This is a genomic window from Gilliamella sp. Nev6-6 (genome assembly GCF_001690605.1).
Taxonomy (GTDB): Bacteria; Pseudomonadota; Gammaproteobacteria; order Enterobacterales; family Orbaceae; genus Gilliamella; species Gilliamella apicola_C.
Map to the genome: position 1 here is coordinate 1 of NZ_LZHP01000065.1, position 57,671 is coordinate 57,671.

The 57,671-nt window shown below is 35.0% G+C and carries 55 protein-coding genes, 3 tRNA genes, 1 other RNA gene, 2 pseudogenes and 1 CRISPR repeat array; of the genes and pseudogenes, 24 read left to right on the forward strand and 37 right to left on the reverse strand.

Annotation, left to right across the window (positions count from 1 at the left end; genetic code table 11):
• The 11 genes from A9G42_RS07560 to thrS all read right to left on the reverse strand — a co-directional run.
• Positions 1 to 862, reverse strand: an 862-nt coding sequence (locus A9G42_RS07560) for an IS256 family transposase (protein WP_065652685.1), incomplete at its 3' end; no start/stop codon positions are given.
• Positions 829 to 1,134 (reverse strand): hypothetical protein, encoded by a 306-nt coding sequence (locus A9G42_RS07565; protein WP_065653102.1) that lies wholly within the window; start codon positions 1,132 to 1,134, stop codon positions 829 to 831. The genes A9G42_RS07560 and A9G42_RS07565, both read right to left, overlap by 34 nt.
• 1,204 nt (positions 1,135 to 2,338) lie before the next feature.
• An RNA gene (ffs, locus tag A9G42_RS07570) (signal recognition particle sRNA small type) lies at positions 2,339 to 2,434 on the reverse strand.
• Between the two features lie 137 nt (positions 2,435 to 2,571).
• The gene (locus A9G42_RS07575) at positions 2,572 to 2,865 is read right to left on the reverse strand and encodes an integration host factor subunit alpha (protein ID WP_065566618.1); all 294 of its coding nucleotides are present in this window, start codon (positions 2,863 to 2,865) and stop codon (positions 2,572 to 2,574) included.
• A 4-nt stretch (positions 2,866 to 2,869) separates the two neighbouring features.
• Positions 2,870 to 5,257 carry a phenylalanine--tRNA ligase subunit beta gene (gene pheT / locus A9G42_RS07580; RefSeq protein WP_065653103.1) on the reverse strand — a complete coding sequence of 796 codons (2,388 nt, stop codon included), beginning with the start codon at positions 5,255 to 5,257 and terminating at the stop codon, positions 2,870 to 2,872.
• Positions 5,258 to 5,273: 16 nt separating this feature from the next.
• A complete protein-coding gene (gene pheS / locus A9G42_RS07585; RefSeq protein WP_065566616.1) occupies positions 5,274 to 6,257 on the reverse strand; it encodes a phenylalanine--tRNA ligase subunit alpha in 984 nt (327 codons plus the stop codon).
• A gap of 81 nt (positions 6,258 to 6,338) precedes the next feature.
• A complete protein-coding gene (pheM, locus tag A9G42_RS14780; protein WP_141671930.1) occupies positions 6,339 to 6,395 on the reverse strand; it encodes a pheST operon leader peptide PheM in 57 nt (18 codons plus the stop codon).
• 67 nt (positions 6,396 to 6,462) lie between these two features.
• Positions 6,463 to 6,816: a 50S ribosomal protein L20 gene (rplT, locus tag A9G42_RS07590; protein WP_024496189.1), complete on the reverse strand. Its 354-nt coding sequence runs from the start codon at positions 6,814 to 6,816 to the stop codon at positions 6,463 to 6,465.
• A 32-nt stretch (positions 6,817 to 6,848) separates the two neighbouring features.
• Positions 6,849 to 7,046 carry a 50S ribosomal protein L35 gene (rpmI, locus tag A9G42_RS07595; protein WP_034945602.1) on the reverse strand — a complete coding sequence of 66 codons (198 nt, stop codon included), beginning with the start codon at positions 7,044 to 7,046 and terminating at the stop codon, positions 6,849 to 6,851.
• 84 nt (positions 7,047 to 7,130) lie between these two features.
• Positions 7,131 to 7,670, reverse strand: coding sequence for a translation initiation factor IF-3 (gene infC / locus A9G42_RS07600; protein WP_065566615.1), 540 nt, complete (start codon positions 7,668 to 7,670; stop codon positions 7,131 to 7,133).
• 27 nt (positions 7,671 to 7,697) lie between these two features.
• Complete coding sequence (gene thrS, locus A9G42_RS07605) at positions 7,698 to 9,623, reverse strand: threonine--tRNA ligase (RefSeq protein ID WP_065653104.1); 1,926 nt, start codon at positions 9,621 to 9,623, stop codon at positions 7,698 to 7,700.
• A gap of 255 nt (positions 9,624 to 9,878) precedes the next feature.
• On the opposite strand from thrS, the pseudogene A9G42_RS07610 reads away from it, so the two are divergent.
• A pseudogene (locus tag A9G42_RS07610) lies at positions 9,879 to 10,333 on the forward strand (YaiI/YqxD family protein).
• Positions 10,334 to 10,362: 29 nt separating this feature from the next.
• Here the strand turns inward: A9G42_RS07610 and recO are convergent.
• Positions 10,363 to 11,055 carry a DNA repair protein RecO gene (gene recO, locus A9G42_RS07615; protein WP_065587766.1) on the reverse strand — a complete coding sequence of 231 codons (693 nt, stop codon included), beginning with the start codon at positions 11,053 to 11,055 and terminating at the stop codon, positions 10,363 to 10,365.
• 156 nt (positions 11,056 to 11,211) lie between these two features.
• Here recO and A9G42_RS14785 point away from each other — a divergent pair.
• The 15 genes and pseudogenes from A9G42_RS14785 to A9G42_RS07690 all read left to right on the forward strand — a co-directional run bounded on the left by A9G42_RS14785 (position 11,212) and on the right by A9G42_RS07690 (position 24,591).
• A pseudogene (locus A9G42_RS14785) lies at positions 11,212 to 12,839 on the forward strand (Na+/H+ antiporter).
• A gap of 21 nt (positions 12,840 to 12,860) precedes the next feature.
• Complete coding sequence (ubiT, locus tag A9G42_RS07625) at positions 12,861 to 13,346, forward strand: ubiquinone anaerobic biosynthesis accessory factor UbiT (protein ID WP_065653124.1); 486 nt, start codon at positions 12,861 to 12,863, stop codon at positions 13,344 to 13,346.
• Between the two features lie 1,098 nt (positions 13,347 to 14,444).
• Positions 14,445 to 15,878: an exodeoxyribonuclease I gene (sbcB, locus tag A9G42_RS07630; protein ID WP_065653105.1), complete on the forward strand. Its 1,434-nt coding sequence runs from the start codon at positions 14,445 to 14,447 to the stop codon at positions 15,876 to 15,878.
• Between the two features lie 101 nt (positions 15,879 to 15,979).
• Positions 15,980 to 16,435: a CidA/LrgA family protein gene (locus A9G42_RS07635; RefSeq protein ID WP_082212029.1), complete on the forward strand. Its 456-nt coding sequence runs from the start codon at positions 15,980 to 15,982 to the stop codon at positions 16,433 to 16,435.
• Positions 16,432 to 17,121: a CidB/LrgB family autolysis modulator gene (locus A9G42_RS07640; protein WP_065653106.1), complete on the forward strand. Its 690-nt coding sequence runs from the start codon at positions 16,432 to 16,434 to the stop codon at positions 17,119 to 17,121. The genes A9G42_RS07635 and A9G42_RS07640 overlap by 4 nt, the downstream gene beginning before the upstream one ends.
• A gap of 1 nt (position 17,122) precedes the next feature.
• The gene (locus tag A9G42_RS07645; protein WP_065653107.1) at positions 17,123 to 17,770 is read left to right on the forward strand and encodes an ElyC/SanA/YdcF family protein; all 648 of its coding nucleotides are present in this window, start codon (positions 17,123 to 17,125) and stop codon (positions 17,768 to 17,770) included.
• A gap of 157 nt (positions 17,771 to 17,927) precedes the next feature.
• The gene (gene artP, locus A9G42_RS07650) at positions 17,928 to 18,656 is read left to right on the forward strand and encodes an arginine ABC transporter ATP-binding protein ArtP (RefSeq protein WP_065581820.1); all 729 of its coding nucleotides are present in this window, start codon (positions 17,928 to 17,930) and stop codon (positions 18,654 to 18,656) included.
• A 23-nt stretch (positions 18,657 to 18,679) separates the two neighbouring features.
• Positions 18,680 to 19,414 carry a transporter substrate-binding domain-containing protein gene (locus A9G42_RS07655; protein WP_065567552.1) on the forward strand — a complete coding sequence of 245 codons (735 nt, stop codon included), beginning with the start codon at positions 18,680 to 18,682 and terminating at the stop codon, positions 19,412 to 19,414.
• Positions 19,415 to 19,548: 134 nt separating this feature from the next.
• The gene (gene artQ / locus A9G42_RS07660) at positions 19,549 to 20,277 is read left to right on the forward strand and encodes an arginine ABC transporter permease ArtQ (protein WP_065580789.1); all 729 of its coding nucleotides are present in this window, start codon (positions 19,549 to 19,551) and stop codon (positions 20,275 to 20,277) included.
• A gap of 12 nt (positions 20,278 to 20,289) precedes the next feature.
• Positions 20,290 to 20,967, forward strand: coding sequence for an arginine ABC transporter permease ArtM (gene artM, locus A9G42_RS07665; RefSeq protein ID WP_065567551.1), 678 nt, complete (start codon positions 20,290 to 20,292; stop codon positions 20,965 to 20,967).
• Between the two features lies 1 nt (position 20,968).
• Entirely contained in the window at positions 20,969 to 22,804 is a 1,836-nt protein-coding gene (gene uvrC / locus A9G42_RS07670; RefSeq protein ID WP_065580783.1) for an excinuclease ABC subunit UvrC, read from the forward strand.
• Between the two features lie 107 nt (positions 22,805 to 22,911).
• Complete coding sequence (pgsA, locus tag A9G42_RS07675; protein WP_065653108.1) at positions 22,912 to 23,466, forward strand: CDP-diacylglycerol--glycerol-3-phosphate 3-phosphatidyltransferase; 555 nt, start codon at positions 22,912 to 22,914, stop codon at positions 23,464 to 23,466.
• A 236-nt stretch (positions 23,467 to 23,702) separates the two neighbouring features.
• A tRNA-Leu gene (locus tag A9G42_RS07680) sits at positions 23,703 to 23,790 on the forward strand.
• Positions 23,791 to 23,802: 12 nt separating this feature from the next.
• A tRNA-Gly gene (locus A9G42_RS07685) sits at positions 23,803 to 23,878 on the forward strand.
• A gap of 293 nt (positions 23,879 to 24,171) precedes the next feature.
• Complete coding sequence (locus A9G42_RS07690; RefSeq protein ID WP_257006395.1) at positions 24,172 to 24,591, forward strand: integrase arm-type DNA-binding domain-containing protein; 420 nt, start codon at positions 24,172 to 24,174, stop codon at positions 24,589 to 24,591.
• A 4-nt stretch (positions 24,592 to 24,595) separates the two neighbouring features.
• Here A9G42_RS07690 and A9G42_RS14790 read toward each other — a convergent pair whose 3' ends face one another.
• The 5 genes from A9G42_RS14790 to A9G42_RS14805 form a co-directional block, all read right to left on the reverse strand.
• Entirely contained in the window at positions 24,596 to 25,285 is a 690-nt protein-coding gene (locus A9G42_RS14790; RefSeq protein ID WP_442903198.1) for an IS3 family transposase, read from the reverse strand.
• A 9-nt stretch (positions 25,286 to 25,294) separates the two neighbouring features.
• Positions 25,295 to 25,420, reverse strand: coding sequence for a hypothetical protein (locus A9G42_RS14795; RefSeq protein ID WP_257006351.1), 126 nt, complete (start codon positions 25,418 to 25,420; stop codon positions 25,295 to 25,297).
• Positions 25,420 to 25,665 carry a transposase gene (locus A9G42_RS14800; protein WP_065653110.1) on the reverse strand — a complete coding sequence of 82 codons (246 nt, stop codon included), beginning with the start codon at positions 25,663 to 25,665 and terminating at the stop codon, positions 25,420 to 25,422. The genes A9G42_RS14795 and A9G42_RS14800 overlap by 1 nt, the downstream gene beginning before the upstream one ends.
• A 259-nt stretch (positions 25,666 to 25,924) precedes the next feature.
• Positions 25,925 to 26,593, reverse strand: coding sequence for an HlyD family efflux transporter periplasmic adaptor subunit (locus A9G42_RS07705; protein ID WP_065653111.1), 669 nt, complete (start codon positions 26,591 to 26,593; stop codon positions 25,925 to 25,927).
• Positions 26,594 to 26,891: 298 nt separating this feature from the next.
• Complete coding sequence (locus tag A9G42_RS14805; protein WP_082212036.1) at positions 26,892 to 27,095, reverse strand: Mor transcription activator family protein; 204 nt, start codon at positions 27,093 to 27,095, stop codon at positions 26,892 to 26,894.
• 306 nt (positions 27,096 to 27,401) lie between these two features.
• Between A9G42_RS14805 and cysK the strand changes: the two genes are divergently transcribed.
• Positions 27,402 to 28,367 (forward strand): cysteine synthase A, encoded by a 966-nt coding sequence (cysK, locus tag A9G42_RS07710; protein ID WP_065580557.1) that lies wholly within the window; start codon positions 27,402 to 27,404, stop codon positions 28,365 to 28,367.
• Positions 28,368 to 28,457: 90 nt separating this feature from the next.
• Here cysK and ruvB read toward each other — a convergent pair whose 3' ends face one another.
• From ruvB to A9G42_RS07740, 6 genes are all read right to left on the reverse strand, one after another.
• A complete protein-coding gene (ruvB, locus tag A9G42_RS07715; protein WP_065567580.1) occupies positions 28,458 to 29,462 on the reverse strand; it encodes a Holliday junction branch migration DNA helicase RuvB in 1,005 nt (334 codons plus the stop codon).
• Between the two features lie 13 nt (positions 29,463 to 29,475).
• Positions 29,476 to 30,084, reverse strand: coding sequence for a Holliday junction branch migration protein RuvA (gene ruvA / locus A9G42_RS07720; protein WP_065588656.1), 609 nt, complete (start codon positions 30,082 to 30,084; stop codon positions 29,476 to 29,478).
• A gap of 170 nt (positions 30,085 to 30,254) precedes the next feature.
• Complete coding sequence (locus tag A9G42_RS07725) at positions 30,255 to 30,593, reverse strand: YbaB/EbfC family nucleoid-associated protein (RefSeq protein WP_065567582.1); 339 nt, start codon at positions 30,591 to 30,593, stop codon at positions 30,255 to 30,257.
• 31 nt (positions 30,594 to 30,624) lie between these two features.
• The gene (gene dnaX / locus A9G42_RS07730; RefSeq protein ID WP_065653127.1) at positions 30,625 to 32,751 is read right to left on the reverse strand and encodes a DNA polymerase III subunit gamma/tau; all 2,127 of its coding nucleotides are present in this window, start codon (positions 32,749 to 32,751) and stop codon (positions 30,625 to 30,627) included.
• 647 nt (positions 32,752 to 33,398) lie between these two features.
• Entirely contained in the window at positions 33,399 to 33,854 is a 456-nt protein-coding gene (locus A9G42_RS07735) for a DNA polymerase III subunit chi (protein ID WP_065653112.1), read from the reverse strand.
• Between the two features lie 16 nt (positions 33,855 to 33,870).
• On the reverse strand, positions 33,871 to 35,352 hold the full coding sequence (locus A9G42_RS07740) for a leucyl aminopeptidase (protein WP_065653113.1): 1,482 nt from the start codon (positions 35,350 to 35,352) through the stop codon (positions 33,871 to 33,873).
• 137 nt (positions 35,353 to 35,489) lie between these two features.
• Between A9G42_RS07740 and lptF the strand changes: the two genes are divergently transcribed.
• On the forward strand, positions 35,490 to 36,593 hold the full coding sequence (gene lptF / locus A9G42_RS07745) for an LPS export ABC transporter permease LptF (protein WP_065582775.1): 1,104 nt from the start codon (positions 35,490 to 35,492) through the stop codon (positions 36,591 to 36,593).
• Between the two features lie 10 nt (positions 36,594 to 36,603).
• The gene (gene lptG, locus A9G42_RS07750; protein WP_065582774.1) at positions 36,604 to 37,668 is read left to right on the forward strand and encodes an LPS export ABC transporter permease LptG; all 1,065 of its coding nucleotides are present in this window, start codon (positions 36,604 to 36,606) and stop codon (positions 37,666 to 37,668) included.
• 85 nt (positions 37,669 to 37,753) lie between these two features.
• On the opposite strand, the gene msrB is transcribed toward lptG, so the two are convergent.
• Genes msrB through msrA form a run of 3 tightly spaced genes read right to left on the reverse strand, consistent with a single transcriptional unit; the run spans position 37,754 to position 39,315 of the window.
• A complete protein-coding gene (gene msrB, locus A9G42_RS07755; RefSeq protein WP_065582773.1) occupies positions 37,754 to 38,194 on the reverse strand; it encodes a peptide-methionine (R)-S-oxide reductase MsrB in 441 nt (146 codons plus the stop codon).
• A 53-nt stretch (positions 38,195 to 38,247) separates the two neighbouring features.
• Positions 38,248 to 38,769 carry a cytochrome b gene (locus A9G42_RS07760; protein WP_065653114.1) on the reverse strand — a complete coding sequence of 174 codons (522 nt, stop codon included), beginning with the start codon at positions 38,767 to 38,769 and terminating at the stop codon, positions 38,248 to 38,250.
• Between the two features lie 18 nt (positions 38,770 to 38,787).
• The gene (msrA, locus tag A9G42_RS07765) at positions 38,788 to 39,315 is read right to left on the reverse strand and encodes a peptide-methionine (S)-S-oxide reductase MsrA (protein ID WP_065653115.1); all 528 of its coding nucleotides are present in this window, start codon (positions 39,313 to 39,315) and stop codon (positions 38,788 to 38,790) included.
• A gap of 156 nt (positions 39,316 to 39,471) precedes the next feature.
• On the opposite strand from msrA, the gene A9G42_RS07770 reads away from it, so the two are divergent.
• Positions 39,472 to 39,744: a DksA/TraR family C4-type zinc finger protein gene (locus A9G42_RS07770; protein ID WP_065580567.1), complete on the forward strand. Its 273-nt coding sequence runs from the start codon at positions 39,472 to 39,474 to the stop codon at positions 39,742 to 39,744.
• A gap of 68 nt (positions 39,745 to 39,812) precedes the next feature.
• Here A9G42_RS07770 and A9G42_RS07775 read toward each other — a convergent pair whose 3' ends face one another.
• Positions 39,813 to 40,463, reverse strand: a complete 651-nt coding sequence (locus tag A9G42_RS07775; protein ID WP_065567590.1) for a DUF421 domain-containing protein — start codon at positions 40,461 to 40,463, stop codon at positions 39,813 to 39,815.
• Between the two features lie 539 nt (positions 40,464 to 41,002).
• Positions 41,003 to 41,539 carry an HPP family protein gene (locus A9G42_RS07780; RefSeq protein WP_065653116.1) on the reverse strand — a complete coding sequence of 179 codons (537 nt, stop codon included), beginning with the start codon at positions 41,537 to 41,539 and terminating at the stop codon, positions 41,003 to 41,005.
• Positions 41,540 to 41,676: 137 nt separating this feature from the next.
• Here A9G42_RS07780 and A9G42_RS07785 point away from each other — a divergent pair, with 137 nt between their 5' ends.
• Positions 41,677 to 42,228 carry a TetR/AcrR family transcriptional regulator gene (locus A9G42_RS07785; protein WP_082212038.1) on the forward strand — a complete coding sequence of 184 codons (552 nt, stop codon included), beginning with the start codon at positions 41,677 to 41,679 and terminating at the stop codon, positions 42,226 to 42,228.
• A 513-nt stretch (positions 42,229 to 42,741) separates the two neighbouring features.
• A complete protein-coding gene (locus A9G42_RS07790; RefSeq protein ID WP_065653118.1) occupies positions 42,742 to 43,071 on the forward strand; it encodes a hypothetical protein in 330 nt (109 codons plus the stop codon).
• Positions 43,072 to 43,873: 802 nt separating this feature from the next.
• On the opposite strand, the gene tkt is transcribed toward A9G42_RS07790, so the two are convergent.
• From tkt to A9G42_RS07820, 6 genes are all read right to left on the reverse strand, one after another.
• Positions 43,874 to 45,880 carry a transketolase gene (tkt, locus tag A9G42_RS07795; RefSeq protein WP_065653119.1) on the reverse strand — a complete coding sequence of 669 codons (2,007 nt, stop codon included), beginning with the start codon at positions 45,878 to 45,880 and terminating at the stop codon, positions 43,874 to 43,876.
• A 139-nt stretch (positions 45,881 to 46,019) separates the two neighbouring features.
• Entirely contained in the window at positions 46,020 to 46,970 is a 951-nt protein-coding gene (gene tal, locus A9G42_RS07800) for a transaldolase (RefSeq protein WP_065567596.1), read from the reverse strand.
• A 321-nt stretch (positions 46,971 to 47,291) separates the two neighbouring features.
• Positions 47,292 to 47,522 (reverse strand): FeoC-like transcriptional regulator, encoded by a 231-nt coding sequence (locus A9G42_RS07805; protein WP_065582763.1) that lies wholly within the window; start codon positions 47,520 to 47,522, stop codon positions 47,292 to 47,294.
• 132 nt (positions 47,523 to 47,654) lie between these two features.
• Positions 47,655 to 49,931, reverse strand: coding sequence for a Fe(2+) transporter permease subunit FeoB (gene feoB, locus A9G42_RS07810; protein WP_065653120.1), 2,277 nt, complete (start codon positions 49,929 to 49,931; stop codon positions 47,655 to 47,657).
• A complete protein-coding gene (locus tag A9G42_RS07815; protein WP_081295533.1) occupies positions 49,928 to 50,170 on the reverse strand; it encodes a FeoA family protein in 243 nt (80 codons plus the stop codon). Before A9G42_RS07815 ends, feoB begins: the two co-directional genes overlap by 4 nt.
• Positions 50,171 to 50,886: 716 nt before the next feature.
• A CRISPR array of direct repeats spans positions 50,887 to 51,215; the repeat unit is 28 nt; unit sequence TTTCTAAACCGCCTACTCGGCGTTAAAC.
• Positions 51,216 to 51,474: 259 nt separating this feature from the next.
• Positions 51,475 to 51,546 (reverse strand) — tRNA-Arg (locus A9G42_RS07820).
• A 134-nt stretch (positions 51,547 to 51,680) separates the two neighbouring features.
• On the opposite strand from A9G42_RS07820, the gene A9G42_RS07825 reads away from it, so the two are divergent.
• The gene (locus A9G42_RS07825) at positions 51,681 to 52,439 is read left to right on the forward strand and encodes an MlaA family lipoprotein (protein ID WP_065566299.1); all 759 of its coding nucleotides are present in this window, start codon (positions 51,681 to 51,683) and stop codon (positions 52,437 to 52,439) included.
• 56 nt (positions 52,440 to 52,495) lie between these two features.
• On the opposite strand, the gene A9G42_RS07830 is transcribed toward A9G42_RS07825, so the two are convergent.
• On the reverse strand, positions 52,496 to 53,305 hold the full coding sequence (locus A9G42_RS07830) for a TIGR03915 family putative DNA repair protein (RefSeq protein WP_065653121.1): 810 nt from the start codon (positions 53,303 to 53,305) through the stop codon (positions 52,496 to 52,498).
• 3 nt (positions 53,306 to 53,308) lie between these two features.
• Positions 53,309 to 54,574 (reverse strand): putative DNA modification/repair radical SAM protein, encoded by a 1,266-nt coding sequence (locus A9G42_RS07835; RefSeq protein WP_065653128.1) that lies wholly within the window; start codon positions 54,572 to 54,574, stop codon positions 53,309 to 53,311.
• 279 nt (positions 54,575 to 54,853) lie between these two features.
• Here A9G42_RS07835 and fabB point away from each other — a divergent pair, with 279 nt between their 5' ends.
• Positions 54,854 to 56,065, forward strand: a complete 1,212-nt coding sequence (gene fabB, locus A9G42_RS07840) for a beta-ketoacyl-ACP synthase I (protein ID WP_065580577.1) — start codon at positions 54,854 to 54,856, stop codon at positions 56,063 to 56,065.
• Between the two features lie 159 nt (positions 56,066 to 56,224).
• Here the strand turns inward: fabB and A9G42_RS07845 are convergent, their stop codons facing one another.
• Positions 56,225 to 57,367 (reverse strand): hypothetical protein, encoded by a 1,143-nt coding sequence (locus A9G42_RS07845; protein WP_065653122.1) that lies wholly within the window; start codon positions 57,365 to 57,367, stop codon positions 56,225 to 56,227.
• Positions 57,368 to 57,671: the final 304 nt, after the last annotated feature.

The following is a 57,671-nucleotide window of genomic DNA, read 5'->3' on the forward strand; positions in this document are numbered from 1 at the left end:
CATCAATTGCTGCTTCACGAGAGACCGCCTTGTAAACAAGTTTCAAATCGCTCATAAATGCTTTGTGATGTTTAGAGGCAACATACTTAATTGAATGGCGGATTTGATGAATAACACAAAGTTGAACCTCTGTTTGTGGGTAAATAGTATTAATCGCTTCAGGAAAGCCAACTAATCCATCGACACAAGCAATTAAAATGTCATTTAATCCTCGGTTTTGTAAATCGGTCAACACCGATAACCAAAAATGAGCCCCTTCGTTTTCAGATAAATACAAGCCTAATACTTCCTTTTTTCCGGCTAAATTAAGTGCAAGTACAGTATAAACAGCCTTGCTGTGATAAACCCCATCTTCTTTTACTTTATAATGAATTGCATCCATCCAAACAAACGGATAAAGCGATTCTAGCGGTCGTTGTTGCCATAATCTGAGCTCAGGAATGATTTTATCTGTAATGGCGGTTAAAGTTGCAGGAGAAAGACGAAAAGCATAAATCTCTTCAATATGCTGGCTGATATCTTTATAACTCATCCCCAGCGCATACATACTGAGAATTTTTTGTTCAATTTCATCGTTTAATGTTGTCTGATTTTTTTTGATGAGTTGAGGTTCAAATGAACCGTTTCTATCTCTTGGTGCATCAAGTTCGAAACTGCCTGATGAGCTTTTTATTGTCTTTGAACTCTTACCATTACGCCGATTAGGGGTAATGTCGTTGGCTAAATGAGAATCTAATTCCGCCGATAACGCCGCTTCTGTTAGCTGCTTGATTAATGGCGTTAAAATACCATCTTTACCCGTTAGCGGTTGACCATTTTGTAATAATTTTAATGCTTTTTCAAAATCAAATTCTTGGGACATGGGTCATTTCCTTTTTTGTTACATAGTTTACCGAAATGACACAGAATATTGAACAGTCTCAACTTGCCATATGGCATTTGGCATCGAATATTTTTCATTGATGAATCAATACTACGTAATTGCTTTAATAAATTATCTTGATCTAAATAGAACTGCCCCTTAAAAACAATGCTTAATGCTAATGGCGCTTGAATATTTGGATTTTCAATTAATGCTTCATCAGCTTGTTGTAATTTTGATTTCTTACCAAATAAGCGTGAAAAAATATTCATTTATACTCCTTAAATTAACCCTTCCCAAAATACGTTAAAAATGCTACTAGTAAATCTGCTTTATTACTGATGGTTACTTAGCTAGGTGTTTTATCACCCATATTTCACTACATTCTTTTAAAAAAATCTTATTCTGATGGGGAAAAATAATAATATTTTTTACTTTTGGTATCTTCTGTAGTGTGCCAGCATGTATTTTATTAATAGTAGATCGTAACTAGCGCAATAAATTATTATTTTCCTTTATCGTAAGACTATTGACAAGTATGGAAAACTCAGGCAAAGCAAGCCAAAAGCATCAGTACCATACATGCGCATCCATACCCCATCGCTATTGTCGGTATTTAATGCCACAAATCCAACAAAAAATAATGGTAAGCAATTGCGCAACAAGTAAATCCTTTTTGCCCATTTACCAGTGCGCTAGCAACATCTATCTGTAAAATTTGATTACTTTTGCATTAATAATGTGTATTCATATTAAAATGCACAAAGCCTGCTGTAAATTGAGCTAAAACAAGGCATTACTCAATTACATTATCATCAAATCTAACATAATACAATATCACATGGCTTTTATGATTGTGAACTTTCTGTTTAAAGAGAGGTGTCATATGGCTATGACTAATACATGGATCAACGATTTTGTTAGAAAAAAGTTAATTAAACTCGACCATTTTGATAATATGTTTATTCCACGCAGCTAAATTTCAACACCCTGATCAATTTGTTCTATCGACGATTGTAAACAAATCTTTTTATTAACGAATCAAATTTGCATAATAAATTTAGTAATTATTTTAATTAAAAGAGAGATTGTCACCAAATAGAAATACCAAAGACAAAGGATTTTCAATAGATGAATTTGCAACTAAAGCATCAGTGGATTATTTAGTGATATTATCGCGACGGCAAAAAAGCGGGAAAGCAAGCTCATCTTATGTTTTTTATTAATGTTATATTATTAATATTTAATGATATAACTAGCGCAAAATTATTTAATTACAATCTAGTATTTAATAGCATATTATTTACATTGCAGTTATTGTTGAGATAAAGGATGGATATGACAAAATAACTTTATTTGTTATCAAGAAGTTATTTTTTCTTATTTTCTTAATATGTTGTAAATTATAAATAACACCTAATTAGTTATAATTTATAAGAATAGGCAAACTTACTGTAAAATAAGTTTTGGAGGAGACTCTATCAGCCACATCCCACACACATATTTTTTACTTTGGCTGCTTCCTTCCGGACCTGACCTGATGAGCAAAAAAATGTTGCAAGAGGACCCATAGAGCCTCCATTGAAGAGCGGTTATTATGCTTTATTTACGAAATTAATACAAGCATTATTTATAAATAAAATAGCCTTCCCAGTGTTCTTAATAAGAGAAAGGCTATTATATTAAGCAAGCAGAATAAGAACTTAATATTAAATAACTAAATTTTTTTCTACACGCTCTCTGAATTTAATTCCAGGTCTAAAGGTAACAACTCGGCGAGCTGAGATATCAACACTTTCCCCTGTTTTAGGATTTCGACCAGGGCGTGAGTTTTTATCTCGTACCGAAAAATTACCAAATCCAGATAATTTTACTGGCTCCCCTTTTTCCAAAGCCACTCGAATCTCTTCAAAAAAGAGTTCAACAAGGACTTTAGCTTCTTGACGATCAATGGTAAATTTTTCGGCAAGACGATCTGCAATATCAGCTTTAGTTAATGTCATATTATTATTCTCTTAATAGGGCTTTAAAACGATTTTGTAAAGCAGTAACGCATTTACTTACAATGTTTGTTATATCTTCTTCTTCAAGTGTACGTGATTTATCTTGTAAAATCAAACTGATAGCAAGACTTTTTTGATTTTCTTTGATATTTTCACCTTGGTAAACATCAAACAAATTAACTTTAATAAGTTGCTCACCACCAGCCCGCTTACACTCAGAAATAATATCAGCTACTGGAATTGTATTTGATACCACAATAGCTATATCTCGTTTGTTCGAAGGATACTTTGATAAGTCTTGAGCAACAGGTACTGTCTTGCTATTAATTTTAGCTAAATTTATTTCAAAAACAAGTGTTTTACTATTTAAAGATAATTTTTTTTCAATTTCTGGATGTAAGACACCTAGATAGCCTAATAGCTCATCATTCAAATAGATAGTAGCACTTTGTCCAGGATGCAAGGCAGGTAGTTGAGCTTTTTTAAACTGTACTTTATCCGCACAGCCTAAAAGAGAAAAGATTGATTCAATATCACCTTTAAGATCATAGAAATCGACATTCTTTTTAGGAAGTTGCCAATGCTCTTCATATAAGCTACCTGTAATAATGCCTGATAACATTAACTCTTGGCGTACACCTAATTCATCTTTTTCATCAGGTATAAAACGCAATCCTGTTTCAAACAATCTAACCCGAGATTGCTGGCGATTTTGGTTGTATAGCACTGCATCTAATAAGCCAGACCATAGTGATAAACGCATAACTGACATTTCACTTGAAATGGGGTTAGGTAATGTGATCTCTGGCTGCTCAGGGTGAAGAATGTGTTGAATTTTGGGGTCAACAAAGCTATATGTTACGGCTTCTTGATATCCTCTATCAACTAATAAGTCTTTTATTCTTCGTAATGATATTTGGCTTTCCGGCTTTGGTTTCATTACTGACTCAATTTTTAAATTGACATTTGGAATATTGTTATAGCCATAAATACGCGCAATTTCTTCAACTAAATCTTCTTCGATTTGCAAATCAAAACGCCAACTTGGTGATTTTACAGTCCAAACATTGCCATTGTATTCGACTTCACAACCAAGTCTAATTAAAATATCGGTGATTTTTTGTGTCTCAATTGCATAACCAATGATACGATCAATTCTATTGCGACGAAGTTTAATTATTGCTTGTTTTGGTAGTTCACTTTGTTGTGTTACCTCAATAATTGGACCAACTTCACCACCACAAATATCAATTAGTAATTGACTCGCTCGTTCCATTGCAATAAATTGTAAAGATGGATCAACACCACGTTCATAACGATGCGAAGCTTCAGTATGTAAGCCATATTCACGAGCTTTACCTGTTATTGCTAATGGACTAAAAAATGCAGATTCAAGAAATACATCTTTAGTTGTTTGTGTTACAGCCGATTTTTCACCACCCATAATTCCAGCTAAAGCCAAAACCTTTTGGTGATCGGCAATGACTAAAGTTTTATCATTAAGGTTAACTTCATTACCGTTAAGTAAGACCAGTTTTTCATCATTACTTGCGTAACGAACAACTATTCCCTTTTCTATCTGAGTCAAATCAAATGCATGCATTGGATGACCAAGTTCTAATAATACATAGTTAGTTATATCTACAACTGCATCAATTGAACGAATTCCACCTCGACGTAATTTCTCTTTCATCCAAAGTGGAGTGGCTGCATTAACATTAATATTTTTGATTACACGTCCCAAATAGCGAGGAGCGGCTTGAGGAGCATCTATCTGTATTGATAAAGTATCGGTAATGGTTGCAGGCATACTGTCAACTTGTAGTTCTTTCATTGGAACGTTGTTAACTGCAGAAATATCTCTAGCAACGCCAATAATACCAAAGCAATCTGCTCTATTCGGTGTTACGCTGATATCAATCATGACATCATTTAAATTCAAATATTCACGAATGTCTTGTCCTAACGGCGCATTATCAGGTAATTCAATAATACCATTATGTTCATCAGAAATTCCTAATTCAGAATAAGAGCACAACATGCCTTCTGATGGCTCTCCCCGCAATTTAGCTGGTTTTATTTTAAAATCGCCGGGCAATACAGCGCCTACCGTTGCACAAGCAACCATTAAACCTTTACGGCAATTTGGAGCCCCGCAAACTATATCCAGTAATTCAGCTTTACCAATATCAACTTTTGTGACACGAAGTTTGTCTGCATTAGGATGTTGCATACATTCAACGACTTTACCGACAACAACACCTGTAAAATCGCCTGCTACTTTTTCAACATCATCGACTTCTAAACCAGCCATTGTTAATTGATCAGCTAACCTTTCGCTACTAATTTCTGGATTGATCCATTCACGTAGCCAACTTTCACTAAATTTCATGTTTTGATCTCCAGAATTAATTAAATTGCTTTAAAAAACGTAAATCATTTTCAAAGAAAGAACGCAAATCAGTGACACCGTAACGTAACATTGTTAGCCGCTCGATTCCCATACCAAAAGCAAAGCCACTGTACACTTCAGGATCAATGCCTACATTACGTAATACATTAGGATGAACCATTCCGCAACCTAACACTTCTAGCCACTTGCCATTTTTCGCTTTAATATCAACTTCTGCTGACGGTTCTGTAAATGGAAAATAAGCTGGTCTAAAACGAATTTCCATATTATCTTCAAAAAAGCAATGAAGAAAATCGTGTAATAACCCTTTTAAATGTGTAAAGCTGATATCCTTATCAACCAGTAAGCCTTCCATTTGGTGGAACATAGGCGTATGAGTCTGATCATAATCATTGCGATAAGTTCTACCTGGTGCAATGATTCGAATTGGTGGTTTTTGGTTTTCCATTGTGCGAATTTGCACCGTTGAAGTTTGTGTTCTTAATAATCGTTTTGCGTCAAACCAAAATGTATCGTGATCAGCTCTAGCTGGGTGATGAGCAGGAATATTTAATGCGTCAAAATTATGATAGTCATCTTCAATTTCAGGCCCCGTTTCAACAGCAAAACCAAGTTCGCCAAAAAAATCGACTAACCGATTAATCGTTTTTGTCACTGGATGTAATCCACCTAATTCAATTGATTTTCCTGGCAACGTAATATCAATTGTTTCATTAGCTAGTTTTGCATCAAGAGCCTGACGCTCTAAAAAATTGCGCTTATGATTTAATATTTCAACAACTTTTTGCTTTGCATCATTTATTTTTTGACCGACAGCTGGGCGCTCATCAGCTGGAACATCGCGTAATGAAGCCATTTGCATTGTAAAATGACCTTTTTTACCAAAATACTCCACCCGAATTTGTTCGATCGAATTAATGTCATTAGCATTTTCAATAGCGGATTTGGCATTATTTACCAGTTCAACTAATTGAGGCATACAGTTCTCCTGCTTATTGTTTATTGCATAAAAAAAGCCTCTTTTGAGGCTTTTATAATTATTTTTCGTTTTTTCTTTGCCTCACAAAATAGTATTGCTAAAGCAATCAAAAAAGAAACGAAAAATAACTAACTTCATAATTAATCAACCCTTATAATAAAAATGAAAATATAAAAGCCGAGATAACTCGGCTTTTATAAAGCTATTATAGTGCCGCTTTTGCTTTCTCAACTAATGCAGCAAATGCATTTTTGTCAAATACAGCAATATCAGCAAGGATCTTGCGATCGATTTCAATTGATGCTTTCTTTAAACCATTGATAAAACGGCTATAAGAAAGACCACATTGGCGAGCTGCCGCATTAATACGGACAATCCATAATTGACGGAATTGACGTTTACGTTGACGACGGTCACGATAAGCATACTGTCCTGCTTTAATTACTGCTTGGAAAGCAACACGGTATACACGTGAACGTGCACCATAGTAACCTTTTGCTTGTTTTAAAATTTTCTTGTGACGTGCACGAGCAATAACACCACGTTTAACACGAGCCATAAATTATATCCTCTAAATAATTAACCAATAACTTAAGCGTATGGAACACACGCAGTAACTAAACCTAAATCGCCTTTTGACACGGTGGTCAAACCACGTAAATGACGTTTACGCTTAGTTGATTTTTTAGTTAGGATATGACTCTTGTTGGCTTGCTTATGCTTAAAGCCACCAGAAGCTGTTTTTTTAAAGCGCTTTGCTGCGCCTTTTACAGTTTTAATTTTAGGCATTTTATTAATTTCCACTTCGCATTGTTAATAAAAATAAAATAATGGTGTAATCTTTGATGAATCAAAAATTAACTTGTAAAACCATTACTTTTTCTTCGGCGCAAGCACCATAATCATTTGGCGGCCTTCAATCTTAGTTGGATAAGATTCAATAACAGCCAAATCAGCTAAGTCCTCTTTAATACGATCAAGCATTTCAGATCCTAACTGTTGGTGAGCCATTTCACGTCCACGAAAACGCAACGTAACTTTAGCTTTATCGCCATCTTCAAGAAAGCGAATCAGGCTGCGGAGTTTTACCTGATAGTCGCCTTCGTCTGTACCAGGTCGGAACTTAATTTCCTTAACCTGAACAATCTTTTGCTTCTTCTTCTGCTCTTTTGTTGCTTTACTCTTTTCATAGAGGAATTTGCCATAATCCATAATTCGACAAACAGGTGGCTCTGCATTAGGGCTTATTTCGACTAAATCAAGAGTTGCTTCTTCAGCTTGTTTTAAAGCTTCGTCTAAGCTTACTATACCGAGCTGTTCACCATCGACGCCGGTTAACCTCACCTCACGAGCAGTAATTTCATCATTGATCTTATGCGCGCGTGTTGACTGAATACGTTTACTGACTTTAATATCTCATTCCTCCAAATTAATTTATCATTAATTCATTTGTTCTAATGAACGACTATGAATTTCGTTAAGCAACAATTCTATAACATGTTTCACTTCAAAGCTACCAAGATCTTTGCCTTGGCGTGTTCGAACTGAAATTGTTCCTGATTCCATTTCTTTGTCTCCACAAACAAACATATAAGGAACACGTTTAAGAGTATGCTCGCGAATTTTAAACCCTATTTTCTCATTTCTCAAGTCTGCTTTTGCTCTAATACCAACTTTTTGTAATTTTTCGCATAATTGTTTGGCATATTCAGCTTGATTATCAGTAATGTTTATTACTGCAACTTGTAATGGAGCAAGCCATGTTGGAAAGAACCCCGCACAGTTTTCAGTTAAAATCCCCATAAAACGTTCCATTGAACCCAAAATAGCTCTATGGATCATAACTGGAATATGACGTTCGTTATCTTCACCTACATAAGTTGCATCTAAACGTTCAGGCAACATAAAGTCAAGCTGAACAGTACCACATTGCCATGCACGACCTAAACAATCATGTAAAGTAAACTCGATCTTCGGTCCATAAAATGCGCCTTCACCTGGTAAGTACTCAAATTCTATGCCGTTTTCAGTTAAACATTCGGCCAAATCTTTTTCAGCAAGATCCCATGTTTCATCTTTACCAATTCGTTTTTCTGGGCGAGTTGATAACTTAACCGTAATGTCAGTAAATCCAAAAGTGCTATAAGTATCATAAACCATTTTAATACAGCTGTTAACTTCGCTACGAATTTGGCTTTCCGTACAAAAAATATGTGCATCATCTTGCGTAAAGCCTCGAACACGCATTAATCCGTGCAAAGATCCTGACGGCTCATTTCGATGACAACTACCAAATTCAGCCATACGCAATGGTAAATCACGATATGATTTTAACCCTTGGTTAAAAATTTGCACGTGCCCTGGACAATTCATTGGTTTAATACAATATTCACGATTTTCAGATGAAGTCACAAACATTAACTCTTTATAATTACCCCAATGCCCTGTTTTTTCCCATAAAATGCGATCCATCATGAAAGGGCCTTTGACTTCTTGATAATCGTATTGCTTTAATTTGGTGCGAACGAAAACTTCAAGCTCACGGAAGATAATCCAACCATCATTATGCCAAAATACCATACCTGGTGCTTCTTCTTGCATATGGTAAAGATCAAGTTGTTTACCTATTTTTCGGTGATCACGTTTGGCTGCTTCTTCTAAGAATTGTAAATAACTATCAAGTTGTTTTTTATCAGCCCATGCAGTGCCATAAATGCGTTGTAACATTTTATTATCACTGTTACCACGCCAGTAAGCGCCGGCGACTTTTTGCAATTTAAAATGGTGGCAAAAACGCATATTAGGCACATGTGGCCCTCGGCACATATCAATATATTCTTCGTGATGATAAAGTGCTGGTTTTGAATCTTTAGGAATATTTTCATCTAAGATAGCTATTTTATAGGGTTCATGTCGTTTCCAAAATACTTCCCTAGCTTGCTCCCAACTAACCACTTCTTTTTTTACTTCGTAATCTTTTTTAGCCAATTCATGCATACGTTTTTCTAATGCATCAAGATCTTCTTGCGTCAAAGAGTGATCTAAATCAACATCATAATAAAAGCCATTATCAATAGTTGGACCAATGGCCATTTGCGTATCAGGCCATAATTGCTTAATAGCATGACCTAATAGATGCGCACAAGAGTGACGTATAATTTCAAGACCATCCTCATCTTTTGCCGTAATAATGGCTAATGTGGCATCTTGTTCTATCAAATCACAAGCGTCTTTACGCTCACCATTTACACGTCCAGCTATACATGCTTTTGCTAGCCCTGCACCTATGCTTTGTGCAACTTCTAAAACAGTAACGGCTTTATCAAATTGACGCTGACTTCCGTCAGGAAGAGTAATTATTGGCATAATAAATCCTTATAACAGTGGTGCGCCACACGAAAGCGCACTTGCATACATAAATAAAGTAGGCCGCATATACTATCACTTATTATTAAGATTTTAAATAGAAACAATTGCCGCGGCATCAACATGAACATATGTATAAAATAGACTATAACGTATCCTACCTCTGTAATACTTTTACAAAAAATAATTAACTATTTTTTTATAATAGACGATATAATCACTAAATATTGGAAGTTTTAATTGAATAGAGTAACTATGAATATTTGGATTGATGCTGATGCATGCCCTAACCCAATTAAGGAGATTTTATATCGAGTAGCAAATCGAAAAGCCATTAATACAATATTAATAGCTAATCAACGATTCCCCTCTCACCTTACATTCAAAGTTTACAAGTTGGAAAAGGATTTGATGCCGCAGATAATAAAATTATTGAGTTAGTTAAAAAAAATGATTTAGTTATCACATCAGACATTCCACTTGCATCAGATGCATTAAATAAAGGCGCTTTAGTACTCACACCACGAGGAGAACAATATACACTCGATACGATAAAAGAGCGGCTAACTATACGCGATTTTATGGAAACTATGCGAGCTAGTGGCGTACAATCTAAAGGCCCTTCTCCTTTTTCAATTAAAGATAGAGAGAAGTTTGTTAATCAACTTGATAAATTAATTCATCACTTTTCTAATAAATCTTTCTGTTAATATTATGTATAAATTGTAATTGGTAAAAACTAGAGCTTCAAAAATAGTTCTCTGCTTTTAAAAGGTTTTGATCCTACATAAGGTTTTAATGCCATTCGAGTAAAACGTTTTGCGGCTTTCAGCGTATCATCACTATTAAATTGGCGTTTTCCTAGCGCCAAAACTTGTTCACCTGTAAAACTGGCACTATTTTTTAATAAGCTGCTAATAAACCCTTTTTCACTTTGATATTGATAATTCATCGATTCGACAATACTATCGCCAGTGGCACAGCAGTGAAAAAAATCAACACAATAGCCTAAATTATCTAATAAGGATAATTCAAAAGCTCGTAGCACATTTTCAGCAGAAACCTGTTGTGCTAATTGTTGCAAGCTTTTTAAATAGTCATCAAAAAGTGTTGGCATTTCGGTTTCAGCGACTAAGACTCGGTGTAATAGTTCATTTAAGTAAAAAGCACTATATAAATAAACAGATGCTAATGGCAAAGAGAGAGACATTGCTTCAACTTGACGCAATGTTTTTATGTCACCTTGACCAGAATATTGTACAATTAGTGGAGTAAAAGGTTGCAACATCCCTTTTAATGATGAACGCTTTCTTTTTGCTCCCTTAGCTAAAACCGTTATTTTTCCAACATTTTCAACAAACAAATCAACTAATAGGCTGCTTTCAGTATAAGAACGAGTGTGTAATATAAATGCTCTTTGCCAACTTTTCATCTAAAATACCTGTTAATTAATTCGATTATTTTTTAATTAAAATTTGTATCTGACCAAAATTTAGATGATTCTGCGAAATTTTCACCTGAAATTTAACTAAAGATCCTGTATAATCAATATAAACAACAGGATTATAGGATAAATAAAAGGAAAACTATGGAACTTTTTTCAATAATTTTACTCTTGGTGCTAATTGTATCACTTTCTGGTGTCGTTGTTAAAATGTTGCCAATTCAAATTCCATTACCTTTAATGCAAATATTACTAGGTTGTATATTGGCAGCATTTAATGTTTATGTAGAATTTGATCCAAAATTATTTCTCGTTTTATTTATTCCCCCTTTACTTTTTGCTGACGGACGCAAAACGTCAGTTAAAGATTTTATCTACAATGGTAGAGAAATCATCGGATTAGCTTTAGTTTTAGTTGTCATTTCGATTATTGCATTGGGTTACATTCTTTATTGGATACTACCAAATGTTCAGTTAGCTGCATGCTTAGCCTTAGCTGCTGTGTTATCTCCAACCGATGCTGTAGCATTAAGTGGAATTGTGGGTAAAGGACGAATAGAAAAAGAAAAAATGGAAATTATTGAGGGCGAAGCATTAATGAATGATGCTTCAGGCTTAGTTTCTTTAAATTTTGCTATAGCAATTGCAGCTGGCACATTACAATTTGACTTATTACAAATTAGCGTAACCTTTTTTATCGTCGCCATTGGTGGTTTAGCTATTGGTGTCTTATTTACTTGGCTATATGCACGTATTTTACGTAAAATAAATCAGCTGACTCACAATGATCCAGCTATTCAAATTGTATTACTATTCTTACTTCCATTTGCCGCTTATATCATTGCAGAAGAATTCCACTGCTCAGGTATTTTAGCTGCTGTAAGTGCAGGTATGACAGTAAACCATTCAGGTATGATGCGAAATGCACCGTTAACTGCACCTTACAATCAGATAGCACATGGTCAATGTTAACTTTTGTATTTAATGGATTTGTGTTTGTTCTATTAGGTATTCAGCTACCAAGTATTTTAAATAATACTTTTGCAGAAAACCAAATAGATAAATCAATTGAAGTGTGGCAATTATGTTTAATTGTTTTATTTGTCTTTGCAGTGTTAATGGGAACTCGATTTGCTTGGTTATGGGCAATGAAGCATATGCCTGCCATGCCTTTTGGAACTAAACGACCACTTGCATTTAGGGCATATTCAACAAGAGATCTTTTAATTTCAACATTTGCTGGTGTTCGAGGTGCTATTACTCTAGCGGGTGTATTAGCAATACCAATAAGTATTAGTGGCCGTTATCAACTTGTTTTTATTGCAGCAGGTATCATTTTAATTTCATTAATTACAGCAGTTATAATATTACCTATCTTATTACGAGGTAGTGTCATTTTAGATAATTCTGAGCAACACAATGAAATTTTAACAGTTAAAGGACATATGGCCGAAGAAGCCATTACTAGTCTTGAAAAAATGCAAAATAATTTATTACAAGAAACATCAGAAACAGGTTTAGATCAAGAAATTATTCATGAAATTGGCTCTCGTGTTATTGGTTCGTTAAGACGGCGAACAGGTCTTAAAGACTTAGAACAAAAAGCACTTGAAGCAGAAAATCTAGAAAGGCGTATGCGTCTAGTAGCAATTGGTGCTGAACGTACAGCTTTACTACAAATGAAAGTTCGTAATGAAGTTAGTGAAGAAGTTTATGAACATTTAAGTACTGATTTAGATATCTATGAAAAAATGATTTCTGGAGATGCCTAAATGATTGGATCAAGAAGTAAAATTTTAAGCAAGATTCATTCACAGTTTGTTAATAAAGCGCCCCATATTTTGGGGCTTACTTTACGACATATTCCTTTTAATATAAAAAAGCAGGCCATAGAGCAATTATTACAGTTACAATTTGAACATTCCCTTGAAGATGGTGATCTCGACTTTTTAGAAAATCGATGGCTTAAAATTCAAGTTACCGATCTTGGCCTTATTTGGTTTGTAAGCCTTATTGACAATAAACTTGTCGTAAGTAGAGAAGAGATTGCTGATGTAAGTTTTATTGGTAATGCTAATGATTTGATTATGATAGCAACCAGACGTCAAGATCCTGATACCCTATTCTTTCAACGACGTTTAATTGTTGAAGGTGATACTGAGCTGGGTCTTTACGTTAAAAATTTAATGGACTCAATTGATTTGGAGTCTATGCCAAAATTATTAAGACTGACACTCGAAAAATTGGCTGATATTATCGAAAGTGCCTCCAAAGACTAAACTAGTATATAAGAAAGATGATTATAATGCATCACAATCGCCAAACCGTTGTGGTGCGAAGTAGCTAGTATAAATCACCTTTCTACTTTCTTCGCTTCACCGAGTCTAAAATTGTAATGCATGTTTTAATCTAGGTTCCAAGATTAAAAACTCAATAAAATCAATAACTTTTCTGACAGTTTTTTTATTATGCTTATTTACGGTTCTTTTCAGATGCATTATAGCCTTGCCCTGAATGTCATGAATTAAGCTTGGTGTTCTTAATGTCTATTTGATTTTATTTCACATTTAAGCCAAGCGTAATGTCTGACATGCTAGTAAAGTCTCAGTATAAATACCTGTTAGTAATTAATGGCGCTTAGTACCGAAATAATCATAGAATGATCCTGCAACTTAGGTTGATCATAGTAAGCACAATGGCTTAAGCCAACAATTACACCGTTCGTAGCAATAGCAATAAAATAATTTTTCTGAAGTTGTTTTAATCAAATTTTACGTGACTTTGTGGCCTTTAAAGTTTTTTCATAATTTCCAACTGACGTTATGATTTTAAGCTAAGTTCGGTAAACATCTGTTTAAGATTAACCTGATGTCTAAAGTTTCCATTCCGCCACATTTTTCTCACCATATACAAAAAGATAAATTACCCCATGCTATATTTACGGCACAGTTCTTTAACAAGAACGCTTGCCTTGGTTTCTTTTAAAATAGATAAAATTTGATGTTCAGCCATTTTTTCATACTTAAATCCCCTTTTACTTTTATCATCGAGAATTTTCTACCTTTTTACTGTACTGTTTTAGAAGATAGTTACAATCAGTAACGAAATTGAAATGCAATTGTTTCTTTTTATGATATCCTTACACCTAAACCATCGGTTAGCTCAAACAACCCTGTATAAGGTTTATTTAATATTGATTTGCTATCACTTAGCGCCATTTTTTACATTCTGTACACATATAAAAAAATAGTTATGTACTCAATCGGTGCACATTTGCAATGTGAACAAATCAAGACACGTAAATAACTAAAACAAAAATGAACAAATATCAATTTAATTAAATTTAAATAAAAAACGATACTAAGCAAAAACTCACCATGAAAAACAACCTAGAACAGCCAACTTTTTACTTTCATGATTATGAAACATTTGGAATTCATCCAGCATTAGACCGCCCTGCTCAATTTGCTGGAGTTCGTACTGATGCGGATTTTAATATTATTGAAGACCCACTAGTGATATATTGCCGTCAAACACAAGATTATCTACCTAGTCCAGAAGCTGTACTCATCACTGGAATTACACCTCAAAAAGCCAATCAAGAAGGTATTTGTGAAGCAGAATTTACCCGACTAATTCATCACGCTTTTTGCCAACCCAATACCTGTATTTTAGGCTATAACAATATTCGTTTTGACGATGAAGTAACGCGTAATATTTTATACCGCAATTTTTACGATCCCTATTCTTATAGTTGGCAAAATGGTAATTCAAGATGGGATCTTCTTGATGTTGTTCGAGCGTGTTATGCGCTAAGACCTGAAGGTATCAACTGGCCGATTAATGATGCGGGATTACCTAGCTTTCGTTTGGAGCATTTAACAAAAGCGAATCATATTGAACATGAGCATGCACATGATGCAATGTCTGATGTGTATGCAACAATTGCCATGGCAAAATTAATAAAAACAAAACAACCTAAACTTTTCAATTACTTTTTTACATTACGCAACAAAAATAAAGTTGCTGAGCTTATTGATGTAATTAATATGAATCCTATTGTTCATATATCGGGTATGCTAGGTAGCCATCGAGGCAATCTATCATTAGTTTGCCCTATTGCTTGGCATCCGTTACAAAATAATGCCGTTATTGTTTGTGATTTAACTGGAGATATTAACTCAATTATTGATTTACCAGCAGAAAAAATTAAAGAAAAACTTTATACAAAAACAGAAGATCTTGAACTTAATGAATCACGAATTCCTCTAAAGTTAATTCATATAAACAAATGCCCTATTGTTGCTCCGTTAAAAACACTATTACCCGAAAACGCAACAAGGTTTGATATTGATATAGCACAATGTTTAATCAATCAACAACGGTTATTGCAAAATCAAACAATATTGCAAGATAAAATGAGAGAATTATTTGCAATAGATAATCATTTTTCGATTAGTTCTGATGTTGATGGTCAAATATATAGTGGTTTTTTAAATAGCCAAGACAAATTACGCTGTGAAACTATTCGAACAACTCCGCCACATTTATTAGACAGCTTATCATTCACATTTGATGATCCTCGCTTAGCAACGCTATTTTTTAGATATAAAGCACGCAATTACCCAGAAATACTAACAGAGCATGAACAGGTTATTTGGAAGGATTATTGCCGCGATAAATTTAATATCCAAAAAATTCAAGATTACTTACTAACCTTAGAACAGCTTGCGGAAACTTATATAGAACAGCCGGAAAAACTTTTAATACTAAAACAACTTTATCACTATTGTCATTATTTAGTTGGATAATTAGATTTGACGGGCGTATGATATGCTTTATTCGATTTATGTCAACGCTAACTACAGGCATATAGTCATAATTAAAAATTAAGATTAATAGCATTCACGTTATGAAACATTTTTTAGCGAAGCACGCCACAATAAGACATCGGCTTTATTCTTTGTACTATACACTGTTCAGTTATAGCCGAGGGTTGATTATACTGACTATTTGCTTATGGGTGGGAAACATTATTTCTAAAATATTACCGATAATGATCCCTGGTAGTATTATCGGTTTGTTGATTCTATTTTTCTTACTTGCTTTTCAACTTATTCCTACTTGTTGGGTTAAAAATAGTTGTAACCTTTTCATGCGCTACATGACATTACTTTTTATTCCCGCAGCTATGGGAATAATGGATAATTATTCACTCTTATTGCAAAACTGGATACCTATAATATTTAGTAGTATAGGAGGATCACTCATCGTACTGCTACTAACTGCATTTTTAACTGAACATTGCCATCGCTTACCAACTAAGAACTCAATTGTTGAACCCCAAAAAAAGGAAAATCAACCATGATATGGATGTTGCCTTTAACGCTTGGCGTTTTTCTCATTGTTCGTCGGGCTGCATTTAAACTAAAAAATCCGCTATTCAACCCTTTAGTGATTTCAGTCATTGTGTTAATTCCAATTTTACTAATAACCAACACAAGTTATGTAGAATATGTTAGTAACATACAAATTATTAATGACTTATTACCTTACTCCGTAGTTGCTTTAGCCTACCCTTTGTATGAATTAATTCCACAAATTAAAGCACGTTGGAAATCGATAATGCTTATTACTTTTACCGCATCAATCGCTTCAATGATAACAGGTGTTTGTATTACATTTTGGTTAGGTGGTAATGGTGAAATAGCCGCATCGGTTTTACCAAAATCAGTTACAACGGCAATTGCGGTGACTATTGCCAGCAATCAGGGAGGAATTCCGTCTATTGCAGCATTATGTGTAATACTTGTTGGCACATTAGGTGGCATATTTGGGCATCAAATATTAAATTTATTTAAAATAAAATCAGCCTCAGCTAGAGGTTTATCTATTGGTGCTGTGTCGCATGCTGTTGGCACTGCTCGTTGTATTGAAGTAGATTACAACGAAGGCGCCTACAGTTCGTTATCTTTAGTATTATGCGGTATTATGACATCATTGACAGCGCCTTTTTTATTTCCAATAATTGTAATTATTTTTGACTGGTTATAGCATGAACTTAAAAAAGCTTATTGCTTATTTTACTGGATTGTGCTTGATTACAATGTCTGCAATATTGGGGTTAGACTATTGGATCAGCTACAAAACAGCACCTTATATTTACCATGATGAAAACAAACTGCCATACCGTGCGATCGGTGTGGTACTTGGTACAGCAAAATATGTTCGTGGTGGCGGAATAAATGGCTTTTATCGAAATCGTATTGATGGAGCCATCGAACTATATTGGCAAAATAAAGTTGATTATCTATTATTAAGTGGCGATAACGCGCTTTTGAGTTACAACGAACCACTCACCATGAAGAAGGATTTAATAAAAGCAGGCATTCCTAGCGATTCGATTGTTTTAGATTATGCAGGCTTTAGAACATTTGATTCGGTAGTTCGTGCCAATAAAGTATTTGATGCCAATGACTTTACTATTATTACGCAAGAATTTCACTGTGAACGGGCTATTTTTATTGCGCTTGCGCATAACATTCAAGCGCAATGTTTTGCTGTGCCAGCGCCAGCAAGCATGAAACTAGTGCGCATTCGTGAAATGTTTGCGCGCGTCAGTGCCTTTATTGATCTCTATATTCTTAATAAAGAACCTAAATATCTTGGTCCAGTAATTCCTATCATTACTAATAGTCATTAGTTTTATTTAGCCTAAATTTTTTGTAAAGAGAATTCAGGTAATACATCTATTTTGGGATAAAAACACAGCAAAGAAAAGATTGTCCAATAAATTAGATTGCATTTTTATGCAAAAAAAAGTAATATTTAATCAATTATACAGTCAAGAAAAATATATAATGAATATTGAATTAAACCATATTAACTGTTTTTATGGTGCACATCAGGCCTTAAATGATGTTTCTCTTAGCTATCCACTTGGCGAAACAATTGTATTACTTGGCCAAAGTGGTGCCGGTAAAAGCTCTTTATTAAAAGTATTCAATTTACTTGAAATACCGACATCAGGTAAAATGACTATTGCCAAATCGCATTTTGATTTTTCCGAAAAAATCAGCGAATCCACAATTCGACATCTTCGCAAAAATGTCGGCATGGTTTTTCAAAATTACAATTTATGGCCACATTTAACGGTGTTAGAAAATTTGATTGAAGCGCCCTGCCAAGTTTTAAAGTTATCGAAAAAAGAAGCTAGCGATAAAGCAATGGCAATTTTAGCGCGGTTACAAATTGATAATATGGCTCAGCGTTATCCCCTTCATCTATCAGGAGGTCAACAGCAAAGAGTGGCTATTGCAAGGGCATTAATGATGGAGCCACAAATATTATTATTTGATGAACCAACAGCCGCATTAGATCCAGCGATCACATCACAAATTGCTGAAATTATTAATGAACTTTCGCAAACAGGTATTACACAAATTATTGTGACCCATGAAGTCGATTTTGCACGTAAAGTAGCTTCACAAGTCATTTATATGGAGCATGGCAAAATTATTGAGCAAGGGCAACTTGAATGCTTTGCACATCCTAAAACCGAGCAATTTAAAGCTTATTTATCACATTAATTAAAATAAAATTGGGTGGATATATGAAAAAAACGTTACTAGCCATTTGTCTTGCAGGAACAACATTTTTAGCTCAAGCTGTAGACACTTTAACCATTGGCACTGAAGCAACTTATGCGCCTTTTGAATTTACTAATGAAAAAAATGAAATTATTGGCTTCGATATTGATGTCATAAATAAAATTTGTGATGAAATAAAAGCATCTTGTAAAGTGGTTAATCAATCATTTGATGGCCTGATTCCTAGCTTAAAAACACGTCGAATTGATGCTGCTATAGCGGGTATTGACATTACGCCAGAACGACAAAAACAAGTTGATTTTACAAAAATTTATTATGATGACAGCTCAATTCAGTTTATTACATTAAAAGATACACTAACGGATCTTGAACAATTAAAGGGTAAACGTGTTGGGATCCAAAAAGGCACAACTTATCCAAAATACCTAAATGAAAAGTACCCAGATGTCAAACAGGTAAGTTATGACAGCTATCAGTACGCTATTTTAGATTTAAAAGCTAAGCGAATTGATGCAATCGTTTCAAGTTCAATTGTTGCTGGTGAATGGTTAGGTAAAGATGCAGATATCGTTCCTTTAAGTGATAAAATTATTGACCACGACTTTTTTGGTGAAGGGCTAGGAATTGCGATACGTAAAGGTAACGAGAAGCTACTTAACCAATTTGATCAAGCAATAGATAAACTGAAAGCTAACGGTGAACTAGATGCTATCTATAAAAAATGGTTTAACAAATAAACTTTATATTTAAATATATATTTTATAATAATGACCTCGCCGCATTCACTTGCGGCGAATTTATTTTTTAATTTAATCTTGGTTTTTTTATGTTTGATTTTTTTGCAAATGAAATGAAATGGGTTTTGTCTTCAATGGATGGTTATATTTTGCCGCTTATTGAAGCTACTTCTACCACATTATCATTAGCCTTTGTATCATTAATTGTTGGGATTATATTTGCTTTTATTTTCTCAATATTAGAATCCGTTCCATTCAAACCCATTGCATGGACCATGTCTTTATTTAACTTAACTATTCGAGCATTACCCGAATTATTAATTGTGATAGCCATTTATAACGGTTTACCTTTATTATTGATATTATTAAATGATGGCTTCACCATTGATCTGTATTTTACCTCTTTAACAATACAGCTAAACATTGAAGATTTTAATGTTAGCCCTTTTTTATGTGGTGTTGCCGCACTTTCTCTTCTCTATGCTGTTTATGCCTCTCAAACTTTACGTGGTGCATTTAAAGCAATTTCTAATGGACAACGGCAGGCCGCGCAAGTTTTAGGACTAAGCAAATCTCGCACATTCTTTCGCATTATTATGCCACAAATGTGGCGCCATGCTTTACCGGGCCTAAGTAATCAATGGTTAATATTATTAAAAGATACGGCATTAGTTTCAGCAATTGCCATTAATGATTTAATGATGCAAACCAAAACCATTGTTGCACGAACCAATCAACCTTTTTTATGGTATATCGTGGCTATGATTATTTATCTAATTATCTCAATTTTTAGTCAAAAAATTATATCGCGCATTGAAAAACGCTCAACCTATTTTGAACAACCTACCTCAGCGAAAAATTAGTAAGGTCGCATTATGTTTGATAATTTTATTCATTACCTAAAAATAATCTGCCAAGGTCTTCCTGAAACATTAAGTTTAAGCATTTTAGGTATTTTATCTGCAGGAGTTATTGCTACTTGCTTATCATGTTTATTATCACTAAATCACTTTATACTAAATAAAGTAATACGCACATATATTATTATATTTACCGGTACACCTTTACTTGTACAGCTATTACTTATTTATTATGGACCATCACAGTTTAAAGATATTTTAATCAAAGTACCATTACTTTATAATACCATCTCATCACCTTGGTTTTGTGCCTATTTGGCATTAACACTTAACAGCGCTGCCTATACAACGCAAATTTTTTATGGCTCGTTAAAAGCCTTACCTAAAGGACAATGGCAAGCTTGTAAAGCACTTGGTATGGATAAAATACAAACGTTAAAAGTTGTTTTTCCTTATGCTTTAAAACGTGCACTTTCCACTTATTCAAATGAAGTCGTGTTTGTCGTAAAAGGTACTGCATTAGCCGCAATGATTCCTGTGATGGATGTGATGGGTTATAGTAATGATTTGAATGCGGATTACTACGATTTCACTATTTTTATTGCTGCTGGGCTAGTTTACCTCTTGATAAATGGTTTGCTTAGCACCATTATGAGGATAATAGAGAAAAAAGCCCTCACATTTGAAAACTAATATGAACTCATTTGATTCAGCATCTTTTTTAAAAACTGTCCCACATAAACCGGGTATTTATCAAATGTTTAATGATAAACAGACGATTATTTATGTGGGAAAGGCAAAAGATCTTAATAACCGTCTAAAAAGCTATTTTAACAATAGCAAAAAAACCTTAAAGACAGATATGCTAGTTAGTCATATCCGCCATGTTGAATTCACAATTACTAATACCGAAACCGAAGCTTTACTACTTGAACAAACTTATATAAAAAAGTATCAGCCACGATACAATGTGCTTTTAAAAGACGATAAAAGCTACCCATTTATAAAATTAAGTAAAGAACAACATCCTCAACTATCGCTTTACCGAGGAGCTGTAAATCGGAAAAAAGATGAGTTCTTTGGTCCTTATCCCAGTGGCTATGCTGTTAAACAAATATTAGCCTTGTTACAAAAAACATTTCCAATAAGACAATGCCTGAATTCGACATATCGCAATCGCACCCGTCCTTGTCTACAATATCAAATTAAGCGTTGTTTAGGGCCTTGCGTACCTGGTTTAGTGAGTGATGAAGATTACCAACAGCAAGTTAACTATGTAAGGTTATTTCTGTCTGGGCAATCAGAACAAATCTTACAAAAAATCACTGAAGATATGCAAAAAGCCAGCAATGAACTTAATTTTGAAAAAGCGGCAACACTACGCGATCAACTACAAGCAATAAAACATATCAATGAAAAACAAGCAATTTATAACAATAATGATAATCTTGATGTGATTGGCTTTCATTATGAATTAGGTTTAGCGTGTATATATGTTTTATTTATTCGCAACGGGCAAACCTTTGGTCATCGATCTTACTTCCCTAAAGTACCATCCAATACGGAATTAGAAGAAGTTATTGAAACATTTATAGGGCAATTTTATTTGCAAGGTAATCAAAACCGCAACATTCCTAAGAAAATTTTGTTGAATTATTCTTTATCTGACAAAAAACCTATAGAAGAGACACTGTCACTTATTGCTGAACACCAAGTTAAATTGGTTGATGAACCTAAAGGTGATAATCTAAAATTACTCAACATTGCAACGGTAAATGCTCAAACTGAAGTAAAAAATAAGCTATTAGCAAACTCAACCATAAAACAACGTTACGATGCATTAAAAGCTTTTTTAGGGATTGATAAAATTAACCGCATGGAATGCTTTGATATTAGCCATTTTATGGGCAAAAACACCATTGCATCTTGTGTTGTTTTTGACGATAAAGGACCAGTTAAAGCCGAATTTCGACGCTATAATATTACAGGTATCACGCCAGGTGATGATTATGCAGCAATGGAACAAGTATTAACACGCCGTTACAACAAAAAAGAGCTTCCTGACGAAAAAATCCCCGACATCATTTTTATTGATGGCGGTAAAGGACAACTTAACCAAGCGTTGCAAGTATTTGACCAATTGAATGTTAATTGGAATAAAAATCATCCTATTTTAATTGGGGTAGCAAAAGGCGCTGAGCGTAAAGAAGGATTAGAAACTCTTTTCTTTGAGGCTCATGGCACTGGGCGCTATCTGGATGATCATTCCCCTGCTCTATTACTCATTCAACAGATCAGAAATGCATCACACGATCATGCCATTGTCGGCCAACGAAAAAAAGGCATCAAACAACTTACCGATAGTGCTTTGGAACATATTGAAGGAGTTGGAGCCAAAAGAAGGCAAGCATTACTTAAACACTTTGGTGGGTTAAGAGAACTAAAAAATGCCAGCATTGATGAAATAGCGCAAGTGCAAGGAATATCTAAATCATTAGCTGAAAAAATTTATCTAAATTTAAAGCAATAACACATTGAAAAATTAACATTTTTCAGGCAACATAATCACCAATAAAAGACTATTTTTCGCTAATTACTAATGCATTGATTAATAAAATAAAAAAGAGCTTCTATCACATGAAAATTAATTTTCCAACAGCCTTAACACTATTTAGAGTCATTTTAATTCCTTTTTTTGTGATGGCATTTTATTGGTTTCCTCATCAATGGGCTGGTTTTTTTTCTGCATTGATTTTTTTAATTGCGGCCGTAACCGATGTTTTAGACGGCTATCTTGCCCGTCGCTTAGGACAAACAACTAAATTTGGTGCTTTTTTAGATCCTGTTGCTGATAAAATTATGGTGACAATTGCTTTAGTTTTAATTACACAATATTATCAAGCATGGTGGATCTCTATTCCAGCAATTATTATTGTTTCACGCGAAATTATCATATCTGCCCTACGAGAATGGATGGCTGAAATTGGTAAACGTAAAAGCGTGGCCGTTTCGTCAATTGGTAAAATAAAAACAATTACCCAAATGACCGCGTTAACGTGGTTACTATGGCGTCCTTGTGATATGGTCATTTATGCTGGTCTCGTTGCATTATTTATTGCGACAGTTTTAACGCTATTATCAATGTTACAATATTTATGGATAGCGCACAGTGATTTATTAGAAGAAGAATAACCAACTCTCTATATTTCTGAGCAAACACTTTTTTATATAAGTAATTTTGTTCAATCAAAACGTATAAACAAAATTACTTATCGCCTTATCAATTAACTGACACCCCTATTTTAATCATTAATTAGCTAAACATTGAGCAATTAAACAATTAATTTAAAATTTCTATTGACTGAAATCATAAGATAGGTAAAATGCACTGCATTCAAAGCGAATTACTTTTTGTAAGTCAGTTTTGAGCCCGGGTGGTGAAATCGGTAGACACAAGGGATTTAAAATCCCTCGGCCTTTTTGGCCGTGCGAGTTCAAGTCTCGCCCCGGGCACCAACCTTTACTTATGCGGGAATAGCTCAGTTGGTAGAGCACGACCTTGCCAAGGTCGGGGTCGCGAGTTCAAGCCTCGTTTCCCGCTCCATCTCATAGTCTAATACATTCCTATAAGTTTCTAAAACTGTTTTAAAATTATTGAGTTATGTTTATTTTCATTCTTATATGTTCCTATAAAATCTTATGAGTTCCAAGAGATTTAAGTATAAGTAACTCTTAAATTTAAAATAAGTAACCGTCAATTCTCTTTTCTTTGTTAATGAAATCAATTTATTACTGTATTTTTTCTTCAATTGTTTTCGCCTTGGCTAACTTAAAAGCAAAATTCAATTTTTTAACGATAGAAGAGGATATATATGTCTAAATTATCTGATACTAAAAATTAAAGCAGCAAAAGCGAAGGATAAAGCCTATACACTAAATGATAGCTTGGAACTAATGATAAAAATTAAGCCTACTGGAGCTAAACTCAAGGACTTTAGGTTTTACTGGTATAACAAGCAACAACTCATGTCGTTTAGTCGATATCCTGAAATAAACCTGTCTGATGCCAGAAAGCTTAAGGAGGAGACGCGTGAATATGTGGTTAAAGGCATTGATCCAAGGCTTCAATTAACAATAAAAAAGAATAAAATAGCACCGCAAGAAGATAAAAATACAACGCCCCTGTTTAGCGAATATGCTTTAGAGTGGAAAAAAATTAAAATTGAAAAACTCTATATCTATATAGGTAGAGAGGATGCATTAAAAAGAAGGCAAAGTACCTGTAAATACCCCAAACTTAGTACACAACTCACGTAGAAAATCATGCAGCTTGTTTTAGTGTTTTATACTCAATCGGTGTCATGTTATTTAATGCCTCATGCGGTCTTTCGGTGTTATAAACCGTTAACCATTCTTCAGTTATTCTCCTTGCTTGCGCTAAGTTGTTAAAAAGATATAAATCGAGTACTTCAGTACGATAGGTACGATTAAATCGTTCAATATAGCCATTTCGATAAGGGTTACCGGGCTGGATATAATCAATGGTTATACCATGTAATTTAGCCCAGTTGGTAAAGGTTTTTCCTGTAAATTCTGGCCCATTATCGACCCGTATTTTTAATGGATACCCATGATATTCGGCCAGTTTATCTAAGTAATGGGTAATCCTTCCTGCGGGTAAGCTTACTGCAATATCAATACCTAACGCCTCACGATTAAAGTCATCAATGACATTGAATGTCCTAAAGCGACGTTGATTACGACTACTGTCACTCATAAAATCCATTGACCAACATTCACCTTGTTTATTGGGGACTAATAACCTTTCTGGGCATCGTGGAGGAATGCGTTTTTTACGCTTTACCCTGAGATTAAGCTTTAATTCACAATACACCCGATATACCCGTTTATGTTTCCATTGATAGCCGAGCTTTCTGATACGATTAAAACATTTAGGAAAGCCCCAGCATAAATGCCTATCTGTAATAGCATTCAACACCGAAACAATCACCGAATCATCCTACAACTTAGGTTGATAATAGTAAGCACAACGGCTTAAACCAACAATGGCACAACTCATTGCAATAGTAACCGAATGATTTTGCTGTAGTTGCTGTGCCCATGTTTTACGCGCCTTTGTGGGCACTAAAGCTTTTTTATGATTTCTTTCTGAAGCTGGGATTTTAAACTTAGCTCAGCAAATATCTGTTTAAGCTTACGATTTTCAGCCTCAAGCTCCTTTAAGCGTTTGATATCCGACGTTTCCATACCGCCATATTTTCCCCGCCATTTATAGAAAGTTGAATTACCCATGCCATATTTACGACAGAGTTCCTTGACAGGAATACCTGCTTCAGCTTCTTTTAAAATAGCGACGATTTGATCGTTCAGTCATTTTTTTCATAATTAAATCCTCTTTTACTTTTATCATAGAGAATTTTCTACTTTTTTGCTGTACTATTTTAGGGGATAGTTACAGTAACACATATTCAAGTTGTTTTTCTAATTCAAAAAGCTCTAATTTTGGTTTAATAATATTTACTGTTTGATTTACGTCGGGCACTTCTTATAAGATCATTTTAGCTATAAATTGGAACAATCTCGTGTTTTCCTACATATTAATCGCGCATTAATTCATTGGATTAATGTACTAGCGTTGCTTACCAACATCATCCAAAGCCTCCATCATTGGGCTTAATAAATAACTTAATACTGTCCTTTGCCCTGTTATTATTTCCGCAGAAATAGACATTCCAGGCTCTAAATTAACAGGTTGGTCATCAATAATTAAGTGGTTTTTGTTTAATTCAATAACAGCCTTATACACAAGCCCTAAGTCTTTATCTTCAATAGCATCGGAAGAAATGTTTAACAATGTACCTTCAATCCAACCATAACGCGTAAAATCAAATGTATCAATTTTTACAGTAACCAATTGGTTTTTTACCAAAACTTCTGCAATCAGCTTTTCATTTTCAGGAACAATTTTCAATAGCTCTTGAGGAGCTTCAACCGCAGCACCAGCATCTCGATAAGCTAATGCTTCCACAATCCCTGCAATTGGTGCTTTTAACTCATATTGTGCAATAAGCGCTTCTAGCTGTTTTTGCTGTACGGATAATATATGATTTTGATTCAGTTTTTGTATTTTTTCTTGCTCAATTTCTTTAATTTTATCGGCAATATGAGAATTCATTTGTGTATCAATTTGAGAATAACTTGCTTGCATTTCTTTCATTTTTGCTTCTGCTGCACTCACAGTAAATTTTGCTTCTAAATATTTTTTCTTAACCTCAAGTAAACTATCTTTACTCGTCATCTTTTTTTTTATACAACAAATCCAACGCCCGATGTTGCTCTTCATAAATTGGCAATAGATTTTCCGCCATCTCTTTTTGAGCTTGATAATTTTCTATCTGAGCCATTAAAATTTGTTGATTTAACTTATAAACCTCTTTTTCATTATAATCTGAAACAGAACATGATAAATAATAACAGAATGATGAGATAAATGGGATATAGCAAAATAAACAGGGAAATATTGAAATTGTTTTTTGAAAAAGTGTTACAAAATATGAAATAAAAAATTGCCTAAAAAATTTTGTCCTAAAAATTGATTAGGCGTCATTGAAATCAAATAAGGCTGGTTGTTTTTCTTTTATCATTCGTTTATGAACTCGGTCGATTACTTTTCTAATACCTCGTTCTGTCATATTATATTTTTGGCTGAGTTCTGCATAATTATTACCTTTAAATGCATCATAAATTAATTGTCTTATGTTTTCTAATTTAAATAGAAGATGAATTGGCTGAAAAATAATGTGAGTTAGCTAACAGAAATAAGTATAAAAATCAGTTCATTTTACACATAAAAATCATTCAGAAAACCTATTGATTTTATTAAAATTTTATTTTAGCATCGAATTTTTATTAAACCTTTATTCGCACCAAAATATGCTTTTAGCTTTTTGATAAAAAGCCATTTTCCTGCTTATAGCTTAAATGAATATCATTATACTAATTAATTAGTACCATCTTTTTAAGATAGATTTATAATAGCGAATATGATTAAGTAACCAGATAGATGGCTGTCGCCTATCTAACTGTGACTAAATAAGGAAATGATAATGAGCAAAATATTTGATGATAATTCACAAACTATTGGTCATACCCCACTTGTTCGTTTAAAACACTTTGGTCATGGTAATATTTTAGCTAAAGTCGAATCACGTAATCCAAGTTTTAGCGTGAAGTGTCGTATTGCATCGAATATGATTTGGGATGCGGAAAAGCGTGGTTTATTAACTTCAGATGTTGAATTAATTGAGCCGACCAGCGGTAATACGGGTATTGCACTTGCGGCTGTCGCTGCAGCTCGTGGTTATAAGCTAACATTAACTATGCCTGAAAGCATGAGTATTGAACGCAGAAAGCTGTTAAAAGCTTTAGGTGCCAACTTAGTATTGACTGAAGCATCAAAAGGTATGAAAGGTGCCATTGATAAAGCCGAAGAAATTGTTGCCAGTAATCCACAAAAAAATATCATGCTTCAACAATTTAGTAACCCAGCTAACCCTGAAATTCACGAAAAAACCACTGGTCCTGAAATTTGGAATGATACCGATGGTCAAATCGATGTGTTTGTTGCTGGTATTGGAACTGGTGGTACGTTCACTGGTGTAACACGTTATATCAAAAAAACGCAAGGTAAAAATATTACTGCAGTCGCCGTTGAGCCAACTAATTCACCCGTAATTACTCAGGCGCTAGCAGGTGAATCAATCAAGCCAGGACCGCATAAAATTCAGGGTATTGGGGCTGGTTTTATTCCTGAAAATCTAGATTTAAGTTTAATCGATTTGGTCGAAAAAGTTTCTAACGAAGATGCTATTGATACCGCTCGTATATTAATGGAAAAAGAAGGCATTTTAGCAGGCATATCGTCTGGTGCTGCGGTTTTTGCAGCCGATCGTTTAGCTAAATTACCTGAAAATGCAAATAAAACCATTGTTGTCATTTTGCCTTCTTCTGGCGAACGCTATTTAAGTACTGACTTATTTAGTGGTATTTTTACCGAAAAAGAACTTGGTTAAGCTGAAATCGCAATAAAATATCCGTAATAAAAAGCGCAAATCATCAAATCATTGCGCTTTTTGCTAATATACATTTATTGACACACTGGGCTAATTATCCTGAATAATGCCAAAATGGCGGTACGCATGTGGCGTTGCAATTCTGCCACGAGGGGTTCTTTGGATATAACCTTGTTGGATTAAAAACGGTTCAAGCACGTCTTCGATCGTTTCGCGCTCTTCGCCAATTGCCGCCGCAATATTATCTAAGCCAACAGGCCCACCCATAAATTTTTCGATAATAGTAAGCAATAATTTGCGATCCATATAATCAAAACCTTCGTTATCAACATCAAGCATATCCAGTGCTTGGGTAGCGATTTTTTTATCGATAACACCTTTGGACTTTACATCAGCATAATCGCGCACACGACGCAAAAGGCGATTAGCAATTCGAGGAGTACCACGTGAACGTTTGGCAATCAAATAAGCCCCTTCATCTGACAGATCCATGCCTAAAAATTTGGCACTGCGACTAACAATATATTCCAAATCCTCAACACGATAAAATTCAAGACGTTGTACAATACCAAAGCGATCTCTCAGTGGCGAAGTCAACGAACCAGCTCGCGTTGTTGCACCAATTAATGTAAAGGGAGGAAGATCAATTTTGATCGAACGTGCCGCAGGCCCTTCGCCAATCATAATATCTAGTTGGTAATCTTCCATCGCTGGGTATAAAATTTCTTCAACTACAGGTGATAGGCGATGAATTTCATCAATAAACAATACATCGTTAGGCTCTAAATTGGTTAGCATAGCGGCTAAATCGCCCGCTTTTTCTAAAACAGGACCAGATGTAGTACGTAAATTAACATTCATTTCGTTCGCTACAATGTTAGCTAACGTGGTTTTACCAAGCCCAGGCGGACCAAATATAAGCACATGATCGAGCGCATCACTACGTTGTTTAGCTGCTTGAATAAAAATCTTCATTTGTTCGCGCACTTGTGGTTGGCCAATGTATTCGTCCAAATATTTGGGGCGAATAGCACGATCTAACGATTCTTCTTCTTTTTGTACTTGTGGGGCGATCAAACGATCCGCTTCAATCATAATAAATCCCTATTTACAATGCCGATTTTAAGGCTTCACGAATCAGTGTTTCACAATCCATATCTGGGTTAATGACTTTATTAATGATACGACTGGCTTCTTGCGGTTTATAACCAAGTGCAATTAGAGCTGAAACCGCCTCGCTTTCAATTTGATTAGCCGATTTTTGAACACTATTTGTTTCAATAGCGGTGCTAGCGCTTGATGATTGTTCTCCAAACCGTTTAATGCGATCTTTCATTTCCACAATTAACCGTTCAGCTGTTTTGTTACCTACACCGGGTAGTTTTACTAAGGTTTTAATTTCACCTTGCTCAACAGCGCTAATAAATTGCCCTGCGGACATACCTGATAAAATGGCTAACGCTAATTTAGGTCCTACTCCATTGACTTTTATTAGCTCACGAAATAGCTCACGCTCTTGATCTTGATTAAAGCCATACAATACTTGAGCATCTTCACGAACTACAAAATGGGTTAACACAATAACTTCTTGCCCATTTTCGGGTAATTCATAAAAACAGGTCATCGGCATAAATACATCATAACCGACACCGCCAACTTCAATCAGTACTTTTGGGGGTTGTTTTTCAATAATAGTGCCTCGTAAACGACCAATCACAATATATCCTTAATAATAAAGCGTAATAAATCAGCAAATAATTAAGCGTAGTTTACCCGATAGCAAAAAAATAATAAAGAAAAACTGTATAAATAGACAGGCAATAAAATAATATTGCCGACATTTGTTGACTATGTCGGCAACATAAATCGCAAAATTAATGCGTTATCTTAGAATGGCATTTTAAAACCTGGCGGTAATTGCATGCCGCCAGTAACTTGCGCCATACGTTCTTTCTGTGCTGTATCTAAACGACGCGCTGCATCATTATAAGCAGCAGCAATAAGATCTTCTAACATTTCTTTATCATCATCAGCCATAAGTGATGGATCAATTTCAACACGCTTACAACTGTGTGCACCATTAATCGTAACTTTGACTAAGCCGGCACCAGACTCGCCAGTAACTTCCAATTTGGCGATCTCTTCTTGCGCTTGTTGCATTTTTGCTTGCATTTGTTGGGCTTGTTTCATTAAATTGCCCAAGCCACCTTTTCCACCTGAAAACATAATTATTCCTCGTTAAAAAAATATCGCTGTATTATACAGGACGAACACTTGTCTCATCAATCTTAGCGTCAAAATATCGGCAAATTGTTGCCACTTTGGGATCTTCAGCAATGATTATTTTAGCTTGTGCTAATTTTTGTTGATACAATGCTTCGCGCATTTCCAATGGTGTTTTATCATCTTGATTGTCATCAATAATGATTTTTACATCAAGTTCTTGCTTACGTTGTTCACAAAGCGCCTTTTGCACTTTAGCTACGTTATTTGCCGAATTAATTAAATGCTTAACTGCCGAGCGCACACGTAACACAATAGTATTATCATCCACTTGTTGAAAAACGGCATTAACCACAATTTGTTTAAGCAACGGTGGCAAATTCAATTGCTCAATTTCGGCACACCAAGCATTTTTTTGCGCCATTTCTGTAATCAGTTTTTGGGTCATTTCGGGGGTTTTGTCGCCGTTAAGCGATTCACGAAAGGCCTTAGTATCAATAACCAATTCTTCCTTCATAGCAATTAAACCACTAGCTTGCCATTGATAATTTTCAGCAGTGATTTCTTCTTTACTATCATCGTGATCCGTATTATGGGGATCTGCGCTAACCTCATTTACTGGTTGCTGAATATTCTGTTTAATTCGCGTCAGTGGCTCATTAACTACTCGTTTTTTAGGTTGATTTACATCAACCGATTCAGACTTTTTTGAATTTTGTTCCTCTTTGATTAGCTGCATACGCATTTCTAAAATGCTTTTAGTCATCGACGGAGCATCATCAGGAATCGCTAAATCAACCGTTTTCGTTTTTACATCAGCAGTTGGTTCCGCTTTTAAAGGAACAACATCTGCCATTGAATCGTTCTTTTTTGGTTCTTCGGTTTGTAACTTTGGTGGTAAACTCGAACTTGTTACTGCATGTGACGAACGTTGTTGAGATGTAACCTGCTCAACATTATTTTTAGGTTGTTGTGTTTGCGATTGTTGATTAGTCTTAGGTTTTGCTTGGATTGACTCTGGTTGCTGCGTATTGCTAGCAGACCGTAGCATTACTGATGGTGTAACAGCATCAACCGACTTTGGTATAAAAGCTAAAGCACGTAAAAAGCTCATTTCCACGCCAATTTTTTTATCAGGTGCAAAACTTAGTTCTTTACGCCCCATCAATAGAATTTGATAAAAAAGTTGTACATCATTTGGCGCCATAGATTGTGCTAAAAAACGGATGCGCTCTTCATTATCAGTATAATCACCAAGTGCCGTTGGTACTACTTGCAATAAAGCAATTTGGTGCAACAGTGTAATTGTTTCAGCTAATAAATGATCCCAATTTGCACCTTGCATAGCTGCCGCTTCAATCTGTTGCATTAAGGCATTGCCATTACCATTATGCATTGCCTCAACAAGAGCAAATGGAATCGATTTATCAAGTGTGCCAAGCATTATTGCCACTGATTTTGCATCAATGATACCATTGCCAAGAGCAATGGCTTGATCAGTCAAACTCAAAGCATCACGCATACTGCCGTTAGCAGCTTTTGCTAATAAGCCAATCGCTTTGGGATCACTACTGATTTGTTCTAATTGTAAAATATGCTCAAGTTGTTGGCTAATTAAAGCCGTATCAAGCACATTTAAATGTAAATGCAAACAGCGCGATAATATCGTAATGGGTAATTTTTGCGGATCGGTGGTCGCTAATAAAAACTTAACATGCTCAGGAGGCTCTTCTAAGGTTTTTAGTAGCGCATTAAAACTACTGCGCGACAACATATGCACTTCGTCAATCAAATAAACTTTAAATCGACCTTTTGTTGGCAAATATTGGATATTATCAAGTATTTCCCGTGTATCTTCAACTTTAGTACGTGATGCGGCATCAATTTCTAGAAGGTCAACAAATCGACCTAGCTCAATATCACGACAATTATCACATACACCACAAGGGGCCGCTGTTATACCCGTTTCGCAGTTCAAACCCTTAGCCAATAAACGGGCAATTGACGTTTTACCTACACCACGAGTACCAGAAAACAAATAAGCGTGATGAACGCGTCCAAGTGAAAGCGCATTAGACAGAATTTTAAGGACATGTTGCTGCCCAACAACTTCGGAAAATGATTTTGGTCGCCATTTGCGAGCCAGAACTTGATAACTCATAATCACCATAACGCATTATTGCCATTGAATTTGGCGCTAATCATACCACAAACTGGCAAAATAGTCTTTAAATGGGCAATAATAAAAATGGTTGCACGACGTGCTCTTTTTCATTTTCAAGTACTATTTACTTCGGTGGTCATTATTTTCGGTAAAAATCATTTCGTCTAATATTTTTATTCAATTTGCGAATTTTTTTCAATTGCTAGTATATTTTCGGCCTCAAACAAATAGCATCAATAACAGTTAACGATGCTAACTTTGCATAATACCTGCTTTTATGACATAAGAGACGTTTAGATTAATGATGAGTTTTATCTATTTTTAGGTTAACTAGCGATATAACATTGTACCAGTTGCTGGTAGTTATTATTAAGTATTGAAATGGGCGTGACACTAAAAGATAGAACATGTCATCTTGCTTAACAAAAGAAAAACCAGATGAGGTTTGCAAAAAACTTTTTTATAAACGATTTAAATTCGTTATGGTGATTAATTTTAATGAATTGATAAAACAAGTTTAAAACGATTGTCGATTGTTCGGTATCTTGTAAATCGCCATCAAAAAACAGTCAGAAAAGCTATTTATTTTATTGAAGTTTTTATTAAGCACAAAAAAAACAAAAATAAATTGATAAGATACTTTTTTAGGCACAAATTATCGGAATCGTTTTAAGATTAAAACCAGCCTCTTTATATAGCTTATACCTAACCCTTGCGAGCGACTTTAGTCGCTCATCAGTTGGCACAAAATCGATAATATCACGATAGACACTAGCAAATTCGGGAAACTGCTCTTGTAAATTAATCAGCAACTGACGACTAGCGCTACTACGTTTTTGCGGCCAACTAATTTCAACCGGCGATCCGCCTTTCATCCCTTCTCCAGCCAAATTATGAGGAACAAAATTATCCGTTTCGAGTTGCCAAAGGTATTCATCGATTCGTTCGGCCTGAGCCTGATCTTGACAAGCAACTTGCACACGCTGATTCGCGTGCCATGCTTCAACAATTTTTTGACATGCTAACTTCTCAAAAAACAATATGCCCGATTCGTCGGATTGTGTTTGGTTTTCAAGTAAGTAGAAGATGACTTTTTTCATTAGATCAACGCTCAATTTATTGGTCTAGTAAATATTGAATCAACATCGCAACAGGGCGTCCTGTTGCACCTTTTTTTGCACCTGAGCTCCATGCTGTACCGGCAATATCTAAATGCGCCCATTTATATTTTTCGGTAAAGCGTGATAAAAAGCACGCAGCAGTAATGGTGCCCCCATCTCGACCACCTGCATTTACAATATCGGCACATGTAGATTTAATTTGTTCTTGGAAGTCATTATCAATCGGTAGTGCCCATGCTTTGTCACCTGCTTTTTGAGAAGCGGAAACAAGTTGTGTTATCAATTGATCATTATTGCCCATTACGCCTGTATAGTGATGCCCCAATGCAACAATACAAGCTCCCGTTAAGGTAGCAATATCAATAACTGCTTTTGGATTATAACGTTCAACATAAGTTAAAACATCACATAACACTAAACGACCTTCAGCATCGGTGTTAATTACTTCAACAGTGGTACCAGACATTGTCGTTAATATATCACCAGGCCGATAACTGTTGCCATCTGGCATATTTTCGCAACCTGCCATAATACCTATGACATTAATTGGTAATTTTAATTCGGCTACAGCTTGCATAACGCCATATACCGTCGCTGCACCACACATATCATATTTCATTTCATCCATACCTGCCGATGGTTTGATAGATATGCCACCAGAATCAAAAGTAAGCCCTTTACCGACTAATACATACGGTTTAGCTTGTTTGTCTTTTGCTCCTGCATATTCAATAATGGTCATAATTGATTCATTTTCTGAACCACGTCCGACGGCTAAATAAGCATTCATGTTTAATTTTGCCAACTCATCTTCGCCAAGGCAAGTGACCTTTAATGACGAGTGTAATTTGCCTAGCTGTTTACCTTGATCGGCTAAGTATTTTGCGTTACAAACGTTTGATGGCATATTGGCAATGTTTTTTGTTGTCGCTATCGCATCAGCAATAATTTGACCTTGTAACAAATTACTAGCTAACTGTGGTAACTCATTTTCGTTGTGAGTGAATAATGTCACATTAGTTAAACTAGGTACAGGCGTTTTAGTCGTTTTAAATTCATCAAATTGATAAGTAATATCGCTAACAATTTGCGGTAATTGTTTAGCGATTTTTGCATTATTGGCTTCATTAATTGTTAACAAATCCCATGCAATATTTTTGATTTTTTTGGCAAGGACTTCTTTTATTACTGCTTGAATCACCTTTTTGGCTTGTGACAAATCAAAATTTTTGGCTTTATCACAACCGACAAATAACAGTTTTTGTTTTAAATTGTTGCTGTTGGCATAGAGTAACGTAGTTCTCCCCAATTCACTGCTGATGTCACCCGATTTAATGAGTTGGCTAACTAAACCATTGGTTGAGTTGTCAATATCTTTAACAAAATCGGACTGATTTTTTCCTGAAGCTATTGAAATAACTAAACACTCTGTTTTTTGCTTGGTGATAATAGCACTGTTTTTTATTTGAAATTCCATGGTGTTTCTCGTTTATGAATTGATAAAGATAATGAATATTCTATCGCTTCGTTATTGGATAGCAACAAAAAGATAACTAAAAGAGCTCAAATCAGATTATAATAGTCAGATTTTATGCCAACATGTATAGGTAAGTTGTGATAATTCGTCGATATTTAGTTAAAGAGACATTGAAAACCCAAGGAGCAATTTTATTTATTTTATTGCTTATTTTCTTTTCTCAAAAATTAATCAGAATTTTGTCAAGCGCTATTGATGGTTCGATCCCCCGAGAATTAATTATGCCATTATTAGTTTTAGGGGTGTCAAATATGGCCGATCTTATTTTACCGCTAAGTCTTTTTTTAGGCGTACTTGTGGTCTTTGGACGACTTTATTCTGACAGTGAAATGGTCGCTATGTATGCTTGTGGCATTAAAAAGAACTTAACTTATCAAGTGGTGCTTTTCCTCTGTATTCTAACCTGCATATTGACAGCGATGAATGCACTTTGGTTTGGCCCTTGGTCTAACATTAAACAAGATCAGCTACTTGCAAATGCGAAAATAAATCCGAGTTTAGCGGGGTTATTAGCGGGGCAATTTCAACAAACGCCAGATGGTAATTCAGTGATTTATATTGGTAATGTTGATGATAATAACCTAGAAAACGTATTTATTGCACAAATCAATCCCAAAGCCAATCAACGACCATCTATCATTCTTGCCAATAAAGGTAAAACAGGTCATGATGATGAAGGCAATCAAATCATTAAGCTTGAAAATGCCAACCGTTATGAAGGCACAGCGCAATTAAAAGATTTTCGGATCTCAAACTTTCATAATTATTTAGGTATCATTAAACCCAAAGAACTCAATATTACTGAAGAGGTCGATAAAACCAATGTTCAACAGTTGGGATTGTCTAAACTTACAAACCTTAATACCCCTAAAGCCAATGCAGAATTTTATTGGCGAATAACATTGATTATTTCGGTGCCTTTGATGGCATTTTTAGTTATTCCGCTGAGCGTATCTAACCCACGCCAAGGACGCTTAGCTCAAGTTTTTCCAGCGCTACTGCTTTATTTGGTTTACTTTTTGTCAGCGAGTTCAATTAAGGCTAACGCAGGGAAAGGTAGATTAGATCCTGAATTGTGGTTTTATACGCTGAATTTAGGATATTTTGTATTGGCACTCATTTTAAATTGTTGGGATAATCTATTTATGCGTAAACTTCGCTTGAAATATTCGGCATCTTAAGGAGAAAAGTGTGTTTTCGATTTTAGATCGTTATATTGGTAAAACTATTTTAAGTACCATTGGTGTTAGCCTTTTTTTGCTGATTAGTCTGTCCGGTATTATCCGTTTTATAGATCAACTTCGAAAAATAAAAGTTGATTATGATGCGTTTTCTGTTGGTGTTTATACCTTTTTAATGGCGCCAAAAGACTTAGAAGTTTTCTTTCCTATGGCAGCATTATTGGGGGCTTTAATTGGTTTAGGCTTATTGGCATCACGCAGTGAACTAATTGTGATGGAAACGTCAGGCTTTAGTCGTTTCAAAATTGCCCTTGCGGTTATGAAAACAGCATTACCGCTCGTATTAATTACAATGGCAGTTGGAGAATGGATTGCTCCTATTAGCGAACAGACTGCACGCAATATGCGCTCTGAAAAGCTTTATGGTAATACCTTAATGGCACAGCAAGGCAGCATTTGGGCTAAAGACGGTAATGATTATGTGTTTATTGGGCAGGTGAATAACGATAATTCAATATCTAATGTTTATATTTATTCCGTTGATCAAAATAAGTTGCTATCCATTACCCATGCTGCTTATGGAGTATATGAAAATGACAGTTGGACTTTATCACAAGTAGAAAAAAATGATCTAACAGCGCTCAACAAAGTGGTAGGAGTCAATATGGTATCCATCCCTTGGAAAACAAACATTACCCCAGATAAATTAAGTATTGTAGCATTTGATCCTGACTCATTGTCAGCTTCTGGACTTTATCAATATTCGCAATTTCTTAAAAGCTCAGGACAAGATACCAAGTATTATGATTTGCTATTTTGGAAAAAGATTATCAAACCCGTTTCTGTTGCTGTGATGATGTTGCTCGCTTTGTCATTTATTTTTGGTCCATTACGTAGCGTATCGATGGGCATTCGTATAGTAATTGGTATTAGCTTCGGTTTCTTATTTTATATTGCTGATAATTTATTTGCGCAAGTGAGTATTGTTATTGGAATTTATCCCATCGTTGGATCGTTGATAACCAGTGTTGTATTTTTGTTAATTAGTTATATTTTATTTAAACGAAACAACTAAGCTTGCTAAGATTTTATCAACCCTATCATCTTGTTAGATGATAGGATTTTTATTTTATAAGTTCTATTTTATCGACTGTTATTTATTATTTATCAAATAGCTTTATGTACTGCCCATAACCAGCATATTCTAATTCATCTTTAGGTATAAATCGTAAAGCAGCCGAATTAATACAGTAGCGTAACCCACCTAGCTCTTTTGGACCATCAGTAAAAACATGTCCAAGATGAGAGTCGGCATTCGCTGATCGCACTTCGGTGCGACGCATAGCAAAACTGGTATCTTTTTTTTCAATAATACTACTCTTATTTATTGGCTTAGCAAAACTAGGCCAGCCACACCCTGAATCAAATTTATCTAACGAGGTAAATAATGGTTCACCAGATACTATATCGACATATAATCCTTCACGATGATTGGCATTAAATTCATTATCAAACGGTGGCTCTGTACCATTTTGTTGGGTAACATAATATTGCATAGGTGTTAATATGGATAGCGCTTTTTCTTTCATGGTTTTATTCATAAATCACCTTCTTGTAGTTTAAAGTTACTTGTTTTAATTAATGTCGGTTAACATCAGTTTAACATCGATTGCAATACTTTATCTTTAATTACAAAATAATGATATAAAGCACCAGCTATATGTATGATAAGTAAAATACCAAGTAAATATGAACTGGCTTGATGAACGCTATGAAATATTTGATAAGCCTGATTTGGCAAATCAACAACAGGTATAGAGACGATACCAAAAAAATTCAGTGGATGACGACTCATCAAGTAACCAGAGAGCGGCACAATAATCAATAAAATGTAGATAAACCCTTGCGTTGATTTTGACAAGACCCGCTGTAATTTATGATCTTTGGGTAAGACATCTGGTACGCCTACGTGCTTTATTAACACAAAGCGCCACAACGTTAATACAAAAATCAATGCACCCAAAGATTTATGTAATAAGTAAATAACCGGCATACCCCCCAAATAGTTTGACAATACCGCCTTAAACATAACCACTAAAAACGCGAGCAAAATCAAGGTAAAAGTTAACCAATGAATCCATTTTTGTTTACTGCTATATTGTGGATAGTTTTGCATAATTCAATTGCCCTTTATTTATTTTTGCCAATGCTGTGCTAAAAACTTTGATCGCCCTGATAATTGGTAATATCGATTATAATGTTGTGGGTGTTTAATGTAATAATTTTGGTGTTCATCTTCAGCTAAATAGAAAGTAGTCGCAGGTTCAATGGCTACCTTAATTGGTTTATCAAAGCATCCACTTTCTTGTAAAGCTTGTTTCGATGCTAATGCTAATTTGTGTTGAAATTCGTTATGATAAAAAATAGCTGGACGATAAGAATTTCCCCTATCAGCAAATTGACCTTGTGAGTCAGTAGGATCAATTTGTTGCCAAAAAATTTCTAGCAATTTTTTATAGCTGATGACTTTCGGATCAAACGTAATTTGCACGGCTTCAGTATGCCCTGTTGTGCCTGAACAGACTTGTTGATAGGTCGGATTAATTACATGCCCACCTGTATAACCCGATACAACATTGATCACGCCCTCATACTTATCAAAGGGTTTTACCATACACCAAAAACAACCGCCAGCAAATGTTGCTTGTTCATATTGTTGCATAAAAACCTCCACATTTTGATAGTGTTAAATTAAATACGTGCACCGCTGTAGTCAATAACATAATTTTTGGATGATTAACGCCCTAAATTACTTGAAACAGCCCAAAAAAAACACCATATCATTACCCTACTATTTCAGTTATAGGAGGCTACTTTTATGGCAAGTGGATGGGCATCTGACGATGCTGTTAACCAACAAATCGAAGGTACTATTGCCGATGCTATAGAAAACGCAAGGCGACAACTCAATTACGGTACAATTAGCGCTCACTTTTGCATTGAGTGTGGTGACCCTATCGCTGAAGCCAGAAAAATAGCATTACCTGGCGTACAATATTGTTTGACTTGCCAACAAGAAATCGACAAGCGAATTGCTAAAGCATCAAGTTTATATAATCGCCGAGGCAGTAAAGATAGTCAACTGCGCTAATCACAACAAAAGCCAAAATAAATCAGCAAGAAAGGGTGGATTGCGCCACCCTAAAATACAAGTAATGTTTATTTTTTACCTTCACGAACTGCATCATAAGGATAAATAATTAACTTATTATCAAACCACTCAGCACAAAAAATATCTTCTATTTTTTCATATCCTTGCCTTGAAATTTCACGTTTAACCCAATCTTCATCTTTTTTGAGTTGCTCAAGATTATCATGACTAATACCGCCATTTTCAATAATAAGCAGGGCAATATCTTTATCACCTTGTTTGATAATGGTTAAAGAACCGTTTAACTCGTACCAAACTTCTTTTAACTCATCAAACGAAGCTATGCCTTGTATATTAACTAAGGTTTCAAAATCTCTTACTGGCAAATTAGCTTTAACAAAATTATCTGTGATTAAATGACCATTTTTAACTAATTGAATAGGCTCACCATCTATAGCATCTCGTAGACGTGAATTTTTAGATTTGATAAATCGGATCAAAACAAGCAAGCCAGCCCAAATAGCAACTAACCCCGCTGCCTCCCATGGTGATACCGTTGGGCTCAGCAACGCTCCCCCAACGAGCGCACCAATAACCATACTACCGACCTGATCAAGCTGTGACATTGGTGCAATTTGACTTTTACCTGATAACTTGACGTAAATAAGTAAAATAACTAGTGCTAACAAAAATTTTGGTGCCATTTCTAATAAATACATTTCCTTTCTCCCAGCTAACATAATATGTTGAACTATAATTCCAAATACAGAATTGAACAAAACTTCCAAATTGGAACAGGTAACAATTTATATAAAAATCGGTGTAACTTTTGTGTAATTGACAATCAACTCACATTTATTTTATGAGCAAAAACCAAAATAAGACATGATCATTAAGATAAGTAACTATTATTGTACTCTAAAATTTAAATAATTTATAAGATTATTGCTTTGATTGTGATAACTTATTTCTATTATGCAATATTAGTTAAAATTACAACAATGAAAAACAATAATGATTGTGGTGATAAAATACCATTAATGATGACATAAAACCAACTCGAAATTGCTTTAGATTATTACTCAATACACTAAAGCAACAACGACTATCGTATTACCTTCCTTTAGAATCTTAACCGTTAAATTAACTGCAATATTAACTGTAAATCTTTGCATCCATTTGCAAGCAGGTTTGAGAAAAAACAATTATATTATTTCCAATAAAAATAATATTAGTCGCGTTTTTATTGGAAATTTATCTATAATTTTTTATTACGAAAGAGCGCAAACCAATAGATTGGCCACTTGCTTTTTCCGATAAGATTATTGACAATGTACGCAATGATAACTAATGCGATAGAGCCTGATAACACGGGAAACAGCAAAAAGCTAAAATCATAATTAATTTGATTTGCTGTTAACAATATAACTAGCGGATTAGCGCCTGCTGGTGGATGCACGCATCGCAAAAACTGCATAGCAGCAATAGCACATCCCACAGAGAAAGCGATAACGAATACTGAATCACCAAGCAACTTTAAAAACAGCAACCCAATAAACGCTGAGATAAGATGCCCAAAGATCACATTTCTAGGCTGCGCCAAAGGAGATTGAGAAACTGCAAATAAAATTACACAAGAAGCGCCAAACGGAGCCATTATAAAATAGCTACCAGAGTATATTGTCAAATATACTAATGTTAAAATTGCCAAAAAGCCGCCTAACAACCCCTGTGTTAAGTCGAGTAATTTGGGTCTACTTGGTAGTTTTTCGCCATCGAAAAAAAAGAATTTCATTCGCTATTGTCCTGTTTGGTTATAATAATGATTAAATAAAACTGTACCGATCTGTACAATATCAATAGTAGTACAGATCAGTACACCTTGCAATTTATTTCAGGTAATTTATTTTGAAAAAAACATACAAACGAATAATGGAAACGGCTGAAGCGCTGTTTTATCGAAGTGGTTTTGCTAATGCTGGCGTCGATGAGATAAGAGATAAATCAGGATGCTCTAAAACAACCTTATACAATAATTTTGGCAGTAAAGATAAATTGATACTTGAAGTATTAAAGCAAAGAGATTTGAGGTTTAAAGCAAAACTTAACGAAGCTATCTTAAACCTTAATGGAACAGAAGCTATTATGAAGATTTTTGAATGGCATGAAAAGTGGTATTGCGAAGAAAATTTTAACGGCTGCTTGTTTATCCGTGCAATGGAAGAAATACCAGAAGATTCATCATGCATATCTGATATTGTAGTAGAGCATAAAGAATTTATTCGAAATCTTATTTTTTATAAGCTTGAAAATTATCCCAATAAGGCATCTTTAACAAATAAACTAATGGTAATACTTGAAGGGCTTGCCAATATTAGTGTGGTATACAAAAATAAGCAAAACATGAATCAACAAATTCTACAAGACACGCTTAACCTCGTGCTAGAATTACTAAATAACGCCTTAGTATTTAAGAAAGATTAATTAAAAATAATGCATTATTAAGTATGTAGAAAAAGTAATGAATTTGTATTAATTGCAATTAGGAATTTTATCAAAAACTTTCAGGTAGGTCGTGTTTCAATATAAATTCGTTTTTTGCTTTTATAGAAGCGCTTTTGTGGTTTTTTACTCATTAAAGCGCTTGATCACCACCAACGTCAATCTTACAGAGCCACCTTGCATCAGCTATCTTTTTGGGCAATTAGCCTTAATTAGCCCCATAGTTTTAGCTATCGCTTAGGGATTAAGTGCTCAAGGATTAAGAATAAGCACAATAATATAATGATCACTGCGGGCGCTCAAATGCGAAAGAATGTAATCACTTCATATTTAAGCACCTATTTGGGCAAATAGGTAATGATTACCTGTTATCATCCTTCTCGTGTTTTCTGATAAAAGTTTCTACACAACCGCTGAAAATGTGAATTTAAAACAGTAAGCATGAGTTATTATATATTTTAATAAATTCTGCATGTTAATTTTAGGTAAATAAAAATGATTCAAGAAATATTGGCTAATATAAGAAATGGTCCAACTATTTTAACGTTACCTGAAATAATAAATTTGATGAATTCTCTTCAACTACTAAAAACTGAAGAAATATTAAAAAATGATGAGGATTTTTTACAATTGCTAGATTTATTAGTCGAATCTTATTGTGATTCGGCAATATTTGAAGTTAATGCTGATAATAAAGCCTATTTAAATCAATTTAGTCGCTGGTTAATTAAATTAGGAAAAAGGCATCCATTTGAGAAAAACCAAGATAACTTAAGCTCATATTCAAATATATTTTTAAAAGAAATGTCGAATACCTTAACCTAATGAAAAAAGCTTATATAAATTTATTGTGCGATAGTTGTAAAAAATATTTAGAAATCGATATCATTTAATTGCGAAGATAATTTATTACATAAAATTCAAATTAACAATCTACAACCAACAAAGGAAGTAACCGAAGAATGACTAATCATTTATAAAAAACAAAAGTTTAATTAAACATTAAATAAGCTGATACCTATTAAAAGCGCTAGCAGCTGAGTTAGCTAAAAATATTAAAATTCAAGACAACTTGAATAAGTTAACGGTTTTTAAAATAAAATAATCATTAAAACACCTCTTAGTGCAGAAATGACTATTCATTATGCGAGCAACATCAAAGAAAATAGCTTATCTTATTAGTCAAACTATCAATAAGTTAAAACTTATAATCAAGGCTATTTTATTGTTCGCTTTGTGGGCTTGCTCATACCGACCAATATAATGACTTAAAACACAATGCCGAATATAAAGATAGCTATCGAATTCCTTTTATCTTTTTTGATTCAGATAACAAACCTCAACAAAAAATTAATAAACAAATATCTGGATTACAACTTGTTTATTTATTAAGCAACTGGTTAGGAATTAAATTAGATGTACGACATGATTATATGCTAAATGAATTAACAGACATACCAGAACAAACGCAAATACAAATAAAAGACTGGAAAACCAATAAACTATTTCAGTTTGATCAATTAAAAGAAGACCCAAATCCTTTTAATTGATACTAGTTTTGAATACGCCATCAACAAATCTAAATGATGGCGTTTTTTAGTGCATTACTGAGAGTGCTAATTGTTACCTATTTCAGCAAACTTTTTGCTTGTGTAAGTACGTTTTCAACAGTAAAGCCAAATTCTTTAAACAGTTGATCAGCCGGTCCTGATTCACCAAAAGTTGTCATGCCAATAACTTTGCCATTTAACCCAACGTATTTATACCAAAAATCACTAATACCCGCTTCAATAGCAAGACGAGCTGTCACTGATGATGGCAGTACTGACTCTTTATAAGCACTATCTTGTTTATCAAATGCGTCAGTTGATGGCATTGATACCACACGTACTCTCTTTCCTGCTTGGGTCAGTTGTTGATACGCTTCAACAGCAAGCTCTACTTCCGAACCAGTAGCAATAATAATCAATTCTGGTACGCCCGTGCAATCATTTAGGATATAACCACCACGATAAACATTAGCTAGTTGTTCAGCTGTACGCTCTTGCTGTTTTAGGTTTTGTCTTGAAAAGATTAATGCTGTCGGTCCTTCTTTGCGCTCAATACCATATTGCCATGCAATCGCTGACTCTACTTGGTCACACGGGCGCCATGTGCTCACATTTGGCGTAACACGTAAGCTAGCCATTTGTTCAACAGGTTGATGCGTTGGCCCGTCTTCACCCAAACCAATTGAATCATGAGTATAAACAAATAATGACCGAATTTTCATTAACGCAGCCATGCGAATCGCATTACGTGCATATTCCATAAACATTAAGAAAGTCGCACCATATGGAATAAACCCGCCATGCAATGCAATACCATTCATGATAGCGGACATACCAAACTCGCGCACACCATAATGGATATAATTACCACTAGGATTAGCTAAAATTTCTTTTGATCCTGACCACATAGTTAAGTTGCTTGGCGCTAAATCAGCTGAACCACCTAAAAACTCAGGTAAAGCAGGTGCAAAGGCTTCAATGGCATTTTGCGATGCTTTACGTGTTGCAATCGTTGCAGGGTTAGCTTGTAATTTATTCACCACATCGTTAGCAATTTGTAACCAATTTTCAGGCAAATCACCATCAACACGGCGTGTAAATTCTTTGGCTAATTCAGGATAAGCTTTTGCATACGCATCAAAACGGGCATTCCATTCATCTTCACACTGCTTACCTTTATCTTTAGCATCCCAAGCATCATAATAAGCTTTAGGAATTTCAAAAGCAGGGAAATCCCAGCCAAGTGCTTTACGTGTTGCTTCAATTTCGGCATCACCTAATGGCGCACCATGGCTTTCATGGCTACCCGCTTTATTTGGCGAACCAAATCCGATAACGGTTTTACACATTAATAATGACGGTTTATCAGTTACTGCTTGTGCTTGCTCAATGGCTTGTTTTAGCGCTTTGGCATCATGACCATCTATACCACTAATCACATGCCAACCATAAGCCTCAAAACGTTTAGCTGTATCATCAGTAAACCAACCTTCAACTTCTCCATCAATTGAAATGCCATTATCATCATAAAATGCGATGAGTTTTCCTAATTTAAGAGTACCAGCCAACGAACATACTTCATGCGAGATACCTTCCATCATACAACCATCGCCCATAAACACATAAGTGTGGTGATCAACAATAGTGTGATCGGGCTTATTAAATTGCGCAGCTAAGGTTCTTTCGGCAATAGCCATACCAACGGCATTAGCAATACCTTGCCCTAGTGGACCTGTGGTCGTTTCAACCCCTGGCACATAACCATATTCAGGATGACCTGCTGTTTTTGAATGCAACTGGCGAAAATTTTTAAGATCATCAATTGTCACCGCATAACCTGTTAGATGCAATAAACTGTAGATCAACATAGACGCATGACCATTTGATAAAATAAAACGATCGCGATCAGCCCATTTTGGATTAGTTGGATTATGCTTTAAAAAATCACGCCAAAGGACTTCAGCCATATCCGCCATACCCATAGGTGCTCCAGGATGGCCTGATTTTGCTTTTTGCACGCCATCCATGCTTAATGCCCTTATCGCATTCGCCAGTTCGCGGTGAGATAGTGAGGTTGCATTCATGTTGTAATCTCCAAAAAAATTTTTGAGTTAAAAATTGTTAATACATGCAAGGTAAAATTACTTGCGAAATCGTTAGTCAAATTAACAAAACAAAATAGTGGTAAAGATGGGGAGTTAACTCCCCTAGTGCTCAAAATGATTATAATAATGCCCCAATCATATCTTCTAATTTGCCTTGGTCTATGGCAAAAGCACGGATTCCTTCGGCTAGCTTTTCAACTGCCATAGCATCGCTATTATGTTGCCATCTAAATTCGGCTTCAGTCATTGGCTCTGGTCGAGCAACTACAGGTTGATTTGGATTAAGTTTTTGAACAACAGTGGCATTTGATTGTTGCATTTCGGCAAGTAAGTTAGGTGCAATAGTCAATCTATCACAACCAGCTAACGCTAAAATCTGATCGACTTTACGGAAGCTCGCACCCATGACAATGGTTTTATAACCATGCTGTTTATAGTAATTAAAGATATTGCGAACAGAAATAACGCCTGGATCTTCATCCGCATTGTAAGGATCAATAGGTTTTTTAGCTTGATACCAATCATAAATACGCCCAACAAAAGGCGAAATTAAAAAGACATTTACTTCAGCACAAGCTCGTGCCTGTGCAAATGAAAACAATAAAGTAAGATTACAGTTGATGCCTTCTTTTTCGAGCACTTCAGCCGCTTTAATACCTTCCCACGTTGATGCAATTTTAATTAAAATACGTGACTTATCAATGCCCTTTTCTTTATAAAGCGCAATGATTTTACGAGCTTTTTCAATACACGCTTGTTTATCAAAAGACAAACGAGCATCGACTTCGGTCGAAATGCGCCCTGGCACTGATTTTAAAATTTCAGCACCGATATTGACTGCCACTTGATCGCAAGCATTAATCAATTGCTGTTCTTTGCTACCACCTAATTTTTTAGCTGTTTCAATCGCAGAATCAATCAAATACCGATATTGAGGAAGCTGTGCCGCCTTTAAAACAAGAGAGGGATTAGTTGTTGCATCTTCAGGCGAAAATTGTTTAATCGAATCGATATCACCTGTATCGGCTACAACCACTGTTAGTTTTTTAAATTCATCTAATTGATTCATATTTTTTATCCTCATACAGCGCTTTACTATAATGAAAGTATAATAACATTTATTCGATAATAAAACGACTTTGTCATCGGCCGATGATTTCATTATATTGTTGGCAAAAACAAACATCTCAAACTGCAAATAAGACGTTATTATCAAGCTTTACCAAGATAAATTCACTTATTTTGATTAGTTATATTTACCGTACAAATAATTTCAATTATGAGAACTAAATCACAAAATCAAATCTCTATTAATTTATATTAATCTACCAACAAAAATAAAAACTAATGAATACTAAAATAGTCAGACAAATCTAACAAATGCATTTGATTACCCCCAAGCATATTCAATATGATTTGTTAAATTACAACTTGAGCAAGAATGGCATTTATCTGCTTGACAAGGAAGTGATTGATTTTGCGCTATCAATTTAATCATTCCTTTTTTTATCCAAAACCGTAACATCTGCTCGGTGGCACTTTCAGGTAAACGAAAGTGCCTTGCAATATCTTGCAATGATGCACGGCCTTTTAATTGCACATAATCACGAATTGACGTCATTAACATAACATTAATATGATTTGTAGGGCGAGCCCTGCAAATCGCTCCTCTATTATTATTTTTACAAATTAACCAGCCATTTATTTAATGACAATACAATAATTTTTAACGATTTCATAAACTGAGTTCAACTTATTGATTTAAAGTTGAATATCGTCCTAAAAAACGCATAAACAGCAAAGCCACAACAATAAAAATACAGCATCCTAAGATCCACCAAGTAGCTACAGCCGAATGCCCAAGCAAAGTACATTGGTAATAAATTGTTGCTGCTAGCCACGCAATAGTAAAAGTCCAAATTGCCACAAATATCATCCATTTTGAACCAGCCTCACGATATACAGCCCCTAACGCTGCGGCACAAGGCGTATAAAGTAAAATAAATATCAAATAGCTCATAGCGGCAGAAGGCGAACCAAAAGCCATTTTAATTTGTGAAATCGTCTCCGAATCTACCTCTAAATCAACTTTTAACGAATCCATATCTTGCGAAACAGCAGTGAGCCCTAATGGATCTAAGACCGCATCAGACAAGGTCTGCAAATTTTGGGGAATGGTAGCTAATGCTTTTAAAACGCCTTGTGACAAACTGAATGGCTCAGCTTGTTCGTTATTATCATTCATAGAATAAAGTGAATTTAATGTTGCAATTACCGATTCCTTAGCGAAAATACCAGTAAAAATACCCACTGTTGCAGGCCAATTATTGTTGGTAATGCCCATTGGTGCAAATACTGGAGTGATCTCTTGGCTAATCACTGAAAGCATAGTGTCTTGTGAGCTTTCAGCCCTAAACGATCCATTGCTTCCCCATGAATTAAGTAAGCTTAATACCGTCACCATTAATACAATAGCTTTACCTGCTCTAAATATAAATGACTTTAACCGTTGCCACGTCAAACTAAATAAGCTGCTTAAAGTCGGAATACGATAAACAGGCATTTCCATAATAAACGGCGTTAATGAACCTTTTAATAGCGTAAATTTAAGCACAAACCCCGTTAGCATAGCCACAGCAATGCCGATCAAATATAAAGTAAACACCACTATCGAAGCATTCTTAGGGAAAAATATCACAGCAAACAACGCATACACAGGCAATCTTGCCCCACACGACATAAAAGGGATCATACAAATCGACATAATACGATCACGAGTGCTCTCTAGCGTTCGTGTACCCATAATAGCTGGCACCCCACAACCAAAACCAACTAGCATTGGCACAAATGCCTTACCTGGTAAACCAATAGATCGCATCAATCGGTCAATGACCATTGCTGCTCTGGCTAAATAGCCTGAATCCTCCAAAAAAGATAAACAAAAAAACATGGCACCAATAACAGGAATAAACGTCGAAACAGTTTGAACACCTCGACCAATGCCATTAGCTAAAATCGCGATAAGCCAATTTGGTGCATTTATAGCATGAAGTAATTCAGTTGTGCCATCAACAAAAACAGTACCACACAGTACATCAAAAAAATCAATAAATACTGCCCCAAAATTAATCGCCACCATAAACATGGCATACATAGCCAACAAAAAGAAGGGAATGCCAGTAATGCGTCCTAAGGTAATATTATCAAGTATTTCAGAAAACCGATGACTAAGCTCACGTGGTTTCTCAATCACCTTTTTACAAATTGCATCAATCGTATCATAACGAGCGCTAGCAAGTGCCACATCAATTTCATTATCACACCATTGCGCAAGTTTTAAACGACAATCCACTAACATTTTTTTCTCACATGGCGCCAAGTTATAACGCGAATCATCCAATAATACATCCATCAATTGCCAGCGATTAAATTGTCGTATAATGCTATCTTCGGGTAGATCGCAAACATAACGATTAATCACAGTTTGCTGCTCTTCACCAAGTAGATCAACCGACGGCTGAGCTATTTGTGGATTTTTCGACATGGCTTCAATTTGTTGATAAAAGTGCGATAAACCTTGTTTTTTTGTAGAAGATATCGCAACAACAGGACAACCAATTAGTGCGGACAACATATCAACATTAACCTGTTCGCCAATAGCTTTAATAGCATCCATCATATTTAGCACAACAATTATGGGGACCTGTAAATCAATTAATTGGCACGTTAAATAAAGGCTACGTTGCAAATTTGTTGCATCAATAATATTGATAATAACGCTGTCACTTTCAGATAAAACAAATTGACGAGCAATAAGTTCATCTTGCGAAACACTGAGCGGATCAGGCTCTATCGAATATGTGCCAGGCAAATCGATAATCTCATATTGCCTATGATGATAAGTAAAAATACCCGTTTTACGTTCCACAGTCACGCCAGGCCAATTTCCTACTCGCTGTTTAGAGCCTGTTAATAAGTTGAACAACGTAGTCTTACCGCAGTTAGGGTTACCAATGAGTGCTATCTTCACGCAATAACCTCCATTACTTCAATAGCTTTCGCTTCATTACGACGTAAACAAAGCAAAAAACCACGCATTTTGATCTCGATCGGATCACCAAGTGGCGCAACACGCACAACCAAAACCTTACAACCAGGTGTAATACCCATTGCAAGTAACTTTCGGCGAAAGGGTAACGACTCGGGCAACAATCTAGAAATAACCGCCTCGTGCCCTAAAGGTAGCTGGTTAAGGGTAAAAGATGACATTATTTTTCCTAAAAAAGATGACAGTACTGATAAAAAAGTAATAGCATTAAATTAACAACACGTATTTTAAAGAAAAGTTATTTTTAATATAAAAATGCGAATCACTCGCAACAATGACAAATAAAACGCGAAAAAATGACCAAACAGATCAAATAATAAAAACATATGGCATCAAATAATCAAAAATCAATCTAAGAAATTAAGTTTTTATTTAGATGATAAATTAATTATCACTAAAAATAATAAATAGTATCTGGCTACCAAATTTTTAATTGGACAACTCGTGGTAAACCTACATCAATCTAAGACAAAATTGTAAAATGAACGAGCTATTCTGAGGAACGATCATTGCCACATAATTAAAATACGCACAAAGCTCTACTGTTATAGTAATATTAGCTATTTCTTTATCTTCAACATTAATGCTAGCGTTATTTTGTAATTAAAAATGTAACGCTATCAAAACTCGATAAATCACAATGTAAAAACTTTTAGGTGGATGTGCGTTTGAGTATAAAATTTGCTAATTACAAACCTAGAGCGTCAACACTATTCAACGCTGAATAAATAGCAATAATTATCTTCGAGTGTTGTAAAATATCAGCTTACTGCTTTATTAAATTTTTAAAATAAATCATTAAGATATTATTTTTATATAAAATAAACACCTATACGGCGTTAAGCTATAAATTTTGGGAGGTGCGAGCCCCCGCAATTTTCTAAACTGCCTACTCGGCGTTAAACTACACCACAATTTGGTGTTATTACTCCTGTGTTTTCTAAACCGCCTACTCGGCGTTAAACGATGCCACCCTTTATTAACATCCTCCCCGTTCGTTTCTAAACCGCCTACTCGGCGTTAAACTTGAATACGGCATGTATATATTTTCTTTTTCATTTCTAAACCGCCTACTCGGCGTTAAACGCAGTTTAACAACTACATCCTCTCCTGTTTGATTTCTAAACCGCCTACTCGGCGTTAAACTCAAATCTTTAGCTAAAACAATTGGATACTCATTTCTAAACCGCCTACTCGGCGTTAAACTAGAAACAAACATACTATAAACTTTGTTTGCCAAAAGGCAAATAGGATTTTTGTCTCCAAAAACCCTTTTTTGCAGAAAATCACTAACACAATGTTTTTATTTGTTTTATTTTACAGCTCAAAAAAAGGGTTATAAAGCTTTAGATGATTTGATAAGGCGTAAATTTTACTGTACAACAAAATTGACTTAATTGATTTATAGTGAGCATCAAAGTTTATTGCGGATATCAATGTAAAGCTGTGTCTGTTTGGCGGGTTTTGACCCCAGCAGGAATCGAACCTGCAACTAGCCCTTAGGAGGGGCTCGTTATATCCATTTAACTATGAGGTCATAGGAGGCTTATTCTAATAAATTTGCAAAGATAATGCCATTTAAATAACGAAAAATTTTTTATTTTTTTTATTCTAAGTAATCATGATACAATTGAACTATATTTAACCTCATTAAATTTAATTAAAGATACTATGAAAAAACGAATAGTTGGTATGATGTTTTCTGTGATGGCGCTTACCAGTTGTGCCACTTATCAACCTGAAACAAATTCCTATAGTGACCCATTATCTGGCTTTAACAAAACCATGTTTAATGTTAACTACTATGCGCTTGATCCTTATGTCTTACGTCCAGCTGCAGTTGCTTGGAAGGATTACGTTCCATCACCTGTTCGTACAGGTGTAGTTAACTTTTCATCTAATCTTTCCGAACCTGCATCAATGGCAAACAACTTATTACAAGGCGATGTTCACAAAGCGGGAACACATTTAGCACGCTTTTTCTTAAATACGGTTTTCGGTTTTGCTGGTTTGGTGGATGTTGCAAGTATGTCAGATCCACAATTGCAAAAAGGTGGAAAACGAACTTTTGGTGATGTTTTAGGTCATTACGATGTGCCTTATGGCCCTTATGTTGTATTACCATTTTATGGTTCCGCAACGTTAAGAAACGAAGGTGGTAGCGTGGTTGATACTCTTTATCCTCCACTTGTTTGGTTAGATTGGCAATGGGCGTTAGTACGTGGTGTATTTGACGGTATTGAAGCTCGTGCAGTTGCGATTGAATATGAAGATTTAATTAAAAATAGCGATGACCCTTATAACTTTATGCGCAATGCTTACTTTCAACGTCATGACTTTGTAGCCTCTGGTGGTAAAGTAGACGAAAATAAACAGCAACAACGCGAAGAATCTATTAATGATTTTATTAACGATATTGATTCTCAATAATTTTTATTAAATTATACTAAAGGCTGTCAATTATTGGCGGCCTTTGGTTTTAGGATTTATTTCAACATGAGTTTCATTTCTGGCAAATAATGCCAAAATCGACTTGGCATTTGTTGCCTTTGTAATTTGGGGTTGATTCGTTCCTTGATAGTTAACGCATTACAATAACGTAACCACATGGTTTGAAATAATGCTTCATCCCTAGCTAGATAATTTTTATTCACTTGACTGTTAATAATCAAATCATCTTTATCAGTCAGCGAAACGGGTTCAATGCTATGTAAATTATAAATATAACCATATTCGCGCTTTTCATCATAAATAGCCCACTTTTGATCAGCAAAACGATCTTTAAAAAACTTTAGTACCAACGGCAATACGTTATATATAGGAGCAATGATTGAAAAATAGATTTTATCTTCTTTATCATTAAACACATCTTTAACAGGATTATTTATAGCACTAAAACGTACAAATTGGATCACACGATGCCGTTCTCGGCTAACTTTTTTAGCGATACCATGTACCGCCAGCACATCTTGATCGGCAAAATCGGTTTCGATTGATTGAGATGATTTAAATACCTTGCAAATATAGCGAAAAACGATTAAATCACTTTCGGGCAGTTCAGATAACCAAACATACATTAAATGGCGTAGAGCAACTTTACTAAGTTTGTTAATTAATGCCTTTCGAACACGCTCATACTTGGCATTATCAAATTCGACATGATGTGTGTCAGATACTAATAGTGGCTCTACCTGCTCTGTAGCTAACAAACATTCAGGCATTTTTTTAAGCTTAAAAGCCTCAAATACCGCACATAATAATCCTTCAAAGCTTTTATCGTAATAGAATGCTAACATGCTCTACCATCCCATGACTAGTTGATGTGGAATATTATCTTGCTTTGCCTCTAACAAAGGGCGATCTTGCAAAGAGAGTCGGATATACTCGGCCGATGAATCAAGCACCTTAAATTTCCTCATTTCATGACAAACAATAAAAAATTGCGCACGCTTTAAAACAACGCCAATGCGCTTAAGCGCATCAAAAGTAAGCTTTCGATGACGCCTTGCCATCACAATCAACTTGGCCGATTTAACACCAATACCTGGCACCCGCAAAATTTTTTGGTAGCTATCACGGTTAACATCAACTGGAAAGCATTGTGGGTTGCGGATGGCCCAAGATAGCTTTGGATCGACAGTCAAATCAAGATCGGGGTATTGATCGTTAACAATTTCATCAACATTAAAATTATAAAAACGCAGTAACCAGTCCGCTTGATATAAACGGTTTTCACGCACTCTTGGCACCTCTTGCACTACAGGTAAACGTTTATCGTAACCATTTACAGGAATAAATCCCGAATAGTAAACCCGCTTCATACTGGGTCGTTTGTAAAGTTTGGCCGTTAATTGTAATATCTGTTTATCTGATTCATCTGTTGCACCAATAATAACTTGTGTACTTTGACCGGCGGGTACAAATTTGGGTGTGGCACGAAATTTTTTGCGATCTTCAATATTTTCTAATAGATTTTGATGAATTTGACGCATAGGCTGATAGATGCTTTGGTGATCTTTATCAGGTGCTAATAATTTAAGATTTTCTTCGGTTGGAATTTCCAAATTAACACTCATCCTATCAACTAATATGCCAGCTTGATTAATTAGCTCGTTACTTGCACCAGGGATCGCCTTCATATGAATATAACCATTAAAATCGTGCTCATGGCGCAAAATTTTTACCACTCTAATCATTTTTTCCATGGTATGATCGGGACTTCTAACTATGCCCGAACTAATAAATAAACCCTCAATATAATTACGACGATAAAACTCAATGGTGAGGTTAGCCAATTCACGCGGAGTAAAACCAGCTCTAGGAATATCGTTACTTTGTCGGTTAATGCAATAAGCGCAATCAAATATGCAATAATTAGTTAGCATAATTTTAAGTAAAGAAACACATCGCCCATCAGCGGTAAATGAATGGCAAATACCAGATTTATATGCATTACCTATGCCTTTATTTTTATTATTTCTTGATGCACCACTCGACGAGCAAGAAATATCATATTTTGCCGATTCAGCTAAAATTTCCAGTTTGGTTATTATTTTTTCAGTCATATTGAACTTAATATTTACCTGTTTATTTATACAGTATATCGTAACCATAGTAGTTTTTGCAAGTATATATTGCTGACAAAAACCGTCATCACTCACTATTTTAATCATTTTTTTAAGCAGTAAATTTATTGTAATTGCTTTACCTATATAAATAATTAAGGCGATATTAGGATACAGAAATAAAAAACACGGCAAAGTATTGTTCAGCTTACAACTGTACGCTATAATCAACGCACTTTTTTGTATGAAGCCAGATATAACTTAGGAGCTAAATAGTAAATGAAACGTGTTGTTATTACAGGGTTAGGAATTCTTTCAAGTATTGGGAATAATACTAAAGAAGTTTTAGAATCACTAAAAATTGGCCGTAGCGGTATTACCTTTTCTCAAGAAATGAAAGATAGCGGTATGCGTAGCCATGTATGCGGAAATGTCAAACTAGATACTACAGGATTGATTGATCGCAAAGTTGTTCGTTTTATGAATGATGCTTCTATTTATGGTTATCTTGCTTTGCAACAAGCTATTGAAGATGCAAAATTAACCCCTGAACAAGTTTCTAACCCTCGTACTGGTCTAATTGCGGGCTATGGTGGTTCAACTAAGACACAATACAATGTCGTTGCTGGCATGAAAGAAAAAGGATTACGAGGAGTTGGTCCTTATGCAGTAACCAAATCAATGTCATCAGCAATTTCGGCTTGTTTAGCAACCCCATTTAAAATTAAAGGTGTTAGCTATTCAATGACATCAGCTTGTGCAACATCGGTTCACTGTATTGGTCATGCAGCTGAACTCATTCAACTTGGCAAACAGGATATTGTTTTTGCTGGCGGTGGTGAAGAGCTTTGCTGGGAAATGTCTTGCGAATTTGACGCTATGGGCGCTTTATCAACCAAATATAACGACAATCCAGAAAAGGCATCACGTGCTTACGATAAAAACCGTGATGGCTTTGTTATTGCTGGCGGTGCGGGGATGGTTGTTGTTGAAGAGCTAGAACATGCTCTTGCGCGTGGAGCTCATATTTACGGTGAACTTGTTGGCTATGGTGCAACATCAGATGGTCATGACATGGTGGCACCATCAGGCGAAGGTGCAATGCGCTGTATGCAACTAGCTATTCAAGACTTAGATGTACCTGTTGATTATATCAATACTCATGGTACATCAACCCCAGTTGGAGATGTCAAAGAATTGTGGGCAATCAAACAAGTTTTTGGTGATAACATTCCAGCGATTTCATCAACCAAATCAATGACAGGCCACTCATTAAGTGCCACTGGCGCACAAGAGCTTATCTATTCATTATTAATGTTAGAGCATGGCTTTATTACTCCAAGTATAAACATTGATGAACTTGATGAAGCGGCTATTGGTATGAATATTATTACCGAACCAACTGAACGTGAACTCACAACAGTCATGTCAAATAGTTTTGGTTTTGGTGGCACCAATGCCTCAATTGTAATGAAAAAATACAAAGCTTAATAAGCATTAAGTTAGTATCAATCAATAAAAAACCGTTTATTTAAGAACGGTTTTTTATTGATAACGTTATATGAGATAACTCCATAAACTCACCTTAATTCATGATATTATGCTTGATATTAAAGAGCAATTTTAACTGAAATTAATAATGCCAATAAATTAAGGTTTTGGATGAAAATCCTCAATTTCATCACGCCAACGATTATAGTTCCAACTTACAATTTTGGCTGTTATCTCTGTCAGGTAACCTTGCGCTGCTTGTTTTTGTGCTGGGGTGAGGATCTGTTCTAAATGATTTTGAATTTGCTCGTTATATTCCCAAACTGGGGGGAGTTGCTCAGAATCCCACGCTAAATTGTTACCTTGTTCCTCGATTTTTTGTTTAGCATAATCACTTAATAGCGACCATGCATAGGCTTTAACAATATCATGCTCACGGCCTAATCCATATAAATAGGCTTCGGTAACCCGTAATATACCAATAATCGAGCTATGCTCCGCCATTAACTGCGCATAATCAATCGACAATTTTAAATCTTCTGATTTTAAGGATTTTCGGTATTCAGTTAATTTATTAATCTTTTTATAATGTTCATCTTTATAATGGTCGCCTTGTTGAAATAACATTCTGGCTATCAAGGCCTCGTAGCAATGATAGCCCCCTTCAATGGCATAGTTTAGATATTTAATACTTTTTTCTAATTTATCATCTGGACATGGAAATGCCATTCCTTTCTCATTATATCCACAAGGGCTATACCGCCAGCTTTTTCGGTAAGCAAAATAGGGATATTTTAAATCAGCAAACTTATCCCATAAATAACCTCTCATTTTAATACTTCTAAACACTTTAGGTTCAACTAGTGGGTTACCGGCATTATCCACTAACTGATCGCGATATTTACGTATAAACTCAGTAAAAGACATCATGATACCATCTTCTTTTCCCCTTCCATCATACAAATCTTCCCAATGAAGCAGTTCATAATAATAAGGCATCGCATTTTTATCCCATTGCCAAGCATGTTTAATAAATTTTACTAAGTTATCAGGATTAACGACTCCATAGAATACTTGATCGTCGAATGCATGCCTATATAGCTGTTCAGCTTCGTCTATGCGTAATAATTGATTTTCGGGAATAGTTGAAGGATAAATTGTATAGTCCATAGGTATAGTTTCCGATTCAACATAATTTTTACTTTGCGCAGAAAAACAAAAATAGAATAGACATATACTAATAACCATTAATGTACTGATAAATATCAGCATCAATTTTACTGCTTTGCGAGGATGATTCATTAAATATACTCCAAATTATTTCGATTAAAGACACTCACATCAATAATTCTCGCCTATCATTTCACTTTTTATTATTTTGTTATAGTAATTGCCTATTTTATCAATAACATTTTGATTAGCACGGATTATTTAATTATATATTTGAAATAGTGACAAATCAAAAAAAATTAAATAAAATCAATTAGTTTTCTGAATGTTTTTGTGTGATTCTAATTAATTTTATAAATTTCTTTATGTTAGCAATGCGCTAAATTATCAAAAACCATAAAACTAAATACGTATAAAACCTTGTTTTAATACTCTA

Bases quoted from the DNA above. Each gene is read 5' to 3' on its own strand.
- A9G42_RS07565 (WP_065653102.1), bottom strand. From the start codon at position 1,134: ATGAATATTTTTTCACGCTTATTTGGTAAGAAATCAAAATTACAACAA.
- A9G42_RS07575 (WP_065566618.1), bottom strand. From the start codon at position 2,865: ATGACATTAACTAAAGCTGATATTGCAGATCGTCTTGCCGAAAAATTT.
- pheT (WP_065653103.1), bottom strand. From the start codon at position 5,257: ATGAAATTTAGTGAAAGTTGGCTACGTGAATGGATCAATCCAGAAATT.
- pheS (WP_065566616.1), bottom strand. From the start codon at position 6,257: ATGCCTCAATTAGTTGAACTGGTAAATAATGCCAAATCCGCTATTGAA.
- rplT (WP_024496189.1), bottom strand. From the start codon at position 6,816: ATGGCTCGTGTTAAACGTGGTGTTATTGCTCGTGCACGTCACAAGAAA.
- rpmI (WP_034945602.1), bottom strand. From the start codon at position 7,046: ATGCCTAAAATTAAAACTGTAAAAGGCGCAGCAAAGCGCTTTAAAAAA.
- thrS (WP_065653104.1), bottom strand. From the start codon at position 9,623: ATGCCAATAATTACTCTTCCTGACGGAAGTCAGCGTCAATTTGATAAA.
- recO (WP_065587766.1), bottom strand. From the start codon at position 11,055: ATGAAAAGTTGGCAAAGAGCATTTATATTACACACTCGTTCTTATACT.
- sbcB (WP_065653105.1), top strand. From the start codon at position 14,445: ATGAAAAACAACCTAGAACAGCCAACTTTTTACTTTCATGATTATGAA.
- A9G42_RS07635 (WP_082212029.1), top strand. From the start codon at position 15,980: ATGAAACATTTTTTAGCGAAGCACGCCACAATAAGACATCGGCTTTAT.
- A9G42_RS07640 (WP_065653106.1), top strand. From the start codon at position 16,432: ATGATATGGATGTTGCCTTTAACGCTTGGCGTTTTTCTCATTGTTCGT.
- A9G42_RS07645 (WP_065653107.1), top strand. From the start codon at position 17,123: ATGAACTTAAAAAAGCTTATTGCTTATTTTACTGGATTGTGCTTGATT.
- artP (WP_065581820.1), top strand. From the start codon at position 17,928: ATGAATATTGAATTAAACCATATTAACTGTTTTTATGGTGCACATCAG.
- A9G42_RS07655 (WP_065567552.1), top strand. From the start codon at position 18,680: ATGAAAAAAACGTTACTAGCCATTTGTCTTGCAGGAACAACATTTTTA.
- artQ (WP_065580789.1), top strand. From the start codon at position 19,549: ATGGATGGTTATATTTTGCCGCTTATTGAAGCTACTTCTACCACATTA.
- artM (WP_065567551.1), top strand. From the start codon at position 20,290: ATGTTTGATAATTTTATTCATTACCTAAAAATAATCTGCCAAGGTCTT.
- uvrC (WP_065580783.1), top strand. From the start codon at position 20,969: ATGAACTCATTTGATTCAGCATCTTTTTTAAAAACTGTCCCACATAAA.
- pgsA (WP_065653108.1), top strand. From the start codon at position 22,912: ATGAAAATTAATTTTCCAACAGCCTTAACACTATTTAGAGTCATTTTA.
- A9G42_RS07705 (WP_065653111.1), bottom strand. From the start codon at position 26,593: ATGACGAGTAAAGATAGTTTACTTGAGGTTAAGAAAAAATATTTAGAA.
- cysK (WP_065580557.1), top strand. From the start codon at position 27,402: ATGAGCAAAATATTTGATGATAATTCACAAACTATTGGTCATACCCCA.
- ruvB (WP_065567580.1), bottom strand. From the start codon at position 29,462: ATGATTGAAGCGGATCGTTTGATCGCCCCACAAGTACAAAAAGAAGAA.
- A9G42_RS07725 (WP_065567582.1), bottom strand. From the start codon at position 30,593: ATGTTTTCAGGTGGAAAAGGTGGCTTGGGCAATTTAATGAAACAAGCC.
- dnaX (WP_065653127.1), bottom strand. From the start codon at position 32,751: ATGAGTTATCAAGTTCTGGCTCGCAAATGGCGACCAAAATCATTTTCC.
- A9G42_RS07735 (WP_065653112.1), bottom strand. From the start codon at position 33,854: ATGAAAAAAGTCATCTTCTACTTACTTGAAAACCAAACACAATCCGAC.
- A9G42_RS07740 (WP_065653113.1), bottom strand. From the start codon at position 35,352: ATGGAATTTCAAATAAAAAACAGTGCTATTATCACCAAGCAAAAAACA.
- msrB (WP_065582773.1), bottom strand. From the start codon at position 38,194: ATGAATAAAACCATGAAAGAAAAAGCGCTATCCATATTAACACCTATG.
- A9G42_RS07760 (WP_065653114.1), bottom strand. From the start codon at position 38,769: ATGCAAAACTATCCACAATATAGCAGTAAACAAAAATGGATTCATTGG.
- msrA (WP_065653115.1), bottom strand. From the start codon at position 39,315: ATGCAACAATATGAACAAGCAACATTTGCTGGCGGTTGTTTTTGGTGT.
- A9G42_RS07770 (WP_065580567.1), top strand. From the start codon at position 39,472: ATGGCAAGTGGATGGGCATCTGACGATGCTGTTAACCAACAAATCGAA.
- A9G42_RS07775 (WP_065567590.1), bottom strand. From the start codon at position 40,463: ATGTATTTATTAGAAATGGCACCAAAATTTTTGTTAGCACTAGTTATT.
- A9G42_RS07780 (WP_065653116.1), bottom strand. From the start codon at position 41,539: ATGAAATTCTTTTTTTTCGATGGCGAAAAACTACCAAGTAGACCCAAA.
- A9G42_RS07785 (WP_082212038.1), top strand. From the start codon at position 41,677: ATGGAAACGGCTGAAGCGCTGTTTTATCGAAGTGGTTTTGCTAATGCT.
- A9G42_RS07790 (WP_065653118.1), top strand. From the start codon at position 42,742: ATGATTCAAGAAATATTGGCTAATATAAGAAATGGTCCAACTATTTTA.
- tkt (WP_065653119.1), bottom strand. From the start codon at position 45,880: ATGAATGCAACCTCACTATCTCACCGCGAACTGGCGAATGCGATAAGG.
- tal (WP_065567596.1), bottom strand. From the start codon at position 46,970: ATGAATCAATTAGATGAATTTAAAAAACTAACAGTGGTTGTAGCCGAT.
- A9G42_RS07805 (WP_065582763.1), bottom strand. From the start codon at position 47,522: ATGACGTCAATTCGTGATTATGTGCAATTAAAAGGCCGTGCATCATTG.
- A9G42_RS07815 (WP_081295533.1), bottom strand. From the start codon at position 50,170: ATGTCATCTTTTACCCTTAACCAGCTACCTTTAGGGCACGAGGCGGTT.
- A9G42_RS07825 (WP_065566299.1), top strand. From the start codon at position 51,681: ATGAAAAAACGAATAGTTGGTATGATGTTTTCTGTGATGGCGCTTACC.
- A9G42_RS07830 (WP_065653121.1), bottom strand. From the start codon at position 53,305: ATGTTAGCATTCTATTACGATAAAAGCTTTGAAGGATTATTATGTGCG.
- A9G42_RS07835 (WP_065653128.1), bottom strand. From the start codon at position 54,574: ATGACTGAAAAAATAATAACCAAACTGGAAATTTTAGCTGAATCGGCA.
- fabB (WP_065580577.1), top strand. From the start codon at position 54,854: ATGAAACGTGTTGTTATTACAGGGTTAGGAATTCTTTCAAGTATTGGG.
- A9G42_RS07845 (WP_065653122.1), bottom strand. From the start codon at position 57,367: ATGAATCATCCTCGCAAAGCAGTAAAATTGATGCTGATATTTATCAGT.